At 53.3% G+C, this 57671-nt stretch carries 52 protein-coding genes (1 of these 52 running past the window's edge); 31 read left to right on the forward strand and 21 right to left on the reverse strand.

The window, feature by feature from the left end; translation table 11 throughout:
* The first annotated feature begins 196 nt into the window (after positions 1-196).
* The 7 genes from VE954_RS11925 to VE954_RS11955 all read left to right on the forward strand — a co-directional run bounded on the left by VE954_RS11925 (position 197) and on the right by VE954_RS11955 (position 12402).
* Complete coding sequence (locus tag VE954_RS11925) at positions 197-4756, forward strand: kelch repeat-containing protein (RefSeq protein WP_324952951.1); 4560 nt, start codon at positions 197-199, stop codon at positions 4754-4756.
* Positions 4757-4900: 144 nt separating this feature from the next.
* Entirely contained in the window at positions 4901-5935 is a 1035-nt protein-coding gene (locus tag VE954_RS11930; protein ID WP_324952962.1) for a M48 family metalloprotease, read from the forward strand.
* A gap of 3 nt (positions 5936-5938) precedes the next feature.
* Positions 5939-7180: a hypothetical protein gene (locus VE954_RS11935; protein WP_324952963.1), complete on the forward strand. Its 1242-nt coding sequence runs from the start codon at positions 5939-5941 to the stop codon at positions 7178-7180.
* A 10-nt stretch (positions 7181-7190) separates the two neighbouring features.
* Positions 7191-7667, forward strand: coding sequence for a transcription elongation factor GreA (gene greA / locus VE954_RS11940; RefSeq protein ID WP_324952964.1), 477 nt, complete (start codon positions 7191-7193; stop codon positions 7665-7667).
* Positions 7668-7840: 173 nt separating this feature from the next.
* Positions 7841-8689 (forward strand): DUF2167 domain-containing protein, encoded by an 849-nt coding sequence (locus VE954_RS11945; protein WP_324952966.1) that lies wholly within the window; start codon positions 7841-7843, stop codon positions 8687-8689.
* Positions 8690-8817: 128 nt separating this feature from the next.
* On the forward strand, positions 8818-10143 hold the full coding sequence (locus tag VE954_RS11950) for a sorbosone dehydrogenase family protein (protein ID WP_324952968.1): 1326 nt from the start codon (positions 8818-8820) through the stop codon (positions 10141-10143).
* Positions 10144-10284: 141 nt separating this feature from the next.
* Entirely contained in the window at positions 10285-12402 is a 2118-nt protein-coding gene (locus VE954_RS11955) for an adenylate/guanylate cyclase domain-containing protein (RefSeq protein ID WP_324952970.1), read from the forward strand.
* Positions 12403-12405: 3 nt separating this feature from the next.
* On the opposite strand, the gene VE954_RS11960 is transcribed toward VE954_RS11955, so the two are convergent.
* A complete protein-coding gene (locus VE954_RS11960; RefSeq protein WP_324952976.1) occupies positions 12406-14169 on the reverse strand; it encodes an AbgT family transporter in 1764 nt (587 codons plus the stop codon).
* A gap of 554 nt (positions 14170-14723) precedes the next feature.
* On the opposite strand from VE954_RS11960, the gene VE954_RS11965 reads away from it, so the two are divergent.
* Together VE954_RS11965 and VE954_RS11970 are read left to right on the forward strand one after the other, a co-directional pair.
* A complete protein-coding gene (locus tag VE954_RS11965; protein ID WP_324952978.1) occupies positions 14724-15242 on the forward strand; it encodes a hypothetical protein in 519 nt (172 codons plus the stop codon).
* A gap of 77 nt (positions 15243-15319) precedes the next feature.
* The gene (locus tag VE954_RS11970; protein WP_324952979.1) at positions 15320-17089 is read left to right on the forward strand and encodes a serine protease; all 1770 of its coding nucleotides are present in this window, start codon (positions 15320-15322) and stop codon (positions 17087-17089) included.
* On the opposite strand, the gene VE954_RS11975 is transcribed toward VE954_RS11970, so the two are convergent.
* Entirely contained in the window at positions 17090-18280 is a 1191-nt protein-coding gene (locus VE954_RS11975; protein ID WP_324952980.1) for a hypothetical protein, read from the reverse strand.
* Between the two features lie 248 nt (positions 18281-18528).
* On the opposite strand from VE954_RS11975, the gene VE954_RS11980 reads away from it, so the two are divergent.
* Positions 18529-19254 carry an HAD family hydrolase gene (locus tag VE954_RS11980; protein WP_324952981.1) on the forward strand — a complete coding sequence of 242 codons (726 nt, stop codon included), beginning with the start codon at positions 18529-18531 and terminating at the stop codon, positions 19252-19254.
* On the opposite strand, the gene VE954_RS11985 is transcribed toward VE954_RS11980, so the two are convergent.
* From VE954_RS11985 to cysS, 3 genes are read right to left on the reverse strand one after another with little or no spacing between them, the layout of a single operon-like run.
* Positions 19190-19717: an MgtC/SapB family protein gene (locus VE954_RS11985; protein ID WP_324952982.1), complete on the reverse strand. Its 528-nt coding sequence runs from the start codon at positions 19715-19717 to the stop codon at positions 19190-19192. The genes VE954_RS11980 and VE954_RS11985 overlap by 65 nt on opposite strands.
* Before the next feature lie 16 nt (positions 19718-19733).
* Complete coding sequence (gene hutI, locus VE954_RS11990; RefSeq protein ID WP_324952984.1) at positions 19734-20972, reverse strand: imidazolonepropionase; 1239 nt, start codon at positions 20970-20972, stop codon at positions 19734-19736.
* Between the two features lie 3 nt (positions 20973-20975).
* Positions 20976-22442, reverse strand: a complete 1467-nt coding sequence (cysS, locus tag VE954_RS11995) for a cysteine--tRNA ligase (RefSeq protein WP_324952986.1) — start codon at positions 22440-22442, stop codon at positions 20976-20978.
* Positions 22443-22605: 163 nt separating this feature from the next.
* Between cysS and VE954_RS12000 the strand changes: the two genes are divergently transcribed.
* The 5 genes from VE954_RS12000 (at position 22606) to VE954_RS12020 (ending at position 26919) form a co-directional block, all read left to right on the forward strand.
* Positions 22606-22923: a hypothetical protein gene (locus VE954_RS12000; RefSeq protein ID WP_324952989.1), complete on the forward strand. Its 318-nt coding sequence runs from the start codon at positions 22606-22608 to the stop codon at positions 22921-22923.
* A 117-nt stretch (positions 22924-23040) separates the two neighbouring features.
* Positions 23041-23724, forward strand: a complete 684-nt coding sequence (locus tag VE954_RS12005; protein WP_324952991.1) for a hypothetical protein — start codon at positions 23041-23043, stop codon at positions 23722-23724.
* Between the two features lie 109 nt (positions 23725-23833).
* Positions 23834-24727 (forward strand): hypothetical protein, encoded by an 894-nt coding sequence (locus VE954_RS12010; protein WP_324952993.1) that lies wholly within the window; start codon positions 23834-23836, stop codon positions 24725-24727.
* A gap of 170 nt (positions 24728-24897) precedes the next feature.
* Entirely contained in the window at positions 24898-25956 is a 1059-nt protein-coding gene (locus VE954_RS12015; protein WP_324952995.1) for a chemotaxis protein CheX, read from the forward strand.
* A gap of 168 nt (positions 25957-26124) precedes the next feature.
* Positions 26125-26919, forward strand: coding sequence for a sulfite exporter TauE/SafE family protein (locus VE954_RS12020; RefSeq protein WP_324952997.1), 795 nt, complete (start codon positions 26125-26127; stop codon positions 26917-26919).
* A gap of 18 nt (positions 26920-26937) precedes the next feature.
* Here the strand turns inward: VE954_RS12020 and VE954_RS12025 are convergent, their stop codons facing one another.
* The gene (locus VE954_RS12025) at positions 26938-27690 is read right to left on the reverse strand and encodes a hypothetical protein (protein ID WP_324952999.1); all 753 of its coding nucleotides are present in this window, start codon (positions 27688-27690) and stop codon (positions 26938-26940) included.
* A 360-nt stretch (positions 27691-28050) separates the two neighbouring features.
* Between VE954_RS12025 and VE954_RS12030 the strand changes: the two genes are divergently transcribed.
* The 3 genes from VE954_RS12030 (at position 28051) to argH (ending at position 31310) form a co-directional block, all read left to right on the forward strand.
* The gene (locus tag VE954_RS12030; protein WP_324953001.1) at positions 28051-28470 is read left to right on the forward strand and encodes a hypothetical protein; all 420 of its coding nucleotides are present in this window, start codon (positions 28051-28053) and stop codon (positions 28468-28470) included.
* A 37-nt stretch (positions 28471-28507) separates the two neighbouring features.
* Entirely contained in the window at positions 28508-29713 is a 1206-nt protein-coding gene (locus tag VE954_RS12035) for an argininosuccinate synthase (RefSeq protein ID WP_324953003.1), read from the forward strand.
* Between the two features lie 223 nt (positions 29714-29936).
* Positions 29937-31310 (forward strand): argininosuccinate lyase, encoded by a 1374-nt coding sequence (gene argH, locus VE954_RS12040; protein WP_324953004.1) that lies wholly within the window; start codon positions 29937-29939, stop codon positions 31308-31310.
* Between the two features lie 17 nt (positions 31311-31327).
* On the opposite strand, the gene VE954_RS12045 is transcribed toward argH, so the two are convergent.
* From VE954_RS12045 to VE954_RS12055, 3 genes are all read right to left on the reverse strand, one after another.
* Positions 31328-32647 carry a class I SAM-dependent RNA methyltransferase gene (locus tag VE954_RS12045; RefSeq protein ID WP_324953006.1) on the reverse strand — a complete coding sequence of 440 codons (1320 nt, stop codon included), beginning with the start codon at positions 32645-32647 and terminating at the stop codon, positions 31328-31330.
* A complete protein-coding gene (locus VE954_RS12050; RefSeq protein ID WP_324953008.1) occupies positions 32586-32921 on the reverse strand; it encodes a hypothetical protein in 336 nt (111 codons plus the stop codon). The genes VE954_RS12045 and VE954_RS12050 overlap by 62 nt, the downstream gene beginning before the upstream one ends.
* A gap of 84 nt (positions 32922-33005) precedes the next feature.
* Complete coding sequence (locus VE954_RS12055) at positions 33006-33758, reverse strand: hypothetical protein (protein WP_324953009.1); 753 nt, start codon at positions 33756-33758, stop codon at positions 33006-33008.
* Between the two features lie 117 nt (positions 33759-33875).
* Between VE954_RS12055 and VE954_RS12060 the strand changes: the two genes are divergently transcribed.
* The 4 genes from VE954_RS12060 (at position 33876) to VE954_RS12075 (ending at position 39382) form a co-directional block, all read left to right on the forward strand.
* Positions 33876-34973: a hypothetical protein gene (locus VE954_RS12060; protein ID WP_324953011.1), complete on the forward strand. Its 1098-nt coding sequence runs from the start codon at positions 33876-33878 to the stop codon at positions 34971-34973.
* An 11-nt stretch (positions 34974-34984) separates the two neighbouring features.
* Entirely contained in the window at positions 34985-35683 is a 699-nt protein-coding gene (locus tag VE954_RS12065; RefSeq protein ID WP_324953013.1) for a hypothetical protein, read from the forward strand.
* Positions 35684-35860: 177 nt separating this feature from the next.
* The gene (locus tag VE954_RS12070) at positions 35861-37948 is read left to right on the forward strand and encodes a hypothetical protein (protein ID WP_324953014.1); all 2088 of its coding nucleotides are present in this window, start codon (positions 35861-35863) and stop codon (positions 37946-37948) included.
* Between the two features lie 141 nt (positions 37949-38089).
* Entirely contained in the window at positions 38090-39382 is a 1293-nt protein-coding gene (locus VE954_RS12075) for an MFS transporter (RefSeq protein ID WP_324953016.1), read from the forward strand.
* A 4-nt stretch (positions 39383-39386) separates the two neighbouring features.
* On the opposite strand, the gene VE954_RS12080 is transcribed toward VE954_RS12075, so the two are convergent.
* The 3 genes from VE954_RS12080 to VE954_RS12090 all read right to left on the reverse strand — a co-directional run bounded on the left by VE954_RS12080 (position 39387) and on the right by VE954_RS12090 (position 41559).
* The gene (locus VE954_RS12080; protein WP_324953018.1) at positions 39387-39629 is read right to left on the reverse strand and encodes a zinc ribbon domain-containing protein; all 243 of its coding nucleotides are present in this window, start codon (positions 39627-39629) and stop codon (positions 39387-39389) included.
* A gap of 63 nt (positions 39630-39692) precedes the next feature.
* Positions 39693-40172 (reverse strand): nuclear transport factor 2 family protein, encoded by a 480-nt coding sequence (locus VE954_RS12085; protein ID WP_324953020.1) that lies wholly within the window; start codon positions 40170-40172, stop codon positions 39693-39695.
* Positions 40173-40194: 22 nt separating this feature from the next.
* A complete protein-coding gene (locus tag VE954_RS12090; protein WP_324953022.1) occupies positions 40195-41559 on the reverse strand; it encodes a hypothetical protein in 1365 nt (454 codons plus the stop codon).
* A gap of 222 nt (positions 41560-41781) precedes the next feature.
* Between VE954_RS12090 and VE954_RS12095 the strand changes: the two genes are divergently transcribed.
* From VE954_RS12095 to VE954_RS12110, 4 genes are all read left to right on the forward strand, one after another.
* On the forward strand, positions 41782-42111 hold the full coding sequence (locus tag VE954_RS12095) for a PadR family transcriptional regulator (protein ID WP_324953024.1): 330 nt from the start codon (positions 41782-41784) through the stop codon (positions 42109-42111).
* Positions 42098-42691, forward strand: coding sequence for an HAAS signaling domain-containing protein (locus VE954_RS12100; RefSeq protein WP_324953026.1), 594 nt, complete (start codon positions 42098-42100; stop codon positions 42689-42691). Before VE954_RS12095 ends, VE954_RS12100 begins: the two co-directional genes overlap by 14 nt.
* A 26-nt stretch (positions 42692-42717) precedes the next feature.
* Positions 42718-43710, forward strand: coding sequence for a DUF4097 family beta strand repeat-containing protein (locus VE954_RS12105; RefSeq protein WP_324953028.1), 993 nt, complete (start codon positions 42718-42720; stop codon positions 43708-43710).
* Between the two features lie 64 nt (positions 43711-43774).
* The gene (locus tag VE954_RS12110; protein ID WP_324953030.1) at positions 43775-43921 is read left to right on the forward strand and encodes a hypothetical protein; all 147 of its coding nucleotides are present in this window, start codon (positions 43775-43777) and stop codon (positions 43919-43921) included.
* Between the two features lie 18 nt (positions 43922-43939).
* Here VE954_RS12110 and VE954_RS12115 read toward each other — a convergent pair whose 3' ends face one another.
* From VE954_RS12115 to VE954_RS12145, 7 genes are all read right to left on the reverse strand, one after another.
* On the reverse strand, positions 43940-44692 hold the full coding sequence (locus tag VE954_RS12115) for a hypothetical protein (RefSeq protein WP_324953032.1): 753 nt from the start codon (positions 44690-44692) through the stop codon (positions 43940-43942).
* A gap of 201 nt (positions 44693-44893) precedes the next feature.
* Positions 44894-45091 (reverse strand): hypothetical protein, encoded by a 198-nt coding sequence (locus tag VE954_RS12120; RefSeq protein WP_324953033.1) that lies wholly within the window; start codon positions 45089-45091, stop codon positions 44894-44896.
* Positions 45092-45156: 65 nt separating this feature from the next.
* The gene (locus VE954_RS12125) at positions 45157-46512 is read right to left on the reverse strand and encodes a S8 family serine peptidase (RefSeq protein ID WP_324953034.1); all 1356 of its coding nucleotides are present in this window, start codon (positions 46510-46512) and stop codon (positions 45157-45159) included.
* 111 nt (positions 46513-46623) lie between these two features.
* Positions 46624-47337, reverse strand: coding sequence for an acetoacetate decarboxylase family protein (locus VE954_RS12130; protein WP_324953036.1), 714 nt, complete (start codon positions 47335-47337; stop codon positions 46624-46626).
* Positions 47309-48319, reverse strand: a complete 1011-nt coding sequence (locus VE954_RS12135) for an alpha/beta hydrolase (RefSeq protein WP_324953038.1) — start codon at positions 48317-48319, stop codon at positions 47309-47311. The genes VE954_RS12130 and VE954_RS12135 overlap by 29 nt, the downstream gene beginning before the upstream one ends.
* Position 48320: 1 nt before the next feature.
* Positions 48321-49736 carry a flavin-containing monooxygenase gene (locus VE954_RS12140; protein WP_324953040.1) on the reverse strand — a complete coding sequence of 472 codons (1416 nt, stop codon included), beginning with the start codon at positions 49734-49736 and terminating at the stop codon, positions 48321-48323.
* Positions 49737-49800: 64 nt separating this feature from the next.
* Complete coding sequence (locus VE954_RS12145) at positions 49801-51396, reverse strand: GMC oxidoreductase (protein WP_324953042.1); 1596 nt, start codon at positions 51394-51396, stop codon at positions 49801-49803.
* 217 nt (positions 51397-51613) lie between these two features.
* On the opposite strand from VE954_RS12145, the gene VE954_RS12150 reads away from it, so the two are divergent.
* Positions 51614-52036: a hypothetical protein gene (locus tag VE954_RS12150; protein ID WP_324953044.1), complete on the forward strand. Its 423-nt coding sequence runs from the start codon at positions 51614-51616 to the stop codon at positions 52034-52036.
* 164 nt (positions 52037-52200) lie between these two features.
* Positions 52201-53490: a hypothetical protein gene (locus VE954_RS12155; RefSeq protein WP_324953046.1), complete on the forward strand. Its 1290-nt coding sequence runs from the start codon at positions 52201-52203 to the stop codon at positions 53488-53490.
* An 11-nt stretch (positions 53491-53501) separates the two neighbouring features.
* Here VE954_RS12155 and VE954_RS12160 read toward each other — a convergent pair whose 3' ends face one another.
* Complete coding sequence (locus tag VE954_RS12160) at positions 53502-53924, reverse strand: secondary thiamine-phosphate synthase enzyme YjbQ (RefSeq protein WP_324953048.1); 423 nt, start codon at positions 53922-53924, stop codon at positions 53502-53504.
* Between the two features lie 234 nt (positions 53925-54158).
* Here VE954_RS12160 and VE954_RS12165 point away from each other — a divergent pair, with 234 nt between their 5' ends.
* The 3 genes from VE954_RS12165 to VE954_RS12175 all read left to right on the forward strand — a co-directional run bounded on the left by VE954_RS12165 (position 54159) and on the right by VE954_RS12175 (position 57340).
* On the forward strand, positions 54159-55043 hold the full coding sequence (locus VE954_RS12165; protein WP_324953050.1) for a metallophosphoesterase family protein: 885 nt from the start codon (positions 54159-54161) through the stop codon (positions 55041-55043).
* Positions 54991-55599, forward strand: coding sequence for a hypothetical protein (locus VE954_RS12170; RefSeq protein WP_324953052.1), 609 nt, complete (start codon positions 54991-54993; stop codon positions 55597-55599). Before VE954_RS12165 ends, VE954_RS12170 begins: the two co-directional genes overlap by 53 nt.
* Before the next feature lie 193 nt (positions 55600-55792).
* Positions 55793-57340: a Do family serine endopeptidase gene (locus VE954_RS12175; protein WP_324953054.1), complete on the forward strand. Its 1548-nt coding sequence runs from the start codon at positions 55793-55795 to the stop codon at positions 57338-57340.
* Positions 57341-57351: 11 nt separating this feature from the next.
* Here VE954_RS12175 and VE954_RS12180 read toward each other — a convergent pair whose 3' ends face one another.
* On the reverse strand, positions 57352-57671 hold the end of the coding sequence (locus VE954_RS12180) for a hypothetical protein (protein WP_324953056.1). The gene runs 841 nt beyond the window's last position; only the last 320 of its 1161 coding nucleotides appear in the window; its start codon lies off the right edge, out of view; the stop codon is at positions 57352-57354.

Raw genomic sequence — 57671 nt, forward strand, 5'->3', positions numbered from 1 at the left:
GGAACGCTTGGAAAACCTGATTCTGAAAGAAATTGAAAATACCGGCGGGAAGCAAGCGGAAGCCTCGGAACCCTGAGCTCCGAACCAAGATGTAAGATTCCAGGAAGGCGCTGAAAAGCGCCTTTTCTTATTTAATCCAAAAACCCGCCGATAGCCTTCATGTGTTCATCTGTTTGCATAGCGGAGGGTTTCGCCTATGCGCGCTCTGACTGGATTATTACTGATTAGCCTTGGACTCAGCGGTTGTTTTAACATGCCGGTTCTGTCCAAAGGTAAAGTTTCAACTCTCGATGAAGCGCCGCGCCTGGCCGAGGCCGTGTCCTATAACACGACGAAAGCCATATCCACTTATGACCCCGCCTCCAAGGTGGCGACCACGATACCAGCCCCCAGCGGGGCCTTGTCCGGTTCCTCGGTAACGTTGCCCGCAGGGGCTCTGGCCTTTGCTGCAGAACTCGTTGTAGAGGAGGCTGTCCCCTTATCCCAGACGTCTGTGACCGGATCGTTATCGATCAGCGCTGATATTACCATCACGCCTGTCGGTGCCGGTTTGATTATCCGCCCAACGCAGGATGTGGACCTGACCCAGCCCCTGACGATTGCCATGCCTATCGATCCAACGGCCGGTCTGCGCAGCTGGCTTCAGCAGAGCTTCGGGTTGACCAACTCGAAATACTACACCGTCTTCTATAAGTACTATGTGGATGGTGAACTCAAAGCCGGTGTGATTCCTACCGCTGATTTGATTCTATCGGATACTGGCACGGTGCTGTTCAAGGGCTACTTCGGAGCCTACTGGCTGGCTGAAGTGAGCAGCCCGATTCTGGAAAAAATTGAAGTGACCAACGCGGATCCTATCATCAATAAGGATAACGTCGCGGTTGTGACCAGCACGGGTATGGTCACCGAAGCAGAAGTTGTAGCGAAAGCCTCCATTCCTCCTGTTGAATGGCTCGACATTGCCCTGAGTTTTGACGCTGCCCAACGTGCGGTCACAGCCACAGCGCACATAGCGGCGGGCCGGACCCTGAGTTCCTGCCAGGTGGACCTTTTTGAAAAAACCGACGCGAATTCCGGGGTCAACGTTGTTGCCGATGTTTCGCTAAAGGCGGTCCATGTTTTAACGAGGCAGGATGCGCACACACTTTATGCTCGCTTCCGCTGTATGGACGATCAAGCTCGTCAGGCCATGTCTCCCTGGAGCGCATCGGCCACGATTCCCGCGGTTGTCGCAGCGCCTGCTCCAGTCCCCGTTGCGACGAAGCCAGCCACAAATTTTTGTGGGTCCGAAACTCCTGCCATGCAGCTCATCCTGGACGCAAGTTCAGCGGGTTCAATGGGCACCACACGTTCCATGACGGCTCTTGGTTCCTGTTCTTATTCCGTGGATGTGGATACCCAGTGGGGCATGTCCTTTGGAATTCAAACAGCAGACGGCACCATACGCTGCTCGAGCAATGGTGTGCAGCTGGGCGAGCAGAACCTCACCTGTGCCGCGGCCTCCGCCGCGACACCAACCACCATGGTGCTGCCGCAGGGGAATTATACGATCAGGGTGGATTTTTCGGCGAGCGCCACCAACCCAAAACTTTCGGTAGCCCTGCAAAGCTGTGCCCTGGGCGACCTTTATCTTATGACTTCTTATGATCCCGTCACCTTTCCGGCTCCGACCGTTGCCCAACGCATGAATCATGTGGGTGGTTGCCAGTATCGGATCCAGGCGCCGAAACCAGCCGGCAGCACGTTTTACACACGCATTCAAAATCTGGATGGAACTTACTTCTGCGGTGATGGAACCTCGATGGCCCCCACCTCGCCCAAGTCCATCAGCTGCGGCCCGACTCCAGGTTCCTATATGCAAACAGCAGGTGCCTTTGCCGCTGGCTTTCAATATCTGTTAAATCTGGGCGCCAACCTCGATTGGAATGGTCAGCCCACCACAGCCCATTTTATATTTCCCATGGAAACTGATCTCTGTATGGAAAATCGGTACCTGCTCGGACCAACCGCCGTCGGCAACGCCCGTCAGCCCGGGGTGAACAATTTCCGCAAAGGCGCTTCCTGCAATTTCAATTATTCGTTCATTCAAAGTGGAGCGACCCTCACACCCTTCTTTATTGGGGTTGGTGAAGGCACGGAAAAATGCGGTGTGGCGCCTGCGACCGGGCTCAGCAATTACGTGACCCTGGACTGTACAGCATCAGCCGTCGCCATCGACATGCAGCCTTGGATTTATGCCAATACCGCGTTTCGCTTCAATCTCTATAGCGATCCCGTGACGGGTAAACCCAGCTATATGGATGTTGCGACCGTTAACAACATCTGTCCCGATGCGTTCTATGCGGTCAAGAATAGTACAGCAGGATTCTATCCCGATGCACAGAAGGCTCTGACGGAAATCCAGGAATGTGTTTATCAGTATGACTGGACACCGACCGCCAGCAATCGCACTTTGTCGTTTGTGCAAGGCTCGTGGCCAGCCCAGCGCTGCGGCAAGTTCAATGGCTTTTCGAACCCGGCTGTGGGCGGACCTGCGGTTGATTTCGTGTGTAACATGCATTACTCCATGACCCAGGATTTCCCGTTCACTCCGGCCGGTGTGGTCGATGGCCAAAAGTATAAAGTGAATCTCGATTTACGTCTGGGTCTTGATAATGCCAAGATAAGCGTCGCCAACCATTCTGCGCTCACCTGTCCCGATCTGCATGTGGTCGGTTTGAACGGCTTGAGCTATGCTGATCCGAGCAATCGGATGTCACGAACCGGCGATTGCAATTATATCTATCAATTCAAAACTCCCGCCTCGGCCCTAAACCCCTATATGCGGATAACAGACGGCAGCACGTTTGAATGCGGACGCGATATTTATGCTGCCTATGCGTACCCCACCACCGGTGGGCACACTGTTCCCCTGGCCTGTGGGCCCGGTCCTGCAAATGATGTTTTTCTGGATATCTATCCCTCGCAACATTATCAGCTGAACGTCCATTACGATACGTCTGGGAATTCCAGAATATCTCTGAGTACTATGGGCCAGAGCTGCCCTTTATCCACATTTGATGGACCAGCCGCCGTGGACCAGAACGCTGTCTACACGGCAGGCTTCACGGGTGTCGAGAACTGTGTGGAAGAGATGCTGTGGGTCCCGAACTCAAGCGTCAGTACGTTCCGATTGAGCTCGAATTACTATGGTTATGCCAACATCTGCGGTTTGAACAGCGGCTCGTCGCAGATCAGTCTTGTTGGGGCTCCCTCCGACGCCATCTGCAATATCTTCAACGTGACCCAGGCCACCAATTTTTCAGTCCTCGAAGGCGTCAGTCCGGGCTCGAAATATCTGGTGCGATTGGATCGCAGCGGCTCAGCTTTCGCGCCGCCCAAAATTTCGATCCGTCCTGTGAACCACATCGCCATGAATCCCATGGGGACCTTTGCTGGTGGTTCGAGCAACTACAATGTACCGACGACTCTTGCGTATCCTGGTTCCCGTCTTGCTTCAGCATCCTGGTCACATCCGTCAAGCCCTTACAAATATCTATTTGGTGGATATGGGGTCAATTCTGGCGCCGGCCATGGTTTCCTGTCTGACCTGTGGCGCTTTGATAGCACCACGCAGACCTGGGCTTTGCTGCCAACCAACGATTACGGCTATGAGTACGGTGTCACCATCACTGTGGGTACGTTCCATCCCAACAATCGTCCCAGCGCCCGACAGAATCCCATCGCCGTGTTTGATCCGAGTGGTGCTGGCAAACTCTGGATGTTCGGGGGCGTTGGCCTTACGAACAACTATCAAGTCGGTGAGCTCAACGATCTTTGGGTTTATGATTTAGGTTTAAATGAATGGGCCTTGATGAGCGGAAATGTGAACGCTGTGAACGTATCCGGTGTCATGGGCACGCCCGGGGTCCCTTCGAACTCCAACTTCCCCGGTGGTCGCCACATGGGGAATGGCTGGGTCGATGCGAGCGGCAGAATCTATATCTTTGGCGGCCAAGGTCTGCCGGATTATACGTCGGGAATGGCGGGAACAGTCGGAACGCTTAACGATATGTGGGTTTATGATCCCACCACGGGTTATGCGTCCTCCACCTGGACTTTCCTTGCCGGGGATAATTCTGTGCACACGCCGGGAACCGCGAGTCTTCCTTCGAGTCGCCGCGCGGCGATGTCCTGGACCAGTGCGGCGGGACACTTCTGGATTTTTGGTGGCTATGGCTTTGCTTTGAATGTTACGCAAGGTCCGCCCAGTGGTTTTCTAAGTGATATGTGGTCGTTCAATCCATCGAACCAGACCTGGACCCGACGTGGCGGTCCCGATTTCGCTGAGGGGCAAGGCCGCGGTGGATTGCGCGGCGTAAGTTCAGCTCATATTTGGCCTCCGGCTCGTGGATCTTCGGCCTTCTGGAAAAGTCCTGATGGCAAGTTCTGGCTCTACGGCGGTGAGGGGCAAACCGGGAATTACGGTGGCTTTGCCATGCTCAGCGATGTGTACAGATTTGATCCGGCCACCATGCAATGGACCTGGGTCAGTGGTTTTACTCATGCACCGATGGGTTTCCAAACGTCCTATCCCTATCATCCCAGTGATTTTGGAACGTTTGGTGTGCCCGGATCGACGACTAAACCTGGCTCGCGGATTCAAGCCGTTGCCTGGCCTGATGCGAGCGGCAATGTTTGGATCTTCGGTGGGCTCGGTGTCAATTACTGGTCGACGAGCGGCTATCTGCAGGACCTTTGGTATCTTGATTTCTAATCCATAAATCCTCTGCGGGCGCAGGACTTTGACTCCTGCTCCCGTCCCCCATCTGCCTTTCGCAACTCCAGTCGGGTACAATATAGGTTGAACCACTCCACTTTCGGTCGAGTTGGGTTGCCCTCTATTCCCAGGAGAATGGCGATGCACAATCAGAAGCCGTCGCGGCCGCGCGATTTCCTGGCCTTCGGTCTCTTCCTGGTCCTCATGGGTTCATGTTCGATGAGCGCGAAACCCAAGCCGGACCCAATGGAAGCGAAACCGGATGCCGAGCAGCAAAAGAAACTTGATGAAGCGCGAGCCGAGTTGGAAATCGGTCGCAACATGGCCGGTCGTCTTTTAAAATTCTATGGCGCTTATCCCGATGAAAAGCTGGTGCGCTATGTGAATGAGGTTGGCAACTTCGTCGCCCGCTACAGCGAATTTCCTGAGCGCCGCTACATGTTTGAAGTCTATAACAGCGAGACGGTCAACGCGTTTGCCTGTCCCGGTGGTTATATCCTGATTTCACTCGGAGCCATCAAGAACGCTTCGAATGAAGCCGAGCTCGCCCACGTCCTGGGTCACGAGGTGGCCCATGTCGGACACAAGCACATGTACAACGCCTTGAACAAAATGAGCCAGGACGAGCTGGAAAAGAACGCGACTGCGGGTGCCAAAGCCTCGGAAATTCCTGAAGCCGTCAAAGCCCGCATGCGACCCGAACCCGAGGAATCCGAGCTGGGCTCCACGGTGGCCAAATATCTGTCGGGCAGCACCGCAGGTTTAAATCTTTTGCAAGCGGCCAAAGCCGGTATGTCGGTGATTATGGAAAAAGGCCTCGGCGCGGAATTGGAATTCGCCGCGGATCGCGAGGGAACCCGTTATGCCATCGGCGCCGGCTACTATCCCAAGGCGCTGATCAATTTCCTGTGCCGCATGGAAGTCAGCCGCGGCAAGCCCAAGGATTACTGCCTGAAGGATGCTGTCGCCAAGGGTGAACCCACCAGCATTTTAGATAAAACACACCCGGCTGTGCCCTTACGCGTCAGCAATGTCAAGGCGGTTCTGGTCAGCATGAAGGCCGATGAAATCATCGGCGCCAAAGGTAAAAAACGTTTCATGGTGATGAAGGAACGCACTCTCAAACCCACAGCGAAAAAAGCTCAAGTCGATACCGAAACGGAAGGAAAGGAATAACCGATGCGTAACTCCTGGCGTTTGATTTTGATCGGCTGCAGCTTTTACGGTCCTCGGGTCCTCGCGGACCAGTATCATTATCACAATTTGGTCGTGGGTGAGCGCGCCATGGGCCTTGGCGGAGCTTTCGGTGCAGTTGCCGACGATGCCTCCGGGGTTATTTATAATCCAGCTGGCTTGGGCTTTGCTCTGTCGAGTGATATCTCGGGTTCTGCCAATGCCATCTATTCGAAGAAGACCGTTTATAAAAAGACCCTGGCCAACGATGATTTTACCGAGAAAAGTAGCGGAACCCTTTCCCCTTTCTTCGGTGGCCTGCAGAAGCTCGACAATACCATGCAGGGTCTGGCGGTCGCTTTCTGCATGTATTCTCTGGATTCCGAACTCAAGGATCAGGACGACGTCATTGAAAATATTGGTTCGCTGCAGCGCTTCCACCGAACCTCCAACATCCGTTCCAACACCACGGGTTATGGGATTGGTGCTGCGAAACGTCTGAGCGGCAATTTCTCGCTGGGCGTGTCGCTGAGCTGGATCGTGATCGATGAACTCGTCCAGGAATATCAGGATGTGCAGTATTCCACTGGCGCTTTCCTGGCTCAGAACATCCGCACGCGCCTGACCGGCTCGGGCATTGATTCCGCTCTGGGTGCCCAGTATGCCGTAGGCAGCCTTTCCTTCGGTGTCACCCTGCGTTTGCGTAATCTCGTCGACGAGAATTATGAAATCGGTGGTGACGTCAGCACCAACATCGCCACAGGCAACACGCCTGGGGATACCGTGCGGGCTAATACCAACGATAAATTCGAAGAACCCCTCAAGGATCTGCCCACGGAAGTGCGGGCCGGCGTTGCGTGGTTTCCCTCAGCCGTGGTTCTATGGTCCTTTGACGTAATTCATAATACAGAGGCCGAGGGTGACAATTTCAAGCGGGAAGCGGTTACCAACTTTGCAACAGGGACCGAATATTATATAACTCCCTCAATCCCCGTGAGGGCTGGCATCTTTACGAATTACGATACCAGACCTGAAGTCGAAAGTGGAAAGATGAACCAACCGGACCACATCGACTACACAGGGTATTCTTTGTTCTTCGGCTGGGTACAGCCAAACAGTCAGGTATCGGGTGGCTTGGTTGTCCAGGACGGCGAAGGCAAAGCCCAGAAGATTGGCAGGTCAACCAACATCCAGACTGTGGAGTCCCGGTCGTATACGTTTGCCATATCGGCAACTCACAGTTTTTAGAGGTGGCAAGATGGCTACAGAAACCGTCCCTTTCACGCCCCAGGGATATGCAACCCTGAAGGCGGAATTGGACACCTTGAAGTCGGTGGAACGACCCAAGGTGATTCAGGAGATTGCTGACGCGCGCGCGCATGGTGACTTGAAAGAAAATGCTGAATATCACGCGGCCCGTGAAAAGCAGAGCTTCATCGAGGGCCGGATTACCATGCTTGATGATCAGATTGCGCGAGCCAATATTATTGACTTCAGCGGTGATAAGCCGGATCAGGTGAAGTTTGGTGCGTTTGTCACTATCGTCGATGAGGATAGTGGTGAAGAAAAAACGTTTCATATCGTAGGTGATTTGGAAGCTGATATCACCCGCAACAAGCTCTCGATTGGGTCGCCTCTTTCCAAAGCTTTGATGGGTCGCCGCCCTGGTGATACCGTGGAAGTCACAGTCCCCAGAGGCACCAAAGAATACTCCATCGTTCGCCTCTCCTATTAAGCTCCCATTCCGATAGCCTGAGCCCCCAATCCTGGACGCATGCCCTTGCATGTGTCTCGGGGTTCAGGACTGTCCTATGCTTTGACACCCAATTTGCAATCATTTCCATGACTTAGTACGTGGCATAGCTCCTGTATAAGGATACTTACCTGTTGATGCTGAGGGACTTGCTCATGATGTACTTGCGTAGGCTATTTCTGTTTACCGTAGCTGTGTTTTGTCAGTTTCCATCTCATGTTGCGCTCGCTTCCCAACTCTATCGCATGGATAATGAGCATTTCTCCTTGCGACTGGACGCGAATCATCGTTTCATCAATGCCGAAGAAACTGTCCGTATTATGATTAAAGACTGGGGCAATCCCGCGTCTCATGTCATGGAACAAAATCCCCTCGGCATGATTGTCGACAAAAGTTTTCCGCAGGGATCCAACTGGGGCATTGTCATCACGGCCTCGCACGACGGTCATGTTCCCGATAAGGATGCCAAACGCATCGATGATGGCAATCTCCTGACCATCATTCGTAAGGAATATCTGCGGATGAACAAGCAGAGAAAAGCCGCGGGTTCCGCGCCTGTCACCAGTCTGGACTGGGCCTTGGCGCCGGAATATGACCGCGAATCCAACCGCATCACCTGGGCCAAGGAAATCGGCTTTGGCAAGACTGGAACTCTGACTTTGAATTATGCCGTGCGACTCCTGGGTCGTGAGCATGCGATCCATATGAATGCCGTTGGCAGTCGGGAACACATGGATGCCATCACCCGCACCATGACCGTGGTGTTGGCTGGATCGACTTTTGACGAGGGCTATCGCTATAGCGATTTTAATGCCCGCCAGCATCGGACCGCCGATTACGGTTTGGTTGCTCTGATCGCAGGACAGCCCCGACTGAAGCCCCAGCCCCTGCAAAACCTCTGGAAAAACCTCAGCGGTGCCCCCAACCTTGCGATCGCCGCCCTATTTGGATTGACCGTGGCCTTGGGCCGTTGGTTGACGCGTCGTCGCCTTCCTGAATTTTAATCCTCGGTCCTGTCTTCTGAGTCTTCCGTCTTCCTTCTTCATCTCCCAGCATGCCCTTGCGACCGACAAGGGCTGGCGAATTCCTTGCACTGCAGCGAGGGGTATGTGATCAACTGGGAGAATCCACTATGAAAAAATTTGCCAATATGTGCCTTCTTACGGGCAGTCTGCTTCTTATCAATAACTGCAAAAACGACGATGATGATAACAAGGATGTCGCCCCGCCCGAACAGGGTCAGGAGACCATCGGCCTGACGGATGGCCTGCCGGCGCCGGATGTGGCTCACGATGCCAAAACCCTGAGCAAGGTCCTGGGCTGGCCCGCCGATAAAAAGCCCGTCGCACCTGCTGGTTTTGAGGTGAAGGAATTCGCCGGCGGCCTCGATAATCCGCGCAACACCTACGCGTTGCCGAACGGAGATATCCTGGTTGTGGAATCCAACACCAAGGGCAAGGGTCCCCAGGAAGAAAACCTGGATGCAAACAAAGCGGCCCGTCGCGGAACGAGTGCCAACCGCATCACGATCCTGCGTGATACCAATGCCGATGGCGTTGCAGATTCACGGAATGCCTTTCTTTCGGGTTTGAATCAACCCTTTGGAGTGGCGCTGGTCGGTGAACAGCTCTTTGTGGCCAACACCGACAGTCTTATGGTTTACCCTTATAAAACCGGTGATCTGAGCATCAGCGCCCCAGGCAAAAAAATTCTCGATCTGCCTGCCGGTGGATATAACAATCATTGGACCCGTAATCTTCTGGCGAGTCCCGATCAAACTAAAATTTATATTTCGGTCGGTTCCGCCAGCAATCATGCGGAACATGGTCTGACGGAGGAAACCCGTCGCGCGAATATTTTGCAGGTGAATCTGGATGGCAGCGGCGAAAAAATCTCTGCCAGCGGCCTGCGCAATCCCGTCGGCATGGACTGGAACCCTTCCACGCAGGAACTCTGGACCGTGGTGAATGAGAGGGATTTGCTAGGGGATGACCTGGTTCCCGATTACCTAGCTCAGCCGAAGGAAAACGGCTTTTACGGATGGCCCTTCTCGTATTTTGGGAACAACCTCGATCCTCGCGTGCTCAATCAGAATCCTCAATTGGTTGCGTCCGCGATCGTTCCCGATGTGGCCCTCGGTGCGCATACCGCTTCTTTAGGTCTGGCCTTCGCTCGTGGTGAGGCGCTGCCGGAAGCTTACCGTCAAGGCGCTTTGATCGCCCAGCATGGTTCGTGGAATCGGACCACCATTGCGGGCTATAAAGTTGTCTTTCAACCCTTCAAAGATGGCAAACCCACAGGCGCATTGCAGGACTTCCTGACTGGCTTCGTCGTGAACCCGTCAACAGCCGAGGTTTATGGACGTCCCACCGGTGTGCGTGTTTTGGATTCAGGCACCATCCTGGTGACCGATGACTCCGGTGACAAGATCTGGTCTGTTCTGCCCATCAAACAGTAAGCACGGTCCGAATTGAGTGCCAGCCCGGCACTCAGCCTTCATTCTTACCTTTGTGAAATATGGAATCCAGCCCATCAATTCTTCACGTCGAAAACCGAAGAAACCCAAGCGGTATCATTTGTAGAGCGACTGGAATATCAATTGCTGAACTCGCTGCACAAGTTCTGGCTGACAAGCCTCATCGGGTTCTGGATCATGCCCTTGCATGGTGCGGAACCGGCGACGAGTTATGATTGGAACGACCGGATTTCCACCTATCGCGCTTATTGGGATGATCCCCGACCTCTTCTGGCCGAGGGAGCGCAGCTGCTGTCCACCCTTGACCCCGAAAAAGAACCTCAACGTTGGCTGCAGGTCTTTAGCGCCTATGGGATGGCCAATGATTTCGTGCATGAGACGCCGGGGATTGACAACCATCTGCGTACGGCCAAACGTATCGCCACGAAGCTCGGTCTTTGGGAACTCATGATCGATACGCTCATTATCGAAGCTGCCTTTACCGAATCACTCACGCCGGAAAGTCCTGCGGATTTGTTAGCTGAATATGGACTCAACCCTGCGGTTCCTTATGAACGAGCTTTGGCTCTGGCTATTGAACATAATTCCACGCGCAACCGCTATCTGGTGGTACGCAACTACATGAGCTACCTCAGGAATAATGGTCAATCCACCCGCGTCATGCAGCTGCTGGAACACGCAGCCCGTGATGTCAACACAGCTGAAGATTTCGCGGATATTGATCGTCTGAACCTTAAAAAGAATCTCGTCTTTCTCTATAAGATCGCTAACCATGATGCCGGCGTGATTCAGCTGCAGCAGGAGCTGGCGGAAAACTGTCACACCGTTCCATTTCGAACGTTTTGCACCTATATGCTATATGACTACGGAGTTCTTCTGGCCTCGGGCCGGGTTCCCCTCGACTTTGTCCGGGCTGAGACGGTGCTGGAAAAAGCCGAACAGATGGCGGCCGAGTTGAACGATTCCTCGATCATAAGCTTGATTCATCTTTCGTTGTCCCAGATTGCCGATCAGATGAAAAACCCGGAAGCTGCCATCCGACATGCGCAACAAGCGGCCGAGTTTGGAAGCAAGGTCGGTGCCTATTCGATCATCGGCGACGCCCGCCTGTCCGAGGCGAAAAATCTGCGTCGCTTGACACGCTACACGGAAGCGCTCAGGGTTCTCACTGAACTCAATAAGGAATTACCCGGCCATCTTTATCTTCAGCAGGCCGCTTTACACAACCTATTGGCCGATATTCATGCCGACCTGCAAGCCTGGCCAGAAGCTTATGCCGATCGGACCCGACAGGTTCAGTTCGAGAAGAAATTCCTGCAGGAACGTGGTCAGGAAAACTTTTCTGAGCAGGTGGTTCGACTTGGACTGCAGCTGGAACAGGAAAAAAATAAAGCCCTGACATCGGCCAATGAACTGCAGGAACGCAAGCGGAAGACCATTGTCATCATGACCCTTGCCGTGATTCTGATCGCTCTCTGTCTTTTGCTGGGCCTCGTCTGGGTGAGCCGCAAGAACCGGGAGATTCGTAAACTGAATCGATTTATCGAGACGCAGGTCCTGCAGCGCTTTCTGCCACCTAAAATTGTTGGTGATATCCTGGCCGGCAAAAGTCAATTGGAGCAGACGGCCCAAAGCCGGGTTGTCACTGTTCTCTTCGCTGATCTTGTGAGTTTCACCGCATCAGCCGAACGCATGCAGCCCCAGGATCTGACCGAGCTGCTCAACCGCTTTTTCGCGGATATGAGCGAAGTCGTGTTCGAACATGGAGGCGTCATCGATAAATTCATAGGCGACGCGATCATGGTCGTCTTTGGGGCGCCGCAGGAGTTGTCAGCCGAAGAGCAGGCGGAATTCTCCACCCGCTGTGCCGTGGGCCTGCTTGCATGTCTGGAGCGCTTGAACGAGGAATGGCGGCAACGCTTCGATATAGCCTTTGCCATGCGGATCGGTATCCATCAGGGCCCGGGTGTGGTGGGAACCTTTGGCAGCAAAAGACGGTCCGATTATACCGTTATCGGCCACACAGTGAATCTTGCATCACGCATTGAAAGCCAGGCATTGCCCAACCAGATTCTGGTTTCTGAAACGATCGCCCGCTTCCTGGCTGAAGACAGAAAATCCCATGTGGGAAGTTTCCGCCTTAAAGGCATTGAGCAACCCGTGGCTCTCTTCGCCGTTGAAAATTCACGCCTTGATACACCCACCCCGATATCACATTCGCCTTTGAAAAAGTCGTCGTGATGATCAGGTGCCCTGTGGCAGGTAATGAATCGGAGCGTCAGTGCCCAGTGGCCAGCCCAGAAAGTACCAGGCCATCAAAAAGGCTGTCCACACCACAAAAAAGACCAGAGTATAGGGCACCATGAGGGAGATCAGTGTGCCAAGTCCTGCCTGCGGCCGATATTTATGCAGCACCGCGAGAATAATAAGCAGGTAACTGTTCAGTGGCGTGATGATGTTGACGACCGAATCGCCAATGCGATAAGCAGCCGTGGTTAACTCCGGACTCATGCCCACCATCATGAACATGGGAATAAAAATAGGCGCCATCACCCCAAACTTGCTCAGCATCCCGCTCATGGCAAAGTCGCCCAGGATCACGACCAAAATAAAGGCTATCAAAAGCAGGGGGACGGGCAGATCCACCTGGACCAGCAGGGAACCCCCGGCGTAGGCCAGCATGCGGTCCAGGCCCGTAAACTTCAGTGACTCCACAAACTGAGCCAGGAAAAACATAATAACGAGGACAGGAACAATCGAACGAATGCCGTGATACAGACCTTCGATGAATTCCTTCTGGCCGTGAATCTGCCGGCTGACAAAACCATAGACGAGACCGGGAAAGAAAAAGATACAAAAGATCATGGGCACGATCACCTGGGACCAGCGATCACCAGCTCGCTCCACCGCGCGCAAAGTTCCTGTGAAACCTGGCTGCAATGCTCCGGAAGGGCCTTCCAGGAGAAGGTGACCGGAAGCCAATGTGGGTTGACCTGTTCCATGGAGCGGCATATCGGGGATCAGAATCAGCGCGAGAAAAATTGCAGCGATCGCCACCATGGTGACCAGAGACAAGGCCAGGGCCTTTTTTTCGTGACCTTCAAGGCTCAGCTGATTCAGAGTTTGGGTGTCCTGCTCGCGATTGAATTCTGCAGCTCTGAGCAGTCTGGGTTCGATAATCCTGTCGGTCACAAACCAGCCCGCCAGCATGACAATCAGAGCCGATCCTGCTTTGAAATAAAGGTTGTGCGTGATGTTCACGGTATACGTGGGATCGAGCACATGCGCAGCACTGGTGGCAAAACCGGCCAGCGCTCCATCACCGCCGGTCGGAAAAAAGCCGCCTCCAAAACCGCCGGACACTCCCGCAAAAGCCGCAGCCAGACCCGCAACGGGATGCCGGCCGACGGCAAGATAAAGGGCAGCAGCCAAGGGTGGCAGGATAATATAACCGGCGTCACTGGCCACCGAGGAGTTGGCGCCGACCAGAACAATGACCGGCGTCAGCAGACGTCGTGGTGTGGCGAAGGCCAGAAATCGCATCAGCGCACTGAAAAAACCAAAGCGTTCCGCAAAGCCAATGCCCAGCATGGCGACGAAAATCAAAGCCAGCGCCGGACTGCGGGTGAAATTCCCAAGCATGGATGAAAAAAACCAGTAGATGCCCTCCTTGGTCAAAAGACTGCGGGATCCAATGGGCTCTCCATGGGGCGCGAGCGAGCGTTCCACCTTGCCATCCGCGGATCGTTTTGGCTCCCGTAGGGGCTGGCCGCTGGCATCCACAAGCGGCTGGCCCGAGCTATCCAGCTTTTCCTGCGTAGCAATGACGAGTTTTTGCGGCTGAACCTGCCAACGGGCGGCAGATCCCCAGGCGGAAAGGACAAAGACCAAACCCGTAAGTATGGTGAACAGTATAACCGGTTCAGGAAGCAAGTTTCCAACGCGTTCGATGAGATCTAGAAAACGCTCAGATCGAGAAACCCGCTTGCCAGAGGATGCCTGCGTCATGACGAAGCCCTTTAGTTGCTGCTGGGAGTTGAATAGCCTTAGGCAAGCTAATGGGTACTTCATGACAGGAATCTAAGAAAGAGATAAGCAGGTCAGACCCGCTCTGCATTTTCAATTGCGATGATCGAGCCTATTAAACTCAATATCAGAACTAACGTTTACAGTTTGAGTTGGAGATAACAACTGCTGGCCCAATTTACTCGTCTGCAACGATCATGTCGCAAAAATCAGATGAAGCAGAGTAATATTATGTAAGAGTCGTGATTGAAGTTCGCGCCAGGATTCCCAGGGGGAGACTCATCCACACCTTCGCATGACGGAAGTTTTTTCAAAGTCGCGATCCCTTGCATCCTGATATTTTACTCTCTTTGTCCTGAGAGCTGGACGTCAAGCTTTGAGTTTCGGACATAAAACTCACACTCGCGCTCGGGTAAAAATTCAAACCCGTGAATGCTCAAGGATTTTATTCTTGGCCTTCGAATTGCTTTGACCGGAGTCGACCGACAGGTGTCGGTGAAAAGTAAAAGTAAAAGTAGATTGTAGGAGACAGCACTATGTTTTTGAAAAAAATGTCCGTCGCAACTTTGATTTTCGCAACCGCATACTCCAATGTTTCATTTGCACAAAATTTGAACGTAGCCGAAATAGAGCCCTTGCTCGCCCCTATCGAAGGTGACGTTGAAGTCGAGCTCGACGCGAGCGACCTGATTGCTGAAGCTGAAATGGATAATTTCGTTAGCATCCTGGAAGCCATGCCCGAAGACCTTCAGCAGCTTCCTATGAACCACTCTGAGGTCATTAGCCACCTGAACGAGCATGTTGCTTTCTATAGCGCAGGCCAGGATCGCTTCTCGTGGGCCTGCACCAAGGCTGTTGCCGGATTCGCGATCTCGACAGGGATCCCAGTCTCAAAGGTTTGGAACGCATTGAAGGCAGCAAAGGCAGTTGCCGGCTCGTGGAAGGGCGTTGCCAAAATGTTGAGTAAGGGAGATTTTTCGGGGGTAGGAAGCGAATACCTTAGTATCCTTAAAGAGCTGATAGGCATCGACTCCATCATTAAAGAATGCTTTTAAATTTTTCCCAGGCGGCAAGTCCGCCGGGGCGTCTTCAATTCATGCCAGGATAGATTTTCAAAGAGGTCGGCGACATCATGCTCCATTTCCAGCTTCTATTGACTCTACCCTGTCTTTTCCTGATCCTTGCGTGCCGAGGTGAACCGCCTTCGATTACAAAGATCGTTGGTGGAAGATCCGCGCAAGGTAACTACGAGTTCTACGTAGCTCTGCATCCGAGTCGTGATTCCAAGAGCATCTTCTGCGGCGCGACTCTCCTAGGAAAGAATGTTGCTGTGACAGCGGCTCACTGCATTCACGATACGCGCCGTCCCTCCCTCATGGTTGATTTGGGAAAGGACGGTCGCTACGAAGGTGAGCCTGATCGTATGCGTCCTGTCAAAGCTGTCCTTCCCCATCCTGACTATAACCCCGCAACGAAAGAGAATGACATCGCCCTCCTTTTCATCGAATCCCGGGACGATGATTCGAATGCCACGACCATGATTTTAGATCATGCTCAAGACCCTCTATCCAACCAGCTCCGGGTCATCGGTATGGGCAACACGAGTTCCCTCGGTATTCTGGAAACAGCGATTTTGCGGGAAGTGGGTGTCCAGCTGTTGGATGGCGAGATTTGTGAAGCTGCTCACCAGAAATTCGGTGAAAAAATTGTGTGCGCGGGCAGCCTTGAAGGTGGCAAAGACGCGTGTCAGGGTGATTCCGGAGGACCCCTTTTTGTGCCATCCAGCGGCTTGGAACCAGCGCGCTTCATTGGGATCGTGAGTCACGGCGAAGGTTGTGCCCAAAGAGGTCGACCCGGAATATACACCCGAGTTTCCTCGTATGCTGCCTGGATCCAAAGCAGCATTCAAAGGTTTGAAGATTCGTCTTCCGCTGATCCGACAGCCATCCTGAAACTTGTCCGCAACTCGTGCTATGCGAAGCCGCGGGACGTTCAATCCATCCAGGGCGATGGCGTGCGGATGATCGTTCAAAGGCGAGTTGATTGGGAATGGGACTCTACCGTCCCGCTGCCCGCTGATCAGGATTGGGATTCTGTGCGCGCCAGAGACGGTCTTGTTGAACTGGATCGTTGCCGAACGGCGATCGACGGTCTAGGAATCGAACTGGTCTTTGCGAAACCTTTATCAGGACAAGCGATATACCGAGTATTCGTACGGGTAGAGACCGATTGGTTTGAAATGCAGTCCCGAATCGGGACCTTTGTTCGATGGGATTGTACCATCAAGGGGACGCGCTTTAGGACTCTCACCGCAGCGGCGAGTCCGGACGAGTCCGACCTTACTTCGCTTAAAATAGACGGCGTACCCTACACGCTAAAAAATATCGGTGCCGAGCCTGAAAACCTTGTCGGGATCGTCGATTGCCATGGCGCCGGTCAGAGCCTGGTGCTGGCCGAAGCACCCGGCACGCAAGAGCTTTATGTGAAAGTCACGTCGGATGCTTTTGCGCGGCCTCAATTCTATCAACTGATCAACCCAGGCTTGAAGCCTTCTTCGTTTTTCCGCGTGGAATTCCTGCCCTTGGACAGCATGAACGGAGTTCTGGATATCACCCTGAACGCCCATGACGACCTCTACAGCTGGAAGCTGAGCTGTAACTTCGAATTTTCTTTGAAAGATCCTTCAGGATCTTCATATCCTGCACAAGAGGTGGAAGGCTTTTGGAGCATCGTCTTCGAAAGTCCGACCGATAGGAACGGCAGCATGATGCAAGGGGAATCCAAGCGTTTTGAGATTCACACGCCCCATATGGCACTATCTGAATTGTCGACAAAGGTATGCATTATCAATGGCTATGTCGTGACGATGTTCAACAAAGGCCCCGTAACGGGGCCTGCATAATCACTGGGCAGGTTTCAAACGGAAGAGGCCCTGATTGCCCGCATCACTCGTAAAATAAAGGGCACCATCGGGACCGAAGGCGAGGCCAACAGGTCGGGCCCAGCGGGATCCATTGCTATCATCCTGAAAACCGTAGACCAGGTCACTGGCCACCGACGTCGAGGCTGTTTCTCCCAAAGCAATGGAAACGATGCGAGGTTCGCGGCGTCCGGCGAGATCACCGATTGCGGTGCCGCTGGGTGGCGTTCCCCACGAACCGTGAATGGCTACAAAGGCCTGACCAGCAAAGCGACCGTTAAAATCCTTGGCCTTGGGGAACGCGACAGCCATGGGTGCGCTGCGAGCCGGAAGCAAGGCGGCTGGACTTTTCACTTCGCTGATGGGACGAGGCGGTGTGGCGGAAATACAGGTATCACGGGTGACTTTGCCTCGGACCGTTTGGAACCAGGGCATGCCGAAGAAATCGCCTTCCTCGATGGCAACAAAGACTTCCTTGGGTTCATCGAAACCCTGGTGATCGGGACCGTTGTTGCTTGCATACAGAATGCCGCTGGCGGGATCCCAATCGAAGCCGACTGGGTTTCTCAAACCGGATCCAAAGGGTTTGAGGACGGGTTTCGCACCCGTTTCGTCGAGCACCATCACACCACCGCGGCGTTGGTTGAAGGGATAATCAGGGCTGAGATATTCGTTGGAGCAATTGCCGGTGATCCCATAAGCAACATAGACTCGATTATCAGGACCGACCCCAACCGTCCGACTGTTATGGCCGCCACCACCGGGAAGAGCTTCCACGAGAGTGAAGTCTGACCTGGAATAGACTCGTCCTGTCTGATAAATGGCGCGGTAGAGTCCACCGGTTTCGGCCAACCAGATTTCCTCACCGGCTGCGGTCTGGCGGAATGCGACACTGTGCGGGTAACCCCCAAACTGAATGGCGGCTTCAGCTTTTTTGTAGGGTGCTTTTAAACGATAAACAGTTCCCGAATTGGAGCCTACCAACAGGTCACCGTTGCTGGCAAAGGCCATAAAGCGTGGTCCTTGCATCTCGGTGTTCAACACTTCAATGGTCGTGTTTTCAGGAATATTCAGTGTGTACGTCTTATTATTGACCGTGAGAGTTGCGGCGGAGGCCATGCAAGGCAAACACAGCAAGCTGCTCAGGATCAAGCGTGATAAAGGATGCTTCATCGTTACTCCCGTTTACTGTAAAAATTCATAAGAGGTTTCCACCTCCATGCATACAGCAGTCCCCAGATGCAGGCAACTGAGCCCAATTGAAAGGCAGTCACCGTTCGTACAGGATTTTTCCTAATATTCGAGTCGTACATAATTAATGGGATAGACGGGAAATTTGGGATTTCGTTGCAACGCGCATACAATTTGCAACGAGCTTCATCGAGCGAGGCTGCTATCATTCTTCATAAGCGGAGTCATTCATGGGTCAGGATATCAAACATCTGCTAGCCGATAAACAAGCGATTCTGTTCGATATGGATGGGACCTTGGTCAACAGTAATGACCTGCATGCCAGTGCCTGGTCGGAAGCGCTGAATTGTTTTGGCCACGAAATATCAGCGGAAACCGTGCGACCTTTGATTGGCAAAGGTGGTGACAAGCTGCTGCCGGAGCTGACCGGAATCGAGGCAGAAAGTTCGGACGGAAAAAAAATTAGCGAGGCGCGCAGCAAAATATTTATCGAACATTATGCGCCGCGCGTTAAGGCCTTTCCTAAAGCCAAGGAACTTCTGAATCAACTGCAGACGCAGGGCAAACACATTATAATTGCCACGTCGGCCAGCAAGGAGGAACTGGAAGCGATTCTGAAAGCTTCCGGGCTGGAAGGCATTTTCCCGGATATGACGTCTGCGGATGATGCCGATGCATCCAAACCCGATCCCGATATCATCCAGGCCGCTTTAAAAAAAGTCGGTGTCCCCGCGGATCAGGCCCTTATGATCGGTGATACGCCGTATGATGTGGAAGCATCCATCCTGGCCCATACACCTATCATAGCCTTTCGATGCGGCGGCTGGTTCGATGAGGATTTCGAAGGAGCGTTGGCCGTTTACGACGGACCCGAGGAAATGCTGACGGAACTCAATCGGACCCCGACCACTTCCGCTCTGCAGCCGACACCTTTGCACGGCGAGCCGACGTTTTAGGCCTGGTTGTCGGTTCACGAATCGCGACCAGAATGCCCAGCGCGAACAGAGTGCCGATGACGGCACTCGCTTCCCGTCCCATCCCGATGACAATGCCCAACGCTGCGGTAAACCAGACGCTGGCAGCGGTCGTGAGACCCTCAACTTTGGATTTATCGGTGCGTTTGATAATGGCGCCGGCTCCGACAAATCCAATGCCGGCCATGATTCCCTGGATAATGCGACTGAGGTCGGCAAACGGCATGCGGGCCTGTTCGGCGGCAGCAATGACAAAGGTGGTTCCTAAACAAACCAGCATATGGGTGCGAAGTCCCGCGTCTTTGCCTCGCCACTCGCGTTCATAGCCTATCAGTCCCCCGAGCGTCGCGCTCAGGAGCAGCCGAACACATAAGCGCGTCGCCGTTTGCAGGCTGGGCAGATCAGAAAATTCAACGGTAATTCCATCCCAGATTTCCTCTAACAAAAGAACGCTCCACTTCTTAGGTCAAACGCATGCCACCGATCACGACCTCCTTGGGTTTCGTTTGACCAAAGTGAGCAATCCACTGTTCGACAGAATTGACTCCGTGTACCACAACGTCGGCATCATAGCCGGCGACCAGCGCACCTTTTTTATCTTCAAGTCGCAAGGCTCGCGCCGCATTCCAGGTGACAGCCACTAACGCCTCGGCTGCACTCAAGCCACAGTATAGGGCGGCGAGGCCGGCTGCAAATGGGAGATTGCCGATGAAACAGGAGCCAGGATTAAAATCACTGGCCACGGCTATCGGACACTCCGCATCCCGATAGCGGGAGGCTTTTGCATAGGCGATTTTCGTATAGAAAGACGTGCCAGGCAACAGAACCGCCACCGTTCCGGCTTCCGCCATGGCGCGAATCCCTGTGTCACTGGCGGCTTGCACGTGATCGGCACTGGCTGCGCCCCAACGGGCTGCTGCAAAAGCTGCGCCACTGTCATTGAATTCGTCGGCGTGGACCCGCAGTTTCAGGCCCAGGGACAGGGCTTTTTGCGCAAAGCTTTCGGTGTCTGCCACGGAAAAATAACCGTCTTCCACGAAGGCGTCGACCCAGTCGGCCAGCCCGGTGCGGGCCAGTTCCGGTAAAAGTTCATCGCGCATGGCTTTGACATAGGCCGATTTATCGGGGACGTCAGCCGGCAGATCATGCAAGGCCAGACAGGTCACCACCACAGTTTGGGGGCTGGCCGCTCCCACCTGCCGCAAAATCCGCAGCAGTCGCAGCTCTTCGTCCACCGATTGCCCGTAGCCGGTCTTGGCTTCGACCGTGGTCACCCCATGCCGCAGGAAAACCCAAAGCTGCGACAGGCATTTTTGCATCAAAAGGGAATCATCCGCCGAGCGTGTGCTGCGAATGGAATATTTGATCCCGCCGCCTCGCGCCGCGATATCCTGATAGGTGGCCCCGCTCAGGCGCATGGCAAATTCATGCGTGCGATCCCCACCGAAAATAGGATGCGTGTGACAGTCGACCAGACCTGGTGTCACCAGAGCCCCGCGCGCATCGAGGTACGACCAGCGCTCGTAACGTTCCGGCGCCTGGCCGGTGCCGACTTCCTGAATTTTTCCATCAGCGATGGCCACCCATCCCTGATTGATCACACCCAAATCATTCGGGGTGATCCGGACAAACCTTTTTTCCTCGGCGAGGGGAGAAAGCGTAACGAGCTGTCCACAGTTCTTGATCAGTAGCTGTCCCATGTCTCAGGCCTCATCATCTTTCCAGAGAATTGTCCAACGCGTGCCTTCCGGAGTATCCATCACTTCAATATTCAACTGCAAGAGTTCCTGGCGAACCGCATCAGCCTTGGGCCAGTCTTTGGCCTGACGTGCATCGTTGCGCGCTTGGATCAGACGGTCGACTTCGCTTTCAGCCAGGTTCATTTCCTTCAGAATCTGCTGCTTCAGCTGCGAAATGAACGCCTGGGGCTCCATTTTCAGCAGGCCGAAGACACGGAACAGTTCACGGAAAGTTTCGGTATAGGCCTTGGCCGTGAAACTTTTCTGAGGCGTTTTTTTCCCCTGACGCAGTTCATTGGCGCGACGGAATCCCAGCAGAAGTTCCCGCAAGGCGCCTACCGTACCAAAGTCATTGCTCATCTCGCGGTGGAAGGCTTCCGCCACCTGCTTCGGATCAAAATTGGGCAGGAACTTGTCCTGGGCCGGCGCATCGGCCGCCAGACGATCCAGGTCCTGTAGGCTTTCATAGAAATAAAGGAGTCGGCGCGCCGCCTGACGGAAGACCTGCTCGGAAAAATCCACATTGGATGTGTAATGGAACTGCAGATACGCAAGCCGCAGGACTTCACCGGGAAAGCGGGACACAAAGTCCTTGATCAGAATATGGTTGCCCAAACTCTTCGACATCTTCTGCTTATTAATCGTCAAAAGCCCGGAATGCATCCAGTAGCGCGCATACTGGCAACCATTGGCCGCCTCGGATTGCGCGATTTCATTTTCATGGTGGGGGAACACCAGATCGCGGCCACCGCCGTGAATATCAAAGCTGGCGCCTAAAAACATCTTCGCCATGGCACTGCACTCGATATGCCAGCCCGGGCGTCCGCGCCCCCAGGGGCTATCCCACGAAGCGCCTTCGACGTCATCGTGTTTCCACAGGGTGAAATCCATATCGAATTCCTTGTCGCACATGGCAAGGTCACGGGTGCCACCGCGCAGTTCGTCGGTCTTGCGATTGGAAAGTTTTCCGTAATCACTTTTCTTCAGCACGCGGTAGTAAACATCGCCTTCCGCGTTGGCGTAAGCAAAGCCCTTCTGCACCAGGGCCTGGATCATGGCAATAATCTGAGGGATCGATTCGGACACGCGCGGCTCATGATTCGCAGGCCGGACGCCCAAGAGACCCATATCCTCTTCCGAAGACTTGATCATGGCATCCACCAGCTGCTTGGGCGTAATCTGGCGCTCGCGGGCCCGATTGATAATTTTGTCGTCGACATCGGTGTAATTTCGGACATAGGTCACGCGGTAGCCGCAGTATTCGAGATAGCTGCGGATGACATCGAAGTACACCGCTTGCATTGCATGGCCAATATGACAATTGTCGTAAACAGTCACACCACAGGCATACATCCTGACGTGATTCGGCTCGAGGGTTTCCAGCTTTTCTTTTTTTCCCGTAAGTGTGTTGAGGAGATGGATCTCGCGCACGATGGCTCCCTAAGTCCCAAAAACTATTGTCATATTATCTGGGCAAAAACGACCAGATCACCCTTATACAAGACGCAACTGGACACTGTCCATTGCATCGGTTCAGTTTATCCTCAAGTTTCCTGCACGTCGTTCGATAAATGAGGCAGGAGGGTCATGGCCGATGTCCGGTGCATCCAAATCTCAAACCATCGAAGTCAGCGAATTGCAGTATTATTTTGATGCTGTGGAGCGCGATAGTTTGGATCGCCTCAATCATAGCCGTCGATCCTCGGAAGTGCTCGCCATTCGTGATCGCCTCCTGACGCTGCCGGACAAGGACTTTGAAGTTGCGGTTCAGACTATTAAAAACATTCTGACGCCGGGTAGCGGCAAGGCCATGGCCGATGATAGCAAGGTCAAAAAGCAACAGGCGACCGACCTCTATGAAAAGACCCGCATGGACAAACCACTGGCTCATATGAAGGCCGGTTCTGTTTAAATTTAAAAATTTTGGATGGGAACGAAACTTACCATAACCGGATCCCTTCCCAGGGACTGCCCAGCACCCCCCGCATTCGACTACAATAAGAAGACAAGACCATCGAAAGGGAAACGCATGCAGCATCCACTCTGGGATGACGAGATGAAGTTTGAGCTCTTCCGTTTTCGCAGTGAGCTGAAGACCGAAAACATTCGCGTGCTCGCTGAACCCATGGGCCTTGGCCTGGTGAAACGCGAAAGCAGCCCTGGACGCAGCCTCTATCCCCAGCTGGCCCATGCCCCGCTGCAGCCCGAAACGACGGCTACAAAAAAACTAAACACCAGATCGACACCCACACCGCCGGTGATGAACTATCCAACTCCCAGTGAAATGCCTGCGACATCTTTGCAAACAAGCGCTGTACCATCGATTCCAAATCCCCAGCAGCCCATGTTGCCCATGGCGGACAGGTCACAAAATTCCTTTCGGCGTTGGCTCTTCCTCGTGCTGTCGCACTGCGTTGATCTCGGTTTTGTTGGGCTATGCCTGGGTATGGGGTTCATCGTCCTGGGTTTTGTCATCGATCCCGCGAATATGTCTTTGCACCCCAACATCTTGATGCAGGCTGCTCCCGTGCAAGTCTTGCGACAGGTCCATGGTTGGGCTCTGCTGGTTGGAGTTTACGTTGTATTTGGCGGTTACTGGCTGTTTTTCCGTTTTGTTTCCGGAGCAACCCTCGGTGAAACTTGCTTGCACAATTTCAGCCATGACGACGAGCCCTCCCGCGCGGCACCAGTCAAGGGTTCCGGGGATTCCTGACCGGGCATCCTTGACAGTCTCAAGATGTGGTATGTATAGTTGTTATAAGCCTTTTTAAAAGTAAATGAATGACTTGGCCAGCGTCCTGTGGGACGTCGGAGGATAAGCCATGAAGCGTTCGGGAGCTGTGAAATTCCCCCACTCGGTGCAGCTGTTTAAGTTTTGTCAGAAAGTGATGATGCACCAAAAGGGTACCAAGGTTCGGGACCAGGAGGTGGGTTCCATCCTGAATTTCAACCCCTCGGACTGTAGTCACTGGAAACGCGGGGAGAAAAACGTTCGTTCAGTTTTCGCATTAGCGAAACTAGCCGACGCCTTGAGCGTTGAAACCACACTCATTCACGATATCACCAGCGGTACCGCTGATCTGGATGAAGCCTTTTTTGAGTATCAGGAAGCGAAAAGCTTTCGTGCGCTCAAAGAACAAATTCAAAAAGTGAATCCCGAGCAACTCAAAGCCGCTCGTGAACGCGTTGTTGAATTTGCTCAGCGCATCCAACAGGAATGCGAATTCCAAACGCCGCCCCTGTATCTGCCAGAGGTCATGCGCACCTTTGCCTTTATCAGCACGCAGCCCGTGGATATGCTCGATAAATTGAGCCGTATCCTACGCGTCAAAGCTGGTCAATACTGTATTCAGTATAAAAAAGGCGAACTGAAAGCCCAGACCCGTATGTCGATGGTGAAGGACCTGGCTCGTATCATCTTTGAAGGTGAACGCGGTCGCTTCCCTGAATTCGGTCCTCTGCAAGCCGAGCTGGTCGCTTATGAAGAGCAGGTCTTCGTTGCCAATCTTCTGCTGCCCCGTTCCATGCTGCAAGCTGAACTCGGCAAACTGGATACCCGTCGCAACGTGATCAGTGAACTGGCAACCATCTTCTGGGTTCCCAAGTCCCTCATCAGCTATCAGCTGCAGGAAATCGTCTGCGAAACGCTGAAGCCGTCCGACACCAGCATGCGCTCTCATTCTGAAATGTCTCGACCGGAATCCATCACTGCTTAAGGGCGGTTGGACCCTCTAATCGCAACAGTTGGAGCTCCGCTAAAACGGAGCTCTTTTTTTTGCCATTTTACGGTGTTGCCAAGAGGCCCCGGTGCCCTGAATCAGCCCTTGCCTCATGCTGCCGAGTCAGATTCCGATACGTATGACAGGAATAGAGTGAGGTTTTAACGGTGAATACCGCGCAATTGAAAGTCTTTGAGTCGTTTGTCCAGGAAGCCATGCAGCAAACGCTGCCCCAGGTCGGACTGAGTCGCGTCGAGGACAGCTATGACAGTGAAATGGTTCACTGGCCGGATCCCATTCTGGTCAGCATCATGAGCTTTCAAAGCACCAATATGCAAGGGACAGCGGTCATGGGATGCGATGCCGCATTCCTGGAAAAAACCTATCCCAATTTTGATCCGAATGATCCAGCCCGGGTCAGTCTCCTTCACGACTGGTTGGGAGAGCTGAGCAATCTGGTGATCGGTCGTTTGAAAAACAAGCTCCTGCCCTTTGGTGTGACGCTGAAACTCAACCCGCCTTCCGTCACCGAGGCCAGCGAAATCATATTTGATAGCTATGCGACCCGCAAGGATAACGTCAAAGTCTGGTTCAGTTGCGACCATCAGTTTTTCTGTCTATCCTTCAGTGTTGATCTGGATGCTTCGGTGGATTTTGCCGCGCACCTGCCCAACCAGGGACATGAACTGCAGCCAGGTGATGCCATCTATCGCCTCAATGAGCCGACCGGTTCGGTTAAAAAATATGACGTGATCGCCCAGATCCGTTCGGGCGTGATGACGGATGACGATCCAGCTTTGCACGATGACTTCGAAGGCGACTTCGATGACGACGTTTCCCTGCCCTCGATGCATCGACATCTGGAAGGCGTTGATGAACTGGAGGCCAGCACCACGCGGCGTCCGGCCAGTACCACCAATATTCCCAGCGCAACGCGCGTACAATATCCTGATGTCCACCAGACCACAGTCAACAACAGTTCGCTGCCACCCACCAGCACGCGTCGGCACCTGGAAGCAGCTGAGTGGAGCGATACCGGCGAACTTTGCCTGCGTTTTCAAGGTGGCAGCATCGTGCGTCTGTCACCCGCCAATCTTCTGGCCAAAGGCACCGAGTCTTTGGTGATCGAAGGCTATCAACTGGAAATCAAACAGACGGCTCATGGCATTCGCGTGACGCTGCCTGAACTTCAAATCTCTTTGGAAGCGCCCATCCGCGCCGCTTGAGATGTTGCCTTGCGTTGCAACATGTGTTGCAACGTTTTGAAACAAATTCTTAATGAATGCCAGCAAAACCTTGCCGTCACGGCCTCATGGTCGCCGATATGGGGCGTCAATCATGGCACATGAATTGATAGCCTGATGGTCTCGACGCCTTCTGGGGAGCCTGGGTTTATGGAAGTTATCGGTTATCTATCAAGCATACTCATGGGCCTCTCGCTCGGTTTAATCGGAGGGGGCGGCTCCATTCTCACGGTCCCCATTCTGGTTTATTTGTTTGCCCTGCCGCCAGTGGTCGCCACCGGCTATTCCCTTTTTATCGTCGGTCTCACGGCCTTGTTCGGCGGTATCAATTTCATGCGGCAGAAGCAGGTGGATTTTAAAACCGGCCTGATCTTTGCGGTCCCCAGCTTTTTAGGTGTCTACGCGGCTCGTGCCTGGGTGGTACCGGCCTTGCCAGATACTGTGTTTCAAATGGGAGCGTGGTCGATGAGCAAGAACGTGCTTATCATGCTGGTGTTTTCTGTCCTGATGATCCTGGCTTCCTATTCCATGATTCGAAAAGCTCCGGTCGCGCGAGATAGGGCCAAGCTATCCCCTCTCAGGCGGCATGGCATCATCGGACTGGAGGGGCTTGTGGTCGGGTGCGTGACGGGTTTTGTCGGTGCCGGTGGAGGGTTTCTCATTATTCCGGCTTTGGTGATTCTCGTGGGACTGCCTATGAAGAAAGCCGTGGGGACTTCGCTCTTTATCATCGCCATTAAATCTTTGTTTGGTTTTCTGGGCGAATGGCAGCGCCATCCCGGGGTTGATTGGCAGCTGCTGCTGTCGATTGCCGGCATCGCCATCACGGGTATTTTTATCGGATCTTATGTATCCCGTTTCGTGGCAGAAAACCGTTTGAAGAAAGTATTCGGCTGGTTTGTGCTGGTCATGGGATCCGGAATTCTTTTGCAGCAGACTCTTTGAATCCCGGACCGGCTGGCCTTACAAAAAGCTCGCGGCCAGACCCAATATCGCACCAAACACACCACCCCAGACAACCAGCCAGCCTAGATGGGAACGAATCATATCCTGGATGATGTCCTTGACCATCTGGGGAGTCAGCTCCTCCAGCCGGGCCTGCACGACCTGTTCGATCTTGTCCATCAATCCTGGGGCTGAAAAATCCTTGGCCAGGACCTTATGCAGAATCTCGCCAAACTTGGGTGAACCGACGATTTCCCGAATGGCTTCCTCGATCTTTTGTTCAAAGGCGGGACGCAGGTTTTTCTTCACGGCATCCATGCCCCCAAACATGGCCAGCATGGGACCAAAGGGCGAGTTCTGGACGGCGCCCATCAATTTTTCGAAGAGGATTTCGCGATCAATGGCGTTGATGATGACATCGGCTTCAATGGCTCGCGCTGCATGATTGCCCAGAAAGCGTTCCAGATTTTCCTGGGTAAAGAATTCCTTCATGATCAAGCGGCGGATACCGCTTTTGAATTCTTCGAACTTAAGGGGGATAATGCCCGATCCGTAAAGGCCGGGGACACGTTCAAACAGCATGTAAATGGCAAGCCAGTTGGTGATCGCGCCTGATAAAGCATAGGACCCTATGGCTTTTAATTGAGGACCCCAGATGGGACTCACAAAACCGAGCAAGAAACAAAGGAGTGACAGGAAATTGGTGAGAAAGCCCATATCCCACCATTTAAATCTGCCAAACACCCCAGCCGCCTTGTTTGAAAAACTCATTCCATCCCCTTCGCAACTCACTATTCGGACTGCTCGCATATTACTACAGTTATGCGCATAGCAGGTGCAAGATGAAACCTTGAAAGCGTTGGGAGGATCGTCCTGGCTGGGTGGGTCTCTGCATTCTGGTGGCTTCTCGAATGTTTTGCCTCATACATTTATGTCATTTATTCCGATCAGTTGCTTCTGCCAAACCCTTGATTTCCATAGATCCCACCGAACCTGGTTCGCTCCTGCTTGAACTTTCCCAAAAAAATTCTGGGATCACCCCCATTTTTTTGTTGGGTGTCTTTGCATAATGGTGTAGTTATGCGTATGTAAAGTGTTTTTATGCACATGATACGCATATAGGTGTCAGCCATGCTCGACCAGAACCGCCTTAGCATCATTGCCGACGTTATTCGCAGTAATAAGGTGAGCAACCAGCACGATCTCAAGGAGCACTTGAAGGAGCGGGGATTCGATACCACGCAGTCGAGTATTTCCCGTGATCTGAAAAAGCTGGGTGTGGTGAAGGTCGAAGGTTTCTATAAGACTCCCAGCATCGCGCCTGGGGAGTCGAGTAAAGTAGATCGACTCGATGCCACGACTGCCGGGGACAATCTCATCGTCCTGAAGACAGGACCAGGGAATGCCAACCGTGCTGGGGTCGTGATCGATCGTGCGAATATTCCCGGAATTTTGGGAACCATTGCCGGGGATGACACCATTTTTGTTGCCGTAGCGAATCGTCAGCAGCAGGCCAAAGTCCTGAGACGGGTCTTTGCCTTATTTGATTGATTGTCATAAACATATGTTCAAGATGGAAGGAGCAGCCGTGCAAGATATTAAGAAGATCGTACTCGCCTATTCGGGTGGTTTGGATACTTCGGTGATGGCGAAGTGGATCAAGGAAACCTATAAATGTGAAATCGTGGCTTTCACCGCCGACATCGGTCAGGGCGCGGAGCTTTCGGGGCTGGAAGAGAAAGCCCTGTCGACGGGTTGTTCCTCGATCTTCATTGAAGATCTGCGGGATGAGTTCGTCCGTGATTATGTGTTCTATGCGATCAAAGCCAAGGCGGTCTATGAGGGCTGCTATCTGCTCGGCACATCCGTGGCCCGTCCCGTGATTGCCAAGCGGCAGATTGAAATTGCGCAGAAGGTGGGAGCCGATGCGGTGGCACATGGTGCCACAGGCAAGGGCAATGACCAGGTTCGTTTTGAATTGACCTATTACAGCCTCAAGCCTGATATCAAGGTGATTGCACCCTGGCGGAACTGGCCTTTTAAGTCGCGTACGGATTGTATCAACTATGCTCAGGAGCATAACATCCCCATCACGGCGACGACTGCCAAGCCTTATTCGATGGATGCGAACCTCATGCACATTAGCTATGAAGGCGGCATTCTGGAAGATCCTTGGGCTTCGCCGCCTGAAGACATCTTCCTTCTGACCAAATCGATTGAAAAGACGCCGAATGAAGCGACGGTCCTGACGCTTTCTTTTGAACGCGGCGTGCCCGTGGCCATTAACGGTGAAGCGATGAGTCCTGTGGCTTTGCTGACTCGTTTGAATGATGTTGCCGGTGAAAACGGAATTGGCCGGATTGATATCGTGGAAAACCGCTTTGTGGGCATGAAGTCGCGCGGTGTTTATGAAACACCGGGTGTGACCGTCTTGCACCAGGCGCACCGGGCTCTGGAAAGCATCACGCTGGACCGTGAGGTGATGCGCCTGCGCGATAACCTTTCGATCAAGGTTGCCGAGCTGATTTACAATGGTTTCTGGTTTGCCCCTGAATTCCAGCATATCAAGGGTATGATCGAAGGCATGATGGAAAACGTGAGCGGTGATGTGAAGCTGAAGCTTTTCAAAGGCAACGTGACCACCCTCGGCCGTCGTTCGCCGCACTCGCTGTATAGTGAGCAGCTGGCTACGTTCGAAGCTGATCAGGTTTACAACCAGGCCGATGCGGAAGGCTTTATCAAGCTCAACGCTTTGCGTTTGCGCCGCCAGGCTCAGCTGCGGTTGAATTCATAAGACGTTCTTTGCCGCGCGCTCAGGTGCGGGGCATGAGGTGACAGCACCGTCGTCCCGCGCTCAGGCGCGGGGCATGAGGTGACAGCACCGTCGTCCCGCTCTCAGGTGCGGGGCATGAGGTAACAGCACCGTCGTCCCGCGCTCAGGTGCGGGGCATTTGAGATGGCGTAACAGCTCCCCCATCACCCCGCACGTACGTGCGGGGCCATTTGAGGTTAGACACATGAAATCACTCTGGGGCGGTCGCTTCAGCGAGAAGCAGAACGACTTCTTCTTTCAGTTTAACGAATCCTTCAGCTTCGACATGCGTCTGGCTGAAGTCGATATTATCGGCAGCAAAGCCTACGCCAAGGGTCTGCAGCAACGCGGCATTTTCACAGAAACTGAACTCACCGCCGTTCTGGGCGGGTTGGACGAGCTGCTCCACGATATCCAAAGTCAGCCCGAAATTCTGGCCAAAGCCTTGAACGAAGGTTATGAGGACGTGCATTCCTTCGTCGAATACCAGCTCACGCAAAGAGTCGGCGACCTCGGCAAGAAACTCCACACCGGCCGCAGCCGTAACGATCAGGTGGCCACGGATCTACGGCTTTACCTGCGTGGCGAACTGGATGCCACTGTTGACCTGATTCAAAAACTGCAAAAGACTCTGGCCCACATGGCCAACGAGCATCCTCAGACCGTGATGCCCGGCTATACGCATTTACAAAAAGCGCAGCCGATTCTGTTCGCCCACTATCTGCTGTCCTATTACGAAATGTTGAAACGCGACGCCAGCCGACTCCTCGACGCGCGACGTCGATTGAATATCCTGCCTTTGGGTTCAGGAGCTTTATCCGGCAACAGCATGGGTGTGGATCGGCATTTTCTGGCCGCCGAGCTTGGGTTCGAAGGCATTACCGCCAACAGCCTCGACGCCGTCTCGGATCGCGACTTCGCAGTGGAATTCATGAGCGGCGCGAGCCTCGGCATGGTGCACCTCAGTCGGCTGGCCGAAGATTTGATCCTTTACTGTTCGGACGAATTCAGATTCGTGCGCATGGGAGATCAGGTCTCCACCGGCTCGTCCCTCATGCCACAGAAAAAAAATCCCGATGCCTTGGAACTGATTCGCGGTAAAAGCGGGCGAGTGGTCGGGAACCTGATGGCGCTGCTCACGGTTCTGAAGGGTCTGCCTTCCTGCTACAACAAAGATCTGCAGGAAGATAAGGAAGCGCTCTTCGATAGTCTGGACACTTACAAAGCCAGCCTACGAGTCATGAGCCTGGTTCTTGAAACCATGACCGTCAACGAAGAACGTATGGCCACGGAAGCTGAGAAGGCTTACATGAATGCCACGGACCTTGCCGATTATTTCGTTGGCAAAGGCATGGCCTTCCGTGAAGCCCATCATCTGGTCGGGGAAATCGTTCTTGATGCGATCAAAAGCGGGCGCAGTCTCAGTGAATTGACCCTGGCCGATTACCAGAAATTCAGTAACCTCGTCGATAACGACGTGTATCATGCGCTGGAGATCATGGCGGTTCTGCGCAAAAAATCCAGCATCGGCGGCACCAGTCCCGAGCAGGTGCAGGCCGCGCTGCAAGGTCTTTCGTAACGCAAGCCAAGGCCCCGTCAAGGGGCCTTTTTCAAAACGCAGACCGTTTCCACATGAAAGCTCTGCGGGAAAAAATCCAGACCCATGACCTGCTCCAGCTGATAACCAGCCGCCAGCATCATCTTTAAATCCCGAGCGAGCGTATTGGGATCACAGCTCACATAAATCATCTGGTGCGCCCCGAGCTGCACGATCGGCTCAATAGCCTCGGCCAGACCACGCCTGGGCGGATCCACAATCAAAAGATCCACAGCGGGAAGCTGAGGGAAGAGAGTTCTGATTTCCTGCGCATCACCCGTTGCATAATGCGCGGACACAAGGTTATTGGCGTCAGCATTATAAACGGCCGCTTCAATGGAAGGTGCAAACGCCTCCACGCCAAAGACCTTGATTCCATCGCGGGCCAAAGCCAACGACAGATTGCCACTGCCGCAGTAAAGGTCCACCGCATGGGTCACCTGATGAGCCCGTGCGAAATCCCGAACCCAGCCGCGCAGAAAACGATTGGCCGGAAGATTCACCTGCTGAAACTGGCCCGCTCGCGTATAAAACCTGAGACCTTCCCACTCTTCGAGCAGAACAAATTCGCGCGGGTCGACACTCAGTTTTGCCGCCAGCCCAGGATCCTTCTGCACGGCCTCCTGAAAATCCTGACGAAAGCCCGGAGCCTCATCAAAGCCCGAGACCAGAACGCGACCATCGGCGACGACCTGAAATTCAAGACTGGTGTGAAAGGGCCGTTCACGTGGTGGAAAGCGCAGGATGAGGCAGCGCTTTAAAACATCATTGATACGATCATCCGCAATAAAACAGCGTTCGATGCGGACCAGGTCATGGGAGCCCTTGGCAAAATAACCGAGATGCACGGAGCCATCCGGCAACACCTGCCATTTCACCTCAATACGATTCCGATAATGCAAGGCGTCGGGAGAAGCCTGCATGACAAAGGGATAGGAGCCCGTCGGGATCCCACCGATCCGTTGCAGGGCGTCTTCAATAAATCCGGCTTTCCAGGTCTGCTGCATGGGATAGGGCACTCTTTGCCACTGACAGCCACCGCAGCGATCGGCATACGGACATGGGGCATCCACAGCATAGACGGGTGGTGTCACACGCTGAAACACGCGGGCTTTGGCGAAACGTTCCTTGTCCTGATAGACATCAGCGGTTACCGTTTCCCCGGGCAAGGCATCGGCCACAAAATAAACTTTGCCGTCGTGCCGGGTCAAGGCATCGCCGCCAAAGGCCACACTATCGAGAGTCAGAGTGATGCGTTCAGGTGTGTTCGAGACGGACTGAGGTTTTTTTGCGGGTGTTTTTCTTTTGCGACTCTTCATGCGGAACCAATTCAATCGTAATATGGATTTTTCTATTTTCGAGGAGCTTGCCTAACGGTTCCTTCAGAACCATCGCCGTGGCTGTTCCAATCTCATGGCAGATGACCTGCACGAGCTCGTCCTTGCCTTTGCCGGCCCAACTGGCCATTGCGGTGAGAAAGTCCTTGGCACCCGGACCGGATGAGTCACTTTTGTCGCTACGGCGACCTATGGAGCCGATGAGGTACTGCGAAAAAAGTTTAATGACGCGGTCACGTTCCGTGGTCTTTTTCATGGATCGGCTCTCCAGCACGTAGCGTTGCACGGTGCTAAGCTAGCCGGGAACACGATTTTTGTCCAGTCTCAACCGGGGCGCTTCTTATCCCACGCGCTCATCCAAAGTTTTAACCAAATCACTTCGCTCCGGGAAGGGCAGGGCGGTCATCACATCGAGGGCGAGCCGCACCCTTTGGGCATCGGCTTCGGGATCCATAATTTTGAAGGCTTCACCCGGCTCCAGAATACCCAGCTCGGTGCGGTTATTGTGCTTGATGCAGCCGGTTTTAAGACCGTGTACGGACGACCATTCCACAATGTGGTTATCGGCAATCAACTGCCAGGCGGAAAGACCTTCTTCATCACTCAACCAAATATGCAGATCCGCATCCTCACCATGAAACCAGACCAGGCCTGCGTGCAGATCCCGCATGAAGGCCGCATCGACCTGTGACAGGGAGTTGGCCAGCTCAATCGGACGTAAGAGGCTGCGGAAAAAATTCAGCATCTTTTCATCTGGCTTATAGAGCTCGAAACCCACCTGCTGCTGGCGCTTCCAGGCTACTTTCACCTGAATATCCTGCACGTCCCCGTGATAGCGCATACGGGCCGCGTAGACATCATTCAACTCAAAACGCTCGTAAGCCCGCAGGGACACGTCGCTGCAAAAGCCTTTGGCGGAAATATCACGAATCACCAGAATATCCTGATCATTCATCACGGTCAGATGCTGCTGGTCGACCTGATAGCGGGCGAAGAGGCGACGGTTTTTACTGGACACGCCGCGGGACAAAAGCTTGCGCTTTTTGGTCTTTCGACCCGAATGCAGTTTTTTTCTTAAAAAGATTCGGAACAAGGCCTTGGCCTCCGCGCAGATTGTGTCCCAACTCCTCTGACTTCCTCCTTATCGTACATTCCTTTCAGATTTCGCGTCCGGCGCCCGATACAAGTTGAGAAGAAGCGAGATTCTTTTATGTTTTTAAAAAAATCTTTTTGGAAGGTAAGCATAGCGGTCCTGGCCCTGGGGGTTCCGAGCGCGAATCTGTGGGCCAAAGGCAGCAACGAGTTGCTTTACACCGAACCTTTCGATCTGGCAGCCGGCGGCACCAGCCTGACCCGGGCCAGCCAGGAGGGGATCGTCTTTGCCAATCCCGCCCTTTTACCCCTGGGTGGCGCCTGGATTCGTTGGCTTGGATTTCAGGCCGGTTTTATGCTCGACCGTGGCCTGGCGCAGAGCGCGCAGGGCGGCGATATTGGAAGCGCGGCAGGCACCGGTGACAGTGATTTCGTGGATGAGCTGTTTTCCAAATCCCTGCATTTCGGCCAAACCGCGACCCTCAGTTTTTTGAATCAAAACTTTGCCGTGAGTGTCTTTGATCGCGTGGAAGTCGACGTGGCGGGCGAACGGTTTGGGGATAGCGGCCTGCCCAGTGTCAATTTCGGAGTGGAAGCCTACGGAGGCATCCTGACAAGCTATGCCTTGCGCCCGGTGCGGTGGTTTTCCTTGGGTCTTACAGCCAAGCATCTTTATGCCAGTGAACCCCAGATTAAAGTCCCACTCACCGATCAGGAAAAAATTCGTCAGCTGTCGTCCAATACAGATGAGCTGAAAGACGAAATCGCCTTGAATCAGGGGACCGGTTCGGATCTGGGTATGCTCTTTCTTTGGCAGGGTCATCACGTGGACCTTAGCATGGGTCTCAAGGTCGAGGACGTCGGAGGAACCCGGTTTACGGGTGATCAAAAGGCTTTTCCTCAAACCTATAATGCTGGCTTCGGCCTGGCCGTGCATGGAACCAAGGAGGTTCTGCATCTCAGTCTGGACTATCGCGATATCGGCAATGCTTATGAAGAGAAGACCTTTAAAAAAGTTTACCTCGGCGCACGCTTTATGCTGCGCAATATGTTCGGCATCGCCTGCGGTCTCTATCAGGGGATTCCCACCGCTGGGGTCCGGATGGACCTTGTGCTGTTCAAACTCGGTTTGACCGCCTATGGCCGCGAACTTGGGACCTATCCCGGTGATAAGCAACGGAATATGGTCATGCTCTATACCAGCTTTGGATTTTAGGAGAGCGTGTGATGCGGTTTCTGCTCCTGATCTTACTATGGACTTTGCACGGCTGTAATACCGGCAGCCACGCCGAACCCTATGCCTCCCTCACCCGGGACGAAGAGGCCCGCGCCGCGTTGGATGCGCTTGATTACGAGACGGCTATCGAAATCTATAAAGAGTTGATCGAAGCCGAGCCCGAGTCCTACGAACGCTACCGCTATCTGTCAGCCGCGTATGCTGCAGCCGCAGGCTTCGATATCATCGAAGTCGCCAAAAGCGATGTGAGTGGAGCGTCGGGCTCCCTCCTGGATGTTCTGGGAACTTTTTTACCCGCCGACCCGTCAGCCGAACAATTGGAAAGCATAGCCCTTGCCAAGGATATCCTGCTCAGTATTCCGGCCGAACTTCGCAGCAAGGATAATACGGAAGTCGAGTATGCCTCGGGTGCTGCTACGCAACTTGAATTCTATCAGTCCGCCTATAGCATCATGTATATCAACCGTTTTGCCCAGATAACGCCGACGGGCACTCTAGATCCCGAACGTCTGGCATCCATGACGGATGAGGACGTGACTAATATCCTGGCTAACTTCAGCCAGGTAGCGGCGACCGGAGGCGAAGGTGTTCCTGCCGCGGCCGAAAAAGTCCTGGTCCAGATTGATCAACAGGAAGGTGCGACGCAGAAGGAAAAGCTTATCAATTTTCTGAATGCAAACAAGAAATAGTCCTCGCCGTATGAAACAGCACAAGAAAATGAATTCCAGCAGCTCCTACCATGAGATTAGTTCAGAAAATATACCTCTCTTTTAACAAGCAAAATTAGCAGCCTGCAGGAATTACTTCGGAGCGTATAAAGAATGGTCGAAGGCCTCTTTGATATTGAAAAAAGAGGGAGCTGATTCATGTTGCGTATTAAGACAGTGAAAATAATGACATTAAGCCTTACCGGTATGTTTCTACTGCAATCCTGCGGCGGTGATAAGAACAACGGCAATCGCGGCGGCGGCGGCCCGATGATTGGAGGCGGCCAGCAGGCCCTCACTGAAGTGAAAGCGGACTTCTCAGGCGCCATCGGCGTTCTGGTGATTGATCCGACTCAGACTACAGGTTCGCTCCGTTTGATCGGTGGTGAAAATGGTCCAGTCAATCTTTCGCTTGCGGATGGTTCTGATTCCAGTGACGGATCCCTGGCCAAAGTCGGTGCCGATGGCGAAGTGAAATCCGCAATCTCGTCTGGTGATGATAGCTCTTCATCGACCGGCGGCGTTTGCTGCGCGCCCAAGTTGCCTGCCGTGAAGACCATTGCGATTTCCCCTAACAAGGAAATCTATCTGCACTTCGAACATGCTTTTGTTTACAAGGCTCCTGATGACGGCGACTGGAGCGACGCCTGGGAACCTTCCTCCGGGAACATGTGCCAGATCTTTAAAGTCAAAGGCGGTACGATCGAAGACCTGATCGCCAATCCTCCGGCTGATGCGGGCAACCTTGAGTGCCTCGACAACCTGCACTTTGTTGACAGCTGGCAGGCGCAGCGGAACTCGGTCTTCCAATTCGATGATCAATCCAACGTTTATTATCCTGGTTCGATTCCCAATGGTAACGGCAAGATGGTTGTGTACAAACGCACCTCAGCCGGTGTTGTCACTGAAATGATCAACAGTAATATCTGCGTGCAGGACTTCCTGGTGACGAAAGCTGGCGGTATCTTCTATACCGGTTCGAGCAACTGTCAGAACGGAAGCGGTGGTAACAGCGGTGGCTTCTTCCGTTATGTTTCGCCCACCAACGGCATCATCGAAATCGCTCGCGACTGGTGGAACTTCGTGTTCGAACCCTCCAGCGGCGCCACAGGAGACAAGGCTGTGTTCTTCGGTCCGGATCCTACGAGTCCAAAAACAGCTTCATGGGATAGCGCTTGTCTCTTTAACTTTGATCCTAACGGTGGTTCCACCGCCAGCGATCGCATTACGCCGGCCATTACCTGCGGTGCTGATATCTGGAGCTGGATTAACATGACTCGGACGGCGGATGTTACGACTTATGGTACCGGTTATTCCAACGGTAACAGTTCGCCGTCTGACCCCTGGATTGCCGAGTTTAAAACTCGTTGTGAAAGCAGCGGTCAGGTGTTTGCTGGTGGTGGTTCGCAGATTTCTTCGATTAAACAAACTTCGACCGGTGACGTTTATGTGATTGGCCAGGTTCGTAAGAAGAAGGAAGGCGAGCTGACCTGCGGTATCAACATCAAGGGTTCGCACTGTGTGTTGAAAGGTATCCCTTATCTTTACGGTCATGCCACCTATGGTGCGGAAGCTTCCTGCCAGGGTGCTGGCGGTACATGGACAGAAGAAGGGTTCTGCAGCAATTCGAGTTTCTCTACCCGGACTACCTGCGTGGCAGCTAACAGCTGGTACTATCGCGACGTCAACTACAACAACGTGGCCTCCGCTCTCTGTGGTGTGACAGGCGACAGCAATATGATTGCTAACACCACCTTTCATAGTACATCGGTGACTGCAACGAACGGCACACCCATCCCAACCGCGAAGTACTCACGCGGCTGGATGAACTGCCAGGTGAAGAGCAGCGACGGCAGCTCCAACAACTTCAACTGGACCGACGAATACAAAGGCCTCGCCAAGGTCAACACAGCCACCAAAACTCTGTCATTGCTTTCCGGCACCGACGAGCAAGCGATCAACCTGTGGCTGGTTCGCGATCAACCGTACTTCTCGTCGTTCAACACAGCTGATGGTAAATACTATCTGAAGAAGTACGAGAACAACGCGGCCGTTGCCGTGGCCTCGAACTTCGAAGCCTATAACCTCTCGGAGTCGGGAGAAGACGGCAAGCTCTATTATGATGGTCTGGACTTCGGCACCAACGCTTACAGCTTTGGTACCATGCTGGAAGCTGCACCTTACACAAGAACCATTAAAACGGGTCTGACCGGTACAGTGAAGACGATCGTCATACTTTCGCCTTGATTCGCAGATAGCCCCCCTTTAAGAGTCATGCCCCAGAGGGAAACCCCTCTGGGGTTTCCGCGTCAAATGATTCCGCTTTTATCCCCAAGCGAAGTTTGCTAGAGCTGTGGTAAAATACAGGGCACCTGCGATGGAGGGGATATGAGCGCTGTGAAAACCAAGGAACAGATCAGGAAGAACGTGTTGGGATCCGTGTTCCTGACCATATTCCTGGACCTCGTTGGTTTCGGTATGTTCATTCCCATCATCCCGCTGGTCGCTCGTCGCTTCGGAGCGTCGGATAGCGAAGCCGTCGCTGTTGCCAGTATCTATTCTCTAGGCACATTGCTGGCCGTCGCGATCCTCGGTCGACTGTCCGACCGTCTTGGTCGGAAAAAACTTCTGCTCGGTACTGTGGCTGTTTCCACGGTCGCACAATTTTTAACCGGTCTCGCCCAAACGTATCCCATCCTGCTTGCGGTTCGTTTTATCGCCGGCATGGCATCAGGCAACATTTCAGTGGCTCAGGCCTGCATCTCCGATGTGACCACACCTCAGGAACGTGGCAAGAGCATGGCTCTGATCGGCATCGCCTTTGGTTTGGGATTTTCTCTTGGGCCGGCCATCGGGGCTTTGATCAGCCTATTTTTTCCGGATCATTCCTTGCTTGGTATTGGGATGGCGGCTGCTGTTTTAAACCTGTTTAACCTTGTGGTGGTGGCGCGTCGTCTGCCAGAAACTCATCATGGACTCGCCGGTCCCGCCATGCGTGAACTGGTGGAGCATGTGCAGAAAGCTGGAAATCCCAAGGCCACGGAACAGACCACTGGCGTATGGTGGCAGGACTTCCGGCGACTGGTTCAAGACAAGGGTTTTCGTATTGTGCTCCTGCTTGGTTTTCTGCAGGTTTTCGGTTTTATCGGTGTTGAGTCGGTGTTATCTCTGGTGCTGAATGATGCATTTTACATCACCGAACAGAAGCATCAGTATTACGCCTTCATGTATATCGGATTTATGCTCGTCCTGGTGAATGGTGGCCTGACGCGACCCCTGATTCAGCGTCTTGGCGAAGTGCGGACTTTGAATTTGGGTCAGTTCCTGCTGGGCATCACCATGATCGCGCTGCCGCTCGTGGCACCAAATCACACCCTGCTTTATGTTTTTCTTTTCACACTGGCGGCGGGCTCGGGCTTATCCAATCCCTCGATCTCATCTTTGACCAGTCGTCTCGCGCCCAACCATATGCAGGGTTTTGCGCTTGGCACCGCGCAGACGCTCGGTGCCCTGGCGCGTATCGTTGGTCCTGCGACCTTCGGCATCCTGTATCAAACGATGGGAGGCGGTCGCTCGCTCTTTGTCTCAGCGGCGCTTATGCTCCTGGGTTGGCTGGTGGCGGTCGTGGGTCTGCAGAGCACACACAAACGGTTTATGGCAGAAAAAGTGGCTTCGAACTGAAGCCTTACTTATGCATATCGCAGTATTTGGCACAAACGTGAGATGGAGCTTCCTTCGGTTTGCTTTGCGGCTTCTCCACCGGAGCGGCGTGCGCTCCTGCCACCTGACCAAAAACCCGACTTAAACACTTTTGCAGATGACAGGGACCTTCACAGGCAGGTCCTTGGGTAGGCTGCGGATCGTGCATGCTGGCTTGTACGGTAAACTGCTTGTCACAGCTCTGACATTTGTAGTCATAGACGGGCATAAGGCCTCCTCGGTGGCAACCACTCTGTTAGGTTATCACCCTGGGCTCGTGCCGCAAATGCCCTCATTTACCTTTTGGTGTCTGGATCATTTTCACCAAAGCGTCGGCCAGTTCATTGGGAACTGGAATGGTCAGATGATACTGGCTAATTTTCCAATCTTTACCATCCTTGACCAAAACTCCTGTGCCTCGGCAGATCCCATACTTGGAATTTTCCAGAATTTCGTCAAACCATGCGACCCGTGTGTCGGGGGCAAAGCTGATGTGCCTTTTTTTGGGAAGATAGGTCCAGCCTCGCCCTTTATCGAAATGAGGTTTGACGTAATCCTTAAAGGCTTTGACATCCCAACGTTCGCCGGCATCGGTCCCAATAAACACAGCGTCTGCTGTCATCAGACCAAAATACTTATTAAAATCGTGGTCCGAAGCTGCCTTGTGAAACTGGTTTAAGACCAAGGCCACAGCCTCTTCATTCTGATTCGCCATGGCAGCGACTCCCCCCAAAAAACTCCAGATGATGATGACCCAATGCAAGACACGCACACCAGTTCTCCTCTCAACCGTATTAAAGTTCACTCTCCAGCAGCAAGGCCATCAGCCCCCCGCCCTGACCAATATTGACAATGGCGTCCGAAGAAAAACGGCACGCTCCGCCTGATGGCCGAAATGAAATGCCTGAGCTGGTGAAAATCGAACAGTCCACATACGTTTCCTGTTCCACCACCTGACCATTCACCAAAAATCGGTTTTGCATTTTACGGCCGGATACCTTTTTCTGGACGATCCACTGATCAGGTCCAGTCTGGACAAGGTGTTCAATAAAGTCACTCCAGGACAAGGGCTCAGAGGCACCTAAAAACTTTTGTGCACGCTCCTGGGTCTCGCGTTCATGAAAGCTGGATCCCATAAACACGCCGTGCCCGCCATAGCCTAGACTGCTTTTCACCACCAGATCATTCGAGTGAGCCTGGACCCAGGTGATCAAATCAGAAATACGAGATCCATCAGGGCCGGATGTTTCCTGGCGTTTCAAGATTCTTGACCAGACCACGCGGCGTAGAGTGGCTTTGATTTCATCATCATGCAAGGCCAAAGCCTGGCTTAATCGAGGATCTGCAGCCTGGCGGGACAGTTCCGCAAGAGTGCTTTTCGCTTCCAGGTGCGCGGCGATCGGATTAAAAACACGATATCTATCCGCATGCAAACACGCTTCGGCGAAAGCGGAAGCTCGCGGCAGACGATGCGCAAAGATGTGCCGATAGACGAGATCAAGCGGTATATTCAGGGCATAAAGCTGCCCTTGTTTTATGACCAGGGCATCAGGAGTGACCACCAGAGTCTCATGACCTTGCTCTTGCCATTTCTTTTGCAGCCACTGCAGCTCCGCAAACTGCGAATCACCTGCGCGCGCGACAATGCCAATGGTCGGTTTCGGCTTGCGCCCTCCGGTCCGTTCATAGTGTTGCAGCAATGCTGTCAGCAGATCCTGGGTATTGGTTGGCTTCTTTATCATTTTACTGGGGAGAAAGGCCTGCAGGTAAGCGCTCTTGATCATATCACTGTAAGCCTGCATCGCTGGAATGGTCGTATTGGCTTCAATAACAATCAGATCATCACCATCAAAAAACAGATCCAGGCGCGCGGTGGCGAGTCCACCAAAGTCAGCTGGTTCTTTTTCCAAGGGCGCAAGGTTTACCAAAAGGCTGCTTTGTGAATTCTGCCGCAGTGAGGCACTCACTTTTTCCAGGGCTGACAGGACCAAGCCTGCATCATGCTGGAGCTCGGACCACTGGTGATCGGGCAGGACCAAGGGATGGAGGGAAGCCGGGATCATTGCATAACCCTGCTCAGCGTTGCGAAAGACGCCCAAGGGTGCTTGCTCAAGAGCGGCGCGAAATGTGGCTATCGCAGCCTTGGAAACGTCGGACATGGCAGGCACTCCCAGATGGTAGAGATTTGGCTCCTGCATTCTTTCGCGAGATCAGAACCACCGCAATACGTCGAAAATACAGGTGATATAAAATCGACTCAAGATTTCACTGTGACATACCGTAAAGTTCTTAACACGGTACCTTGCAATGCCGTGTAGCGTGTGTTACAAAATACCTGTCCCTACACGTAAGGGCATGATTATCGGCATAAGGAACGCAACATGCGAACTCAATTGAAAAAAGGTAGCCTTGAGCTCTGCGTTCTCGCCGTCCTGTCCCATGCAGACCGCTATGGCTATGAGCTGGTTGAGAATATTTCACGCCATATCGACATATCAGAGGGGACGATTTATCCTCTGCTGCGGCGCTGCTTGAACGATGGATGGTTTGAGACGTATCTAAGGGAATCCGACCAGGGTCCACCGCGAAAATACTATCGCATCACGGACAAGGGACGCGAAGTGTATCAAGAAATGCGGACCGAATGGGATGAGTTCGCAACGGCCATGCAAAATCTTCTGCAAGAGGTGGACAATCATGCAAGAGCATAACTTTATTACGGAACTGGAAAGGGCTCTGAGTCCGCTTCCGACCTCACAGCGTGACGATGTGCTCGCTGATTACCGTGCGCATATCTACGAGGCCCGGGAACGGGGCAAGACGGACGAGGAGATTGGCGCCGCCCTGGGCGATCCCAGGACGCTGGGCCGCACCTTTGTTGCGGATTATCACCTGACCCGTATCAGCAATCCTCATGAAGGCCAAAGATTTACGACCAGTCTTTATCACATGGCCAGGGCCTTCCTGGTGGTGATATCGATCCTGGCCTTTAATTTCTTCTTTATGCTGTGGCCGATTCTGGGTCTGGCGTTGCTGCTGGGAACGTCCTGGTTGCTGGCTGGAGTCGCGGTCTTTGTCGGACTCATCTTCAGCATCGCGATCCTGGTGGGGAATATTGCGACACCGGCCACCATCGACCTGTCCACCAAGCTCGCCCTGAGTTTTTACAGTCTCTCGATTTTTGGTGCATCTTTATTGGCCTCCATTGTGCTCTATCAGCTGAGCCGTTGGTTTCTGATGGGTCTGATGAAGTACATCAAATTGAATGCGAAAGTTATACAACCCGACTGATCACAGAATAAAAGGAAGGAAAGACTATGGAAAACCGCATGAAAAACATCGCCATCGGCCTTGGGGCATTCACTTTGATTACCTTTGGTCTCGGTAAGTTCTTTGATTCCCGCTGTGCATCGAGTTGTATTGGCGAAGCCTTTGCCGCCAACACCAAAGACGGCCTCAACTTTAAAGGCCTGGAAGACTTGCACATCTTCGTGGGCGACGACGATAAGGACAGGCGCGGCGGCAAGACGATTCATATCTCCAACAGCGATAGCGGGGATTCGCTTGGTGGTGACGAAAATAACCCGTTGCGGAAGAAAGAGCCTCTGACGGAAAGTTTCACGGGTAAGGGTTTGAAAGATATCGAAATCAATTCCTATGTTACCGATTGGAAAATCACCGAGAGCGCGGATGATCAGATTCGCTTTGTGTTCACAGGCTACCTGCCGCCCAAAGAGTGGACGGTTATCGAATCCGTTGGCGAGCTGAAACTCGAAGTGACGAAAAAAGGCCCTCTGCAGGGCGAAATCCAGCTGCCCAAAGGTTTCGCGGGTGAGCTTGAATTCACTAACATCACGGGTAACATCAACGTTGAAAAACTGGCTCTGGCCGATTCCTTTGAAGTGACCAGCGTATCGGGTGACCTGACGCTGATGGCCGCTCCGACCAAAGAGTTGAGCATCAATACCGTGAGTGGCGATGTGAAATTGGAGCCTGGAATTTTGAATAAAGCCCTGGCTATCGACTACAACAGTGTCTCCGGTGATCTGAATGCGACCCTCAAGTCGGGCATCAAGAAATTCGAGGCGAATTCAGTCTCGGGAGATGTGAATTTCAAAGCGGCCAGGACAGTTGCCTTTAACTTTGAAATGGAAGGCGTGAGCGCCTCGTTTGAAGGCTTGCCGAGCTCAACCAAAACCGATGAAGGCTTTGGCCATCGCGGCGCCACGGGTTCCTTTGGCGAAGGCCCCAAAGGCGAGCTGACCTTCAATAGTGTCAGCGGTGATTTTAATCTGAAGCCTGCTGAATAAATCGTTCCCGTTCATGTTCTAAAAAACTGATCGTCCGTCACTGACTCTAACAAGGAGAAACAGTATGAACCTCTTTTTGCTCGGATTCGTCATTCAACTGGTGATTTTGTATGGAATGATCTTGTTTTCTGATTATCTCAGGGAAGCCGTGTCGAACCACTCGGCTGTTCAGCGGCAAAGGCCGGTCAAGGCTCGTCTCAAGAAACGTTAAGCGAGGCGTCGGACCCCCTTAGAGTTCGACTTCGATGGCCAGACTCAGTTCCTGCGAAGTTAATCGCACGCCTGGCAATTCGCGCTCACTGGTAAAGCCGGCATCATTGGCAAAGGAACTTGTGCCCGTTTCCTTCTCACGGATGGTGATGCCGCCTAAACTTTGGCTGTAACGATATTCCACAATGATGGCGGTTGTGGGTACGGGATACAGTTTGCAGCCGAGACTCGCATCGGCGTTCCAGAGCCGTGGATTATCCTGCCACTCCCGCTTCACGGCAAACCGATCCTGAGTCGCGGTCAAGCCCAGCGTTGGCGGCAAGGAACGTGATTCCACGCGATTGCTGATCAGTTTCAGATGGTGCTGGGAAAGACCCACGCGGGCAAACGGCATCCATCGATCCTGCACATTGGTCAGGACCTGGAGTCCAGCCTTGGGTGCCAGGTCTTCAATCTTTTGATCCGGACCCGGATAATAATAAGTCTGTGCCATTCCCACGTCCAAATAGACATAGGGGTAGTAGAGTTCGGTGCCCAGGCTCAGCTCATGACCCAGGCTGTTCAGAGCGGTCTGATCGGCACTGCGTGACTGACTTGTCACTTGCGGCGCGCCGTTCAGGTAGGCACCGTTCCAAACTGTGGGAACTTGGGCGCTGCGATGAGACAACTTAGCCAGGCTTTGATAGGCACGATACTGAAGTTGAAAGGCCTGCACTGCCGAACTCGTCACGAGACTGCTGAAACAGAGACAAGTTGAATATATGTAGCGCATGAAAGCTCCTTCGGCACGCAGGCCAAAGCTGCCATACTTCCCGGACGGCGACAATAGAAAGAAACCGCGAGTTGTGGCGCCAGGCCGCCAAGGTATGCGGGATCCAGTCCGGAAGAAACCGTCCTCAGGGTTTAATGCGCTCAGAGAGAAGATTGTGACGGAAGAAGTCGTCCCCAAGGTTGGGGACGCTGACAGCAGGAGTTAGGCTTTCAGGAGTTCACGGCGCAGGTTTTCCAGATCATGAGCCCGAGCCTTGGCGTCGATCTTGCCCTTTTTGCCATTCTTTGTCGTGATTTGAAAGCCGGTGATGACAGGCGTACCAGCGATTTTTACAGTCGCTACAGCTTTGACAGCGACGCCTCTATTTTCAAACCAGCGTTTGATTTTTGCGGGACCCATAATTCTGCCTCCTGAAAGGGATGTCTCCCCCTCTTTTCGGCAGGAGGCAGGGAAATCTTAGATTCCTAGCGTTGACGGACCCTCTGCAAAAGGGCATAAGCATCCACCACTCCACCCGCGATGGCCTTGTCCCCTACCGCCAAGGGCTGACCCTGGCTGTTGGTGGTTCGCACCGACTCCAGCATCAACGTGCGGATTTCACTCACGGTTAGTTCGGGAAATCGGGATATCATCAAAGCCGCGGTACCGGCTACAACCGGCGAGGCCATGCTGGTGCCGGAGAAAGCCGCATAGCTATCCCCAGGAACGGAGGAGTGAATATCCACACCAGGGGCGAAGAGATCGACACTGGATTTGCCATAATTGCTAAAAGACGCAAGGGGCGAATTCTCACCGCGGCCCACAGCCCCGACTTCCAGCCAACCGTCCTGAAAGGCCTGGGTCGTGTTGATGGCCCGTGACGGGAAAAAGACCGAACGATCCATATCATAGGCGGCGTTGCCTGCCGCGTGCACCAGCAAAACATTATGCTCATACGCATAAAGAAAAGCCTCCTGCACCTTGGTCGGGTCCATGGAAAAATCCTTGCCGAAGCTCATATTAATGACACGGGCGCCATGATCCACGGCATAGCGGACCGCATGATAAATATCCTTGTCATACTCATCACCATCGGGAACAGCACGAAGCACCATGATGCGGGCACGATCGGCGATGCCATCGATCCCAACCGAATTATTGCGGTTGGCGGCAATGATACCAGCCACGTGCGTGCCATGACCGGCCAGATCCAGAACTTTATTGTTGCCGTAGGCGGGATGGGCTGCATCGATAGGCGTGAAATCATTGGGATCGTCCGCCCTCTGCTCCCAATTCACATCATACTGAGGAGAGTTTGGGTTACGGGCTTTGCCGCGTTCATAGACTGTCTGCACATCCTGAAGGTAAGCCTGTTCGCTTGCACTCAGGCTTCGCTCCGCCTGCAGACGTGTCAGTCGACGCAACTCACGGGTGACTTCATAGGTTTCCATTTCGATCGTGGAACCATCGCCAGCCACCAGATAATTCCAGCCATGAATATCATCCACATAGCCGTTGCCATCATCATCGATGGCATTGTCAGGAATCTCCGACGGATTGGTCCAAAGATGATCCTTCAGGTCTTCATGCGTCACGCTCACGCCTGAATCAATGACAGCGACGATCACGTCATTCTCAAAGACGTCATCAGCATAAACCCGATCGATGTTGATGCCTCCGACCGTGCTGTCCAGGTTAAACCAATCATCGCCCGTCGCGCTATTGCCGGGCCAATCCCCAGTTTCGGGCGCCCGTTTTTTGGATTGCGATTTTCCGCAGGCCCCAAGCACACTCATTCCAAGCAAGAGGGTCAAACCGATTCGTATCGGGTATTGTGGCATGATTTTCCTCAGTTTGATGGCTGATGGACAAATGGTGAGGCAGGCTGAAAATTATTGCAAGAGTAATCGGAACGAGTGGGGGAACCTGATGGAGGACCCCCTGAATGACAGTCACTGACGGGCTTGAATCGCACCAATGAAGCCGCGGTCCCATGTTTCATTCGGAGCTTCGATCATCTGCGGCACCGGGAAGCGAATATGGAAGGGATCCACACGCAGGCCAATCAAAGGTTTTTTCGGCGTAATATCTGGAAAAATATCGCCGTTGATCTGTAGATTTTCGAGCTTCGCCAGATGGCCCAAACCATAGCCTTTGAATTTGGTCAGATAACGACGCCCTTCCCAAGTTTGCAAAAGAGGAAACGGCACCAGTGCGGTGTGAATGGGCAAGGGCAGACGGCTGTGACTCAGATCGGCTTTAAAAAACATCTGACCTTCGGGCGTTTGTACCTCCCAGCTCTGACGTCGTCCAGCCTTGGCTGTGATATGAAAATCCGCCAATTGCTTGGGAATGCCCCAGTTGGCTCGTCCACTCACGACGCTGGTCTGGGATGAAACCCAGATCCGACTGATGGCGTAATTCCGAAACTTGAGCCAGCAGAATTTCCCGGGAATCAAAAGCAATTCCCGATAAGGGCCGACATTGGATGTTTCATAGTCGACGAGCATCAAAGTGCCCAGGCCGCCCTGGAATTCTCCGCTCTGTTCGATCGGCATGAAATGGGCTTTGCTGGCCCAGTTCTTAGGGAAATTATACAGGAACATATAACCGTTGCCCTTAAGCTGCCAGGGCGCTTCAACGACTTGCGGTGTTGGATTGTCCATCCTGGTTGTCCTTCGTGGTTGGCTGATGTTGGTGAAACATATCCTGCAGGAAACCCACACATTCCCGAGCCGCAGCGAGGGCTTCAGGAACACGAAGCAAATTCACAAAAGCATGAATCATGTTAGAAAAGATGCGAAGGGTCACGGGCACACCGGCGCTCTGCAGACGTTTGGCATACTCACGTCCTTCATCCAAAAGCACATCGCAGCTGGCAAGTCCGATAAAGGTTGGCGGCAGGCCACGCAGGTCCTGACAGTGCAGAGGCGCAATATCATGATGATCGTGCTGGCCAGCGGCTCGGTACTGAAGGATGAACCAATCCATGAGCGAGCGCGTGAGCATGAAGCCTGACGCATATTTTTGGTAGGAGATCGTATTCTGCGCAAAATCTGTCACGGGATACATGAGCAGCTGCGCATCCGGCAGCGTTTCCCCGCGATCACGTCGGCGTCGGCACAGAATGGTGGCCAGGTTCCCGCCCGCGCTGTCCCCTGCCACCACGATGGGTTGATCCTGCCAGCCCCAGATCTCTCTTTGTTCCTGCAGCCATTGAAAGGCCATGTCGGCGTCTTCAACAGCGGCTGGGTAAGGATGCTCGGGAGCCCGCCGGTAATCGAGTGAAAAAACACTGCACTGGGCTTCATCCGCGATCAGTTCACAAAACCCTCGATGCGATCGACTGCTGCCTAAAACCCAGCCGCCTCCATGAAGGTAAAGCACAACCGGTTTGGGTCCCGTATTGCCACGCGGTTCCCAGCGCCGCAGCGTGACCCGCACTTGAGGAAAGGGAGCCAGCCGTGTTTCGATCAGCCGCGGATTGCGACGGGGATTGGTCAACTGCGACGCCCGTTCCATGAGATAACGGCTGACGGGTAAAGGCAAACGCTCGAATCGCGGCATGAACTGGTTGCCACGGAGCAGGCGCCTGATGCCCGGCGCCAGATCCTCATGCGTGTGATAAGTCCATGGCTGTTTGTTCACATCAGGCTCGTACCGTCGTGGGAAACGTCGCCGGCAAAGCCTGAGGCACTTCCGAGAAGCGTTTCGCGCGTTTCAAGCCCGCCTGCAGTTCCTTACGAAGATCGTAGGTATACTCCAGACAGTTGATCTGGATCGTGTGCCGCTGCGATTTCACATAACGGGACTTCATCATTTCATGCTCGGCAAGCATAACTTTTTCCATCGATTCCTTGTCCGGGAGACGGTATTTGCCCAGCAGATAATCGCCCATGAAAGACGATTGCAGCTCGGCGATCGGCATGATGGAACACAGCGGCTGGACTAAACCCAGAAACATCAGGTTATCATAACGTGGGGTGATCATGCGTTTGAAGAGAGGCAGATCATTATTCTCATAGGGCAGAACGTTTTTTTCAAAGAAGGGAAAACTGATTTTGTAACCGGTCGCATAGATAATGGCATCGATTTTTTCCACCGAGCCATCGACAAACTGCACATGATCACCCTGCAGTTCCTTGATGTTGGGCTTGGGTTTGATATCACCGCTGCCGAGACGGATGTGCACTTCACTGGAGATGGTGGGGTGCGACATGCCGAAATCATGCTTGGGTTTGGGGAGACCATAATCTTCCGGCCGACCCACAGCCTTTCTGATCTTCCACGCAATGACGGGAAAGGCCATTTTTTCAAAGAGATGGTAAGGGACGATGTGTTCCCACCAGCGAGGCTTTTGGCCGGGATGGCGTAAAAATCCATCAGAGGGTTTGCTGCCAAAAAACTTGGGCATGATATGCGCGCCGGAACGGACGGAGAGAAACACATTTTTTGCGACCCCGCGATTCCCCAGTTCGCAGGCGATATCCATAGCGGAGTTGCCCATGCCGACGACCAGAACATTTTTACCGATCATGTCATGCGGATCGGTCGGATCCATATAGGCATGCGAGTGCATGGTGATGCCGTTGAATTGTCCAGGAAAGGCCGGTTCAGGCCAGCGTGCATCCCAATGGTGGCCGTTGGCCACGATCACAGCATCATAAATAGGGCGATGACCCGTGGAGAGAGTCAGCTGCCATTTGCCATCCTGAAGAGGTTCGGCTTTTTTCACTTCCGTATTGAACGTGATATTCTCTTTCAATCGAAAATGGTTCAAAAAGGAATCAAAGTACTCCGCGATCTGACTATGATGCGGAAACGTCGGGAAATGTTTGGGCATGGGGTAGCAGACAAATTCCATCTGCTGACGCGAGGTATTGATATGCAGGGAGCGATACGCCGCCGACATTCCATTGTCATTTTTGAAGACCCAATTGCCGCCGGCCTTGCTGCCTTTTTCAAAGCAGTCAAAGGGTATGCCGCGAACTTTCAATTCGCGACAGGCGATCATGCCGCTGGAACCTGCGCCGATGATGGCAACCTTTGGTAATGTCCTTGTCATGTTTTGCACCCCAATAAAAAAGATATAGCATGGCTCATGAATCCCGGTGGCAGAACCGGGAGCATCAGCTCTGGTCTTTAGGCGGAATAAAACTCATGGCGCGTTCGGCCAACGCGGTGATGGTTAACGAGGGATTGACGCCAGGATTCGCGGATACCGCTGATCCATCGACCACATAGAGGCCGTCGTAGCCGAAGATGCGATGCTGATGATCGATCACGCCTTCTTCGGCTCTATCGCCCATGCAGCAGCCACCGAGGATATGCGCCGTGGAGGCGATCCCAAAGACGGATTCAGTGAAGACATTGGCAAGCAGACCATCGACTTTTCTGGCAAAGATTTTGGCCAGCTGTGTGGCCTCTTCCATAAAGGCGAGCGGCTTTTTCCCGTCGGCACCCAAGGTGGTGCCCATCGTGCTTTTAAAGGCGAACCAGGGCCTTTTCTTCATCACAAAACTGAGCGTTCCGTCGAGACTTCTCATATAAAGCAGGATCTGGGTTTGCTTGCCAAAATTAGGCTTCAGGATGACTTTGAGCCAGCGCATCGGTTCCACAGCGAAAGCTGTGGACATGGCCAGGCTACGGCTCCATACGTTGGCGCCTGGTGCATGCGGCGCCATCAGCAACCGGAAAAATCCTGAGCCGCCCCCATAGCGGACCGGTTCCAGATGCGAATGTTCGTCGGTATGAATGATCGAACTGATCGCCAGACCTTTGGAGAAATTATATTTGGAATCACTCGTGACAACGCCGATGATGGATTCGTTGTTAGTCCGTACGAACTGGCCCAAGGCCGACGACAATTGCGGCAGCCCTTTGGGATTCTGGCGCATTTTCAGAAGAAGCTCGACCGTTCCCAACACGCCGCCGCTGAATACGACCTTTTTGGTTCTGATCTTTTCCGTGGCCGAGCGGAGCCATCCCTTACGACGCCGAACAGTCAACTCATAACTCTGGTCTGGCAAAGGTTTGACCGCAATCACCTTGGAGTCGGGTTGAATCGTGGCGCCTTTTTTTTCAGCCAGGTACAGATAATTCTTATCCAAAGTGTTTTTGGCCCCGACCCGGCATCCGGTCATGCAGGCTCCACAGAAAGTACAGCCCGTCCGCGCGGGACCTTCACCCTGAAAATAAGGATCGGCGACGGTTTTACCCGGTGTTCCGAAAAATACGCCGACATCCGTCGCTTGGAATTTATCCTTGCAGTGGATCTCTTCCGCAATCTCTTCCATGACTTTGTCGGTCAAGGTGAAATGCTGATTGGTAGCGACACCCAGCATGCGTCTGGCGGTGTCATAAAAAGGCAAAAGCTGCTGTTTCCAGTCGGCAAGATGGGACCATGAGGGGGCTTTGAAAAACCCATCTTTAGGCACGGGCAGAGTATTGGCGTAGACCAGGGAGCCTCCCCCGACACCGACGCCCGAGTAAACAGTAATATTACTAAAAAGCGACATCTTGAACGGGCCGAGAAAATTCAGAAATGGAAGCCACATCCAGCGCTTGATATTCCAATTTGTGCGCGGAAAATCACGAGCTTCGAACCGACGCCCCTGCTCGAGAACTTTGACTGTATAACCCTTCTCGGCCAACCGCAGAGCCGAAACGCTACCGCCAAACCCAGAACCGATTATGACAAAATCAAAAGCCGCACCCTGACTCATCCTGAAAGCCTCACTTTTACTTGGAAAGACGATGCATGCTATCGCAAGGCGTGCGCGTGTCAAATGAAAAAGACAGAAGTCGTGAGATTGCAATGGGGGATGGGTGGCCTCTTACAGAAAAAATAAATGCTTTGTTCGGAAGGCAATTTATAAGCCGGCTTCTGTTGCCTGTCGGATTGAAGTATAAAAGGGCCAGCAGGCAGGAGGATCGAATCTTATGCAACGAAAATCAGTCTTACCCTTTGCGTTTGTCCTTGGCATTGCAGCCGTCTGGACCATGCTGACCCGAGGGGGTGATGACGCCACCTTGCCCGTCATAACCCTGCCCCGCGCGAGTCAAACGCAAACGACCACAACCGTTACGGCGAGCGAGACCAGAGACGAAGCCCGAGAAAAGCACCTTGAAAACATCCTGACAAAAAAGGATTCGGTGAAAGTTCACTCGATTGTGTGCGCAGGTGCAACCTGCACGATTGAAGCTTCCCCCCACAGCGATCCAGCCGCTTTGCGCTCTGATATGCAAAAACTTCTAGTCGAAAACCCTGGCTTGGGTGACTCCATGGACGAGCAGACGCATCACGATCAGGGTGATCGCATGACATTCGTGATCCAGCGGCCGATGCCAGCGGGTGTTGAATAATTCTGACAAGCTGACCAGAAATTTTGCGGATTTTCCCAGGATAAACCGACTGCTTCGTCCGGTGAGTTTAGCTTTCATGTGCGAAAACAACCCTTTGCCCAAGCGCCTCCGTATGGCCTTTGTTTTGCACTATCGTGACAAACGAGTGCACACAGGAGACGGCTATGGGACGGTTTTCGCAAACTATGTTTGTCATTGTGAGTTTCACGTTGGCAAGCTCCTGCAAAGAATTACAGCAAGGTTCGAAAAAATCTGCACCTATATTTCAAGCGCCACCGGCGGCAGCCACCTCGGGCAATCAGGAACGTGCGCCCACAGATCCAGCCAATGCTGTGAAAACATCCGAACCAGCTTTGGCGAAACTTGCTGGATATCCGGATACGAAAAGCCCAAATTCTCAGTATGATATCAGCGTCACAGGCGTTGCCGAATACAAATGGAAAATGGTCGATGCTCTGACTGAGTGTCAGCAGTCGTCGGGCTATTCCAATTATGCTCCTGCGAATACACCCATTAAACTGGATCTCGCCAGTCGGAAAGATAGCCCTGCGATCGTTGCGCTTTGTGTCATTGGCAAGAATGCAGCGGGTGACGAGCAGGATTATGCAACGATGGCCAGCTGGGTTTGGACACCTGAGCTCCCCAGCATGAGCAATACGATTGATATGATCGAAGGCAATAACGAAATCAAAATTACGCCCCAAGCACCGACTGGCAATTGGCTGGTCGTGCGGAGTCGGGAGCCGCTATCTGCCCTGCCCGAAGACGGCAAGGAATATGCTGCAAACCAGCCGCTTGGCAACGGAACCGTAATGGTGGCTGGCCCGATGGCGGAATTTATCGATAAGTCCGTGAAAAATGAAGAGAGCTGGAACTACACCTTCATTGCCTATAACAGCTCCCGGCGCTTTTCGATTCCGGTCACCAGGAGCATGACGCTGAGCAAGCAGCAGCTGCTTTGGGTCCAGAATAATCTGGTCCAGGCCGGTCAGGTGGCTTTGGAAGCCCGCGCCGCCAATAAACGCTATATCTGCCGTGCCCGGCATACGGATCCTGCCACCGGCCAAACCCGTGGATTGCAGCCTGGCTCGATGTTCACGGCTAACAATGATCTCAAAGCCGGCAATTGCTTTTATGAGTATGGTGGTGTCGTCTATCGGAGCATCAATTACGAATTGCTCATGGCCAATAAAGGCAATCCTGTCGATCTGATTCGCTGGGCCCGAGGCGCGGCCAATGCCACCGCCACGACCATTCCCAACGGCTCCATTATCGCCGGCACGGATGATACGGGCGCCACGCAGGGACCGGCTCTTTTCATTTGTCTGACAGTGAATGCGCAGATTTCCGGAAAGGCCGGAACCCATCTGCCCAATGGTTGCCGATCCTATGTGGGCAATAACAATGGAACGCCGTCGGTCAGCGTTAACTTTGATGTGCTGGCCCTTAAGTAAGCGAAGGGCGCTCAGGAGCGCCCGTAAATCGTGCACACGATCTCGCGGTTATGGCCAAGACTCCGATGCTCGCAAAGGTAAATGCCCTGCCATGTGCCGAGCAGTAATTTTCCCTGGTTGATGGGAATCTGCAAACTGACTCCCATTAAAGACGATTTCACATGAGCCGGCATATCATCTTTGCCTTCGGCCGTATGGCGAAAATCCAATCGATCGGGCACGATATGATGGAGCGCCATATCAAGGTCGCGCCTGACATCAGAATCAGCGTTTTCATTGATGGTCAGCGAGGCCGAGGTATGACGCAGGAATAGGTGTAAAAACCCCACTTGAATTCTGGCCAGACCGAGGCAGGCTTTCACAATGCTGTCTGTGATCAAGATGCTGCGACCCGCGCTGGACTCGATTGTAACCGTAGTTTGCTCCCAATCCATAGATCACCCCCCTAGGCAAACGTATGCTGCGCCGGGCCTCAGCTTATACGAAGGCCGACCGGGGCACAACCTTTGCCAAGTCATTGTGAGGGTCTTTTTTCCAATGTGGGCATTTCAGTGATTGCCCAAACCCCCTCGACCCAGTAAAATTTACTTACCGCAATAAAGTAACAGCCATCAGCGAAGCCTGCTGCATTCAGCAGCCTTATCCCACGGCTCAACCCGGAGGCGGTTTTGAAAAAACTGCAGACGTTTTTTAATGTTTATCTGGCCCTGGTCCTTGCGACCTGCGGTACCTCGGAACGTTCCACCACGGACCAGCTTCCGAGTGGTGCCGAATATTATTTCAGCATCTTTGGTGACAGTCGCGATGGCAACGATATGTATTCCGTTCTGCAGAATCGCTCGGTTATGGTCGGCATGCCTCGAGCGGCTGTGCATCTGGGTGATATGATTTCCACCCATCAGAGTTCCGAGCAGTGGCCATCCTTCGTGGCTTTGACGGAAACCTATTACCAAGCCCAGAAGTTCTACCCTGTTATCGGCAATCATGATGTGGGTGATGCCCGGAGTTACGATCTCTTTCTTGCGGTTTTTCCCCAGCTGGCCCAGCCGGGATATGAAGTCGAGCAGATAGGCGAATGTTTCTGCATTTTCACCAATTCCGAAGATCTTGAAGTCAAACCGGGCGTGATTGGGCCGACGCAGCTGGCCTGGCTCGAGGCTCAGCTCAGTTCCGAAGCCGCTCAAAAAGCTCGCTTCCGTATGGTCTTCACGCACCGGCCTCCGTTTCCTCAGCATCATCATCGCGATAAACCGCTCCAGCCGACGGATACTTTGCACCAGCTCTTTCAAACCTATAAGGTGACCGCTGTCATTGCTGGTCATGAACATAGCTACTCCCGTCTGGAAAAAGACGGCATCACCTATGTCGTCAGTGGAGGAGCCGGCTCGCCGCTTCACACGTCGGCAGGTCCTGATGCTGCTTTCTATCATTATATTCAGGTCTCACTCCTGAATTCAGCTTTGCAATTCCGAACCATTGATCACACGGGAAAGATTCGCGATGACTTCAAGATCGAACTGCCTCCGTCTTCTGATTCTGCTGCTGGCCTGTAACGCGCACAAGGCTTTGGCATATGAAGTGGGTCTCTCGGTTGGGCAATACGAACCGTTTGATGGCGTCGTCAACGGCGTCTATCAGGATGATGCGCCCAGCTACCTTCTGCGTCTGGGCGTGCCTCGCGACAATGGCCTGAGTTGGTCATCGACACTGGTGTATTATGAATTCAAGAATCGTGTCGCCAATCTGGAAAACGACGTGCGCCTGACGGCTCTTCACAGCGGTTTTCGCAAGACGTTTCTGGAGGGTGATACGGAACGTCTCTTGGGAGTGGAACCGTTTTTTGGCGCCAGCGCCGGTGTGGTTTCGCTGTTTGTTCAACCGGAAAATAATTCGACCGACACTGCCTACAGTGAACAGGCCCGGCATGGATTTTCTTCATCGTGGGAAGTTGGCACGCAGTTCAAAAGCCGACTTGTACGCAATGTGGATTGGGAAATTAAGATGACCGACCTGGCGGTAGGACGCAAGCTTTTCGGGAACATGAATATGGGCGGTCGCATTGTGTCGTTTGGGTTTCAATACAACTTTTCTGCGGATACGGCGCATTAATCAGCAGCAGTCGTAGCGGATACTTGCATGAGCCGGCAGCCGCCGCGGAGGCCGCAGGCCGATCTGCATAAACCCGCAGGTTGCCGCAGAATTATGTAGGGTCTTTCACTGGCTGGACTTTTGACGAAGGAGGCATAAAGTTAACCCGGTGGCAGGAGCGGCCAATCGCTCATGACTATCGGGAGGGCTTTCTATGCCGTTGATTCTGGATCTCTTGCAACGCCGCCGCATTCTGCTGAGTGGTGTCTTCGTCTTTCTCCTCACATCCTGTACCAAAACTCCTGCTGTTAAACCAGAGGATCAGCCTCAAGCCCAGCCCACGCCAGCTGCCGCGGTCGTTCCTGCTGTATCGCCGGAACAAGCCTCACTTGCGGCACTGGAACATATATCGCGGGGCGTGGCGACCGTGGCCAATAAAGTCAATCAGGGTGTGGTGCTGGTCTCGACAGCGCGGATGGTTCGCGGCACGCCCTTTGAATCGGTGGACCTGTTCGAATTTTTCTTTGGACCCAATGCCACCCGACCCCGAGCCCCCACACAGGAGCCTCCTACGCTTCGGCAGGAAGGCCTGGGTTCCGGCTTTGTGATCAATGCCGAGCAAGGCTTGATCATGACCAGCAATCATGTCGTTGAAGGCGCCGATGAAATCAACGTCAAACTCCCCAGTGGTCGCCAATTCCCAGCCAAAGTCGTGGGTCGTGATGCACGCACTGATATCGCCCTGGTGAAAATCACTGTGCCTGATCTGGCCAAGGAAGGTCTGATTGCTCTGCCTTTTGCGGATTCTCTGCAGGCCAAGGTTGGTGATTTCGTTGTGGCCTTGGGGGCGCCTTTTGGTTTGGAAGCCAGCGTTTCGTTCGGGGTGATCTCGGCTACGGGTCGAGGCAATCTTAATATCACTGAGCTCGGTGACTTTATACAAACAGATGCGGCCATCAATCCAGGCAATAGCGGTGGCCCTCTGGTGAATATCGCGGGGCAGGTGGTGGGTGTGAATACAGCCATCTATTCGAGCTCGGGTGGCTATAATGGGATTGGCTTTGCGGTTCCTTCCAACCTGGCTCGTCGCATTGCCGATGAACTCACCAAGTCCGGTAAAGTGGAACGCGGCTACCTGGGTGTCCAATTGCAGCCCCTGGATACTAATCTTCTGGATGCCATGCGCGTTCCCGCCGGAACCGAAGGTGTTCTGGTCGCCAATGTTGCGGAAGCCAGTCCCGCGCGCACAGCCAATCTTCAAGCAGGTGACATCATCACGCGAGTGAATGAAACGCCTATCCGCAATCCAGCAGATCTGACCAACACTGTGGGTTTGATGGCGCCTGATTCAAAAATCAAGGTCACCGTCCTGCGCGCTAACACGCCCCAGGAGGTGGAGGTCCAGCTCGGCCGTTATCCGGAAGAGAATGTTGCAGCCGACCCTAAAACCAAAACACCTGTGGGTCCGCGATTGGATGAAGTTTATGGACTCAGTCTTTTGCCCATGAGCGAGGGCCTGGCGCGACAGCATGGGCTGGCCGGACGCAGCGGTCTTATTATCGAAGCGCTGGCGCCCGGATCGCTTGGAGAACAGGCCGGTCTTAAGATTGGCGATGCGATTTTAGCGGTGAACAATCAACCGGTCACCAGGGTCCGGGAATTCTGGGATCTTACGAAAGACCAGGAGCGCGTGCTTTTGCGTGTGGAACGACAGGGCTCGTTCTTCTTCACGACCTTGCATCGTTCCAAAGGGCAAAGCTGACATTCGCGATTTTACTGGACGCTGATTTCCTGCAGGCTGGACAGGACATGATCGGCTGACATGCGCAGGCGAGCATAGGAACCGGGTATAGGAAGCTGATAGTTGCCAAAGCGCAGAGGCGTCTCCCCATCCAGACCGATGGAGACAAAGGTATTCGGTGCGGTCTGCGTGGCGCCTTCAAAGATCAGCTCGTTCGGTGCTTCATCACTGGTCAGCAGCAGGTTATGAACATTAATGCTGCTGATCAGGGTGTTCTGCTCAAGGTCGATAATGACTGATTTTGTGTTATAGGCTGCAAAATAGCTGACATCATTGAACCTGCCATTGGTTA

Origin of the sequence: Oligoflexus sp., from assembly GCF_035638955.1 — a bacterium.
Classification (GTDB): domain Bacteria; phylum Bdellovibrionota_B; class Oligoflexia; order Oligoflexales; family Oligoflexaceae; genus Oligoflexus.

Coding starts and splice junctions, on each gene's coding strand:
- VE954_RS12050 (WP_324953008.1), bottom strand. CDS start 32,921: ATGAAAAAGACCACGGAACGTGACCGCGTCATTAAACTTTTTTCGCAG.
- VE954_RS12000 (WP_324952989.1), top strand. CDS start 22,606: ATGTCCGGTGCATCCAAATCTCAAACCATCGAAGTCAGCGAATTGCAG.
- VE954_RS12065 (WP_324953013.1), top strand. CDS start 34,985: ATGCGGTTTCTGCTCCTGATCTTACTATGGACTTTGCACGGCTGTAAT.
- VE954_RS11970 (WP_324952979.1), top strand. CDS start 15,320: ATGCTCCATTTCCAGCTTCTATTGACTCTACCCTGTCTTTTCCTGATC.
- VE954_RS11975 (WP_324952980.1), bottom strand. CDS start 18,280: ATGAAGCATCCTTTATCACGCTTGATCCTGAGCAGCTTGCTGTGTTTG.
- VE954_RS12080 (WP_324953018.1), bottom strand. CDS start 39,629: ATGCCCGTCTATGACTACAAATGTCAGAGCTGTGACAAGCAGTTTACC.
- VE954_RS12140 (WP_324953040.1), bottom strand. CDS start 49,736: ATGACAAGGACATTACCAAAGGTTGCCATCATCGGCGCAGGTTCCAGC.
- VE954_RS12115 (WP_324953032.1), bottom strand. CDS start 44,692: ATGCGCTACATATATTCAACTTGTCTCTGTTTCAGCAGTCTCGTGACG.
- VE954_RS12110 (WP_324953030.1), top strand. CDS start 43,775: ATGAACCTCTTTTTGCTCGGATTCGTCATTCAACTGGTGATTTTGTAT.
- VE954_RS11960 (WP_324952976.1), bottom strand. CDS start 14,169: ATGACGCAGGCATCCTCTGGCAAGCGGGTTTCTCGATCTGAGCGTTTT.
- VE954_RS12105 (WP_324953028.1), top strand. CDS start 42,718: ATGGAAAACCGCATGAAAAACATCGCCATCGGCCTTGGGGCATTCACT.
- VE954_RS11925 (WP_324952951.1), top strand. CDS start 197: ATGCGCGCTCTGACTGGATTATTACTGATTAGCCTTGGACTCAGCGGT.
- VE954_RS11945 (WP_324952966.1), top strand. CDS start 7,841: ATGATGTACTTGCGTAGGCTATTTCTGTTTACCGTAGCTGTGTTTTGT.
- VE954_RS12145 (WP_324953042.1), bottom strand. CDS start 51,396: ATGAGTCAGGGTGCGGCTTTTGATTTTGTCATAATCGGTTCTGGGTTT.
- VE954_RS12125 (WP_324953034.1), bottom strand. CDS start 46,512: ATGCCACAATACCCGATACGAATCGGTTTGACCCTCTTGCTTGGAATG.
- greA (WP_324952964.1), top strand. CDS start 7,191: ATGGCTACAGAAACCGTCCCTTTCACGCCCCAGGGATATGCAACCCTG.
- hutI (WP_324952984.1), bottom strand. CDS start 20,972: ATGGGACAGCTACTGATCAAGAACTGTGGACAGCTCGTTACGCTTTCT.
- VE954_RS12090 (WP_324953022.1), bottom strand. CDS start 41,559: ATGTCCGACGTTTCCAAGGCTGCGATAGCCACATTTCGCGCCGCTCTT.
- VE954_RS12070 (WP_324953014.1), top strand. CDS start 35,861: ATGTTGCGTATTAAGACAGTGAAAATAATGACATTAAGCCTTACCGGT.
- argH (WP_324953004.1), top strand. CDS start 29,937: ATGAAATCACTCTGGGGCGGTCGCTTCAGCGAGAAGCAGAACGACTTC.
- VE954_RS12175 (WP_324953054.1), top strand. CDS start 55,793: ATGCCGTTGATTCTGGATCTCTTGCAACGCCGCCGCATTCTGCTGAGT.
- VE954_RS12130 (WP_324953036.1), bottom strand. CDS start 47,337: ATGGACAATCCAACACCGCAAGTCGTTGAAGCGCCCTGGCAGCTTAAG.
- VE954_RS12045 (WP_324953006.1), bottom strand. CDS start 32,647: ATGAAGAGTCGCAAAAGAAAAACACCCGCAAAAAAACCTCAGTCCGTC.
- VE954_RS11930 (WP_324952962.1), top strand. CDS start 4,901: ATGCACAATCAGAAGCCGTCGCGGCCGCGCGATTTCCTGGCCTTCGGT.
- VE954_RS12005 (WP_324952991.1), top strand. CDS start 23,041: ATGCAGCATCCACTCTGGGATGACGAGATGAAGTTTGAGCTCTTCCGT.
- VE954_RS12060 (WP_324953011.1), top strand. CDS start 33,876: ATGTTTTTAAAAAAATCTTTTTGGAAGGTAAGCATAGCGGTCCTGGCC.
- VE954_RS11965 (WP_324952978.1), top strand. CDS start 14,724: ATGTTTTTGAAAAAAATGTCCGTCGCAACTTTGATTTTCGCAACCGCA.
- VE954_RS12155 (WP_324953046.1), top strand. CDS start 52,201: ATGGGACGGTTTTCGCAAACTATGTTTGTCATTGTGAGTTTCACGTTG.
- VE954_RS12025 (WP_324952999.1), bottom strand. CDS start 27,690: ATGAGTTTTTCAAACAAGGCGGCTGGGGTGTTTGGCAGATTTAAATGG.
- VE954_RS11935 (WP_324952963.1), top strand. CDS start 5,939: ATGCGTAACTCCTGGCGTTTGATTTTGATCGGCTGCAGCTTTTACGGT.
- VE954_RS12150 (WP_324953044.1), top strand. CDS start 51,614: ATGCAACGAAAATCAGTCTTACCCTTTGCGTTTGTCCTTGGCATTGCA.
- VE954_RS12030 (WP_324953001.1), top strand. CDS start 28,051: ATGCTCGACCAGAACCGCCTTAGCATCATTGCCGACGTTATTCGCAGT.
- VE954_RS12100 (WP_324953026.1), top strand. CDS start 42,098: ATGCAAGAGCATAACTTTATTACGGAACTGGAAAGGGCTCTGAGTCCG.
- VE954_RS12075 (WP_324953016.1), top strand. CDS start 38,090: ATGAGCGCTGTGAAAACCAAGGAACAGATCAGGAAGAACGTGTTGGGA.
- VE954_RS11950 (WP_324952968.1), top strand. CDS start 8,818: ATGAAAAAATTTGCCAATATGTGCCTTCTTACGGGCAGTCTGCTTCTT.
- VE954_RS11980 (WP_324952981.1), top strand. CDS start 18,529: ATGGGTCAGGATATCAAACATCTGCTAGCCGATAAACAAGCGATTCTG.
- VE954_RS12010 (WP_324952993.1), top strand. CDS start 23,834: ATGAAGCGTTCGGGAGCTGTGAAATTCCCCCACTCGGTGCAGCTGTTT.
- VE954_RS12160 (WP_324953048.1), bottom strand. CDS start 53,924: ATGGATTGGGAGCAAACTACGGTTACAATCGAGTCCAGCGCGGGTCGC.
- VE954_RS12095 (WP_324953024.1), top strand. CDS start 41,782: ATGCGAACTCAATTGAAAAAAGGTAGCCTTGAGCTCTGCGTTCTCGCC.
- VE954_RS12020 (WP_324952997.1), top strand. CDS start 26,125: ATGGAAGTTATCGGTTATCTATCAAGCATACTCATGGGCCTCTCGCTC.
- VE954_RS12170 (WP_324953052.1), top strand. CDS start 54,991: ATGACTTCAAGATCGAACTGCCTCCGTCTTCTGATTCTGCTGCTGGCC.
- VE954_RS12120 (WP_324953033.1), bottom strand. CDS start 45,091: ATGGGTCCCGCAAAAATCAAACGCTGGTTTGAAAATAGAGGCGTCGCT.